This is a genomic window from Sphingomonas sp., assembly GCF_964263785.1.
Taxonomy (GTDB): domain Bacteria; phylum Pseudomonadota; class Alphaproteobacteria; order Sphingomonadales; family Sphingomonadaceae; genus Sphingomonas.
Genome location: NZ_CAXVWL010000073.1, coordinates 1 through 53,965, shown reverse-complemented (window position 1 = coordinate 53,965; position 53,965 = coordinate 1). Strand labels below are relative to the sequence as shown.

The 53,965-nt window shown below is 67.7% G+C and carries 63 protein-coding genes; 36 read left to right on the top strand and 27 right to left on the bottom strand.

Features of this window, described 5'->3' with window-relative positions:
* Window positions 1–16: 16 nt before the first annotated feature.
* The 3 genes from ACE5C1_RS10055 (at window position 17) to rdgB (ending at window position 2,682) form a co-directional block, all read left to right on the top strand.
* Window positions 17–1,240 (top strand): SGNH/GDSL hydrolase family protein, encoded by a 1,224-nt coding sequence (locus ACE5C1_RS10055; RefSeq protein ID WP_374943938.1) that lies wholly within the window; start codon window positions 17–19, stop codon window positions 1,238–1,240.
* A gap of 96 nt (window positions 1,241–1,336) precedes the next feature.
* Window positions 1,337–2,050 carry a ribonuclease PH gene (gene rph, locus ACE5C1_RS10050; RefSeq protein WP_374943937.1) on the top strand — a complete coding sequence of 238 codons (714 nt, stop codon included), beginning with the start codon at window positions 1,337–1,339 and terminating at the stop codon, window positions 2,048–2,050.
* Window positions 2,047–2,682: an RdgB/HAM1 family non-canonical purine NTP pyrophosphatase gene (rdgB, locus tag ACE5C1_RS10045; RefSeq protein ID WP_374943936.1), complete on the top strand. Its 636-nt coding sequence runs from the start codon at window positions 2,047–2,049 to the stop codon at window positions 2,680–2,682. Before rph ends, rdgB begins: the two co-directional genes overlap by 4 nt.
* A gap of 127 nt (window positions 2,683–2,809) precedes the next feature.
* Here rdgB and ACE5C1_RS10040 read toward each other — a convergent pair whose 3' ends face one another.
* Entirely contained in the window at window positions 2,810–3,364 is a 555-nt protein-coding gene (locus ACE5C1_RS10040) for a CAP domain-containing protein (RefSeq protein WP_374943935.1), read from the bottom strand.
* Between the two features lie 21 nt (window positions 3,365–3,385).
* On the opposite strand from ACE5C1_RS10040, the gene hemW reads away from it, so the two are divergent.
* Window positions 3,386–4,549 (top strand): radical SAM family heme chaperone HemW, encoded by a 1,164-nt coding sequence (hemW, locus tag ACE5C1_RS10035; protein WP_374943934.1) that lies wholly within the window; start codon window positions 3,386–3,388, stop codon window positions 4,547–4,549.
* 10 nt (window positions 4,550–4,559) lie between these two features.
* Here the strand turns inward: hemW and ACE5C1_RS10030 are convergent, their stop codons facing one another.
* Entirely contained in the window at window positions 4,560–5,777 is a 1,218-nt protein-coding gene (locus ACE5C1_RS10030) for a penicillin-binding protein activator (protein WP_374943933.1), read from the bottom strand.
* A 10-nt stretch (window positions 5,778–5,787) separates the two neighbouring features.
* On the opposite strand from ACE5C1_RS10030, the gene rsmI reads away from it, so the two are divergent.
* The 5 genes from rsmI (at window position 5,788) to ACE5C1_RS10005 (ending at window position 9,216) form a co-directional block, all read left to right on the top strand.
* Window positions 5,788–6,624, top strand: a complete 837-nt coding sequence (gene rsmI, locus ACE5C1_RS10025) for a 16S rRNA (cytidine(1402)-2'-O)-methyltransferase (RefSeq protein ID WP_374943932.1) — start codon at window positions 5,788–5,790, stop codon at window positions 6,622–6,624.
* On the top strand, window positions 6,621–7,022 hold the full coding sequence (locus tag ACE5C1_RS10020; protein ID WP_374943931.1) for a hypothetical protein: 402 nt from the start codon (window positions 6,621–6,623) through the stop codon (window positions 7,020–7,022). The genes rsmI and ACE5C1_RS10020 overlap by 4 nt, the downstream gene beginning before the upstream one ends.
* Before the next feature lie 14 nt (window positions 7,023–7,036).
* A complete protein-coding gene (locus ACE5C1_RS10015) occupies window positions 7,037–7,375 on the top strand; it encodes a YraN family protein (protein WP_374943930.1) in 339 nt (112 codons plus the stop codon).
* A gap of 277 nt (window positions 7,376–7,652) precedes the next feature.
* Window positions 7,653–8,609, top strand: coding sequence for a glutathione synthase (gene gshB / locus ACE5C1_RS10010; protein ID WP_374943929.1), 957 nt, complete (start codon window positions 7,653–7,655; stop codon window positions 8,607–8,609).
* Window positions 8,610–8,616: 7 nt separating this feature from the next.
* Complete coding sequence (locus tag ACE5C1_RS10005; protein ID WP_374943928.1) at window positions 8,617–9,216, top strand: DedA family protein; 600 nt, start codon at window positions 8,617–8,619, stop codon at window positions 9,214–9,216.
* Here the strand turns inward: ACE5C1_RS10005 and ACE5C1_RS10000 are convergent.
* Window positions 9,213–10,097 (bottom strand): tyrosine-type recombinase/integrase, encoded by an 885-nt coding sequence (locus ACE5C1_RS10000; RefSeq protein ID WP_374943927.1) that lies wholly within the window; start codon window positions 10,095–10,097, stop codon window positions 9,213–9,215. The genes ACE5C1_RS10005 and ACE5C1_RS10000 overlap by 4 nt on opposite strands.
* A 69-nt stretch (window positions 10,098–10,166) precedes the next feature.
* Here ACE5C1_RS10000 and ACE5C1_RS09995 point away from each other — a divergent pair, with 69 nt between their 5' ends.
* The 3 genes from ACE5C1_RS09995 (at window position 10,167) to ACE5C1_RS09985 (ending at window position 15,372) form a co-directional block, all read left to right on the top strand.
* Window positions 10,167–11,576: a diguanylate cyclase domain-containing protein gene (locus tag ACE5C1_RS09995; protein WP_374943926.1), complete on the top strand. Its 1,410-nt coding sequence runs from the start codon at window positions 10,167–10,169 to the stop codon at window positions 11,574–11,576.
* 44 nt (window positions 11,577–11,620) lie between these two features.
* Window positions 11,621–13,789 (top strand): primosomal protein N', encoded by a 2,169-nt coding sequence (locus ACE5C1_RS09990; RefSeq protein ID WP_374943925.1) that lies wholly within the window; start codon window positions 11,621–11,623, stop codon window positions 13,787–13,789.
* A gap of 86 nt (window positions 13,790–13,875) precedes the next feature.
* Window positions 13,876–15,372, top strand: coding sequence for a hypothetical protein (locus ACE5C1_RS09985; protein WP_374943924.1), 1,497 nt, complete (start codon window positions 13,876–13,878; stop codon window positions 15,370–15,372).
* On the opposite strand, the gene ACE5C1_RS09980 is transcribed toward ACE5C1_RS09985, so the two are convergent.
* From ACE5C1_RS09980 to ACE5C1_RS09940, 9 genes are all read right to left on the bottom strand, one after another.
* A complete protein-coding gene (locus tag ACE5C1_RS09980) occupies window positions 15,373–15,624 on the bottom strand; it encodes an ATP synthase F1 subunit epsilon (protein ID WP_374943923.1) in 252 nt (83 codons plus the stop codon).
* Complete coding sequence (locus tag ACE5C1_RS09975) at window positions 15,624–16,202, bottom strand: hypothetical protein (protein ID WP_374943922.1); 579 nt, start codon at window positions 16,200–16,202, stop codon at window positions 15,624–15,626. Before ACE5C1_RS09975 ends, ACE5C1_RS09980 begins: the two co-directional genes overlap by 1 nt.
* On the bottom strand, window positions 16,199–17,680 hold the full coding sequence (gene atpD, locus ACE5C1_RS09970; protein ID WP_374943921.1) for a F0F1 ATP synthase subunit beta: 1,482 nt from the start codon (window positions 17,678–17,680) through the stop codon (window positions 16,199–16,201). The genes ACE5C1_RS09975 and atpD overlap by 4 nt, the downstream gene beginning before the upstream one ends.
* 27 nt (window positions 17,681–17,707) lie before the next feature.
* Window positions 17,708–17,947 carry a hypothetical protein gene (locus ACE5C1_RS09965; protein ID WP_374943920.1) on the bottom strand — a complete coding sequence of 80 codons (240 nt, stop codon included), beginning with the start codon at window positions 17,945–17,947 and terminating at the stop codon, window positions 17,708–17,710.
* Between the two features lie 41 nt (window positions 17,948–17,988).
* Window positions 17,989–18,219: a DUF4160 domain-containing protein gene (locus ACE5C1_RS09960; protein WP_374943919.1), complete on the bottom strand. Its 231-nt coding sequence runs from the start codon at window positions 18,217–18,219 to the stop codon at window positions 17,989–17,991.
* Window positions 18,220–18,252: 33 nt separating this feature from the next.
* Complete coding sequence (locus ACE5C1_RS09955) at window positions 18,253–19,143, bottom strand: F0F1 ATP synthase subunit gamma (protein ID WP_374943918.1); 891 nt, start codon at window positions 19,141–19,143, stop codon at window positions 18,253–18,255.
* An 18-nt stretch (window positions 19,144–19,161) separates the two neighbouring features.
* Window positions 19,162–20,691, bottom strand: a complete 1,530-nt coding sequence (gene atpA / locus ACE5C1_RS09950; protein ID WP_374943917.1) for a F0F1 ATP synthase subunit alpha — start codon at window positions 20,689–20,691, stop codon at window positions 19,162–19,164.
* Window positions 20,692–20,693: 2 nt separating this feature from the next.
* Entirely contained in the window at window positions 20,694–21,251 is a 558-nt protein-coding gene (locus ACE5C1_RS09945; protein WP_374943916.1) for a F0F1 ATP synthase subunit delta, read from the bottom strand.
* Window positions 21,252–21,368: 117 nt separating this feature from the next.
* Window positions 21,369–22,907, bottom strand: coding sequence for a hypothetical protein (locus ACE5C1_RS09940; RefSeq protein ID WP_374943915.1), 1,539 nt, complete (start codon window positions 22,905–22,907; stop codon window positions 21,369–21,371).
* A 102-nt stretch (window positions 22,908–23,009) separates the two neighbouring features.
* Between ACE5C1_RS09940 and ACE5C1_RS09935 the strand changes: the two genes are divergently transcribed.
* Together ACE5C1_RS09935 and ada are read left to right on the top strand one after the other, a co-directional pair.
* Window positions 23,010–23,696, top strand: coding sequence for a dienelactone hydrolase family protein (locus tag ACE5C1_RS09935; RefSeq protein ID WP_374943914.1), 687 nt, complete (start codon window positions 23,010–23,012; stop codon window positions 23,694–23,696).
* A 57-nt stretch (window positions 23,697–23,753) separates the two neighbouring features.
* Complete coding sequence (gene ada, locus ACE5C1_RS09930; RefSeq protein WP_374943913.1) at window positions 23,754–24,773, top strand: bifunctional DNA-binding transcriptional regulator/O6-methylguanine-DNA methyltransferase Ada; 1,020 nt, start codon at window positions 23,754–23,756, stop codon at window positions 24,771–24,773.
* A 511-nt stretch (window positions 24,774–25,284) separates the two neighbouring features.
* On the opposite strand, the gene ACE5C1_RS09925 is transcribed toward ada, so the two are convergent.
* Window positions 25,285–25,932 (bottom strand): trimeric intracellular cation channel family protein, encoded by a 648-nt coding sequence (locus ACE5C1_RS09925; RefSeq protein ID WP_374943912.1) that lies wholly within the window; start codon window positions 25,930–25,932, stop codon window positions 25,285–25,287.
* 92 nt (window positions 25,933–26,024) lie between these two features.
* Between ACE5C1_RS09925 and ACE5C1_RS09920 the strand changes: the two genes are divergently transcribed.
* A complete protein-coding gene (locus ACE5C1_RS09920; protein WP_374943911.1) occupies window positions 26,025–26,354 on the top strand; it encodes a glycine zipper 2TM domain-containing protein in 330 nt (109 codons plus the stop codon).
* Window positions 26,355–26,411: 57 nt separating this feature from the next.
* Here ACE5C1_RS09920 and ACE5C1_RS09915 read toward each other — a convergent pair whose 3' ends face one another.
* Window positions 26,412–26,633 (bottom strand): hypothetical protein, encoded by a 222-nt coding sequence (locus ACE5C1_RS09915; protein ID WP_374943910.1) that lies wholly within the window; start codon window positions 26,631–26,633, stop codon window positions 26,412–26,414.
* Window positions 26,634–26,736: 103 nt separating this feature from the next.
* On the opposite strand from ACE5C1_RS09915, the gene ACE5C1_RS09910 reads away from it, so the two are divergent.
* The 6 genes from ACE5C1_RS09910 to ACE5C1_RS09885 all read left to right on the top strand — a co-directional run bounded on the left by ACE5C1_RS09910 (window position 26,737) and on the right by ACE5C1_RS09885 (window position 30,928).
* A complete protein-coding gene (locus ACE5C1_RS09910) occupies window positions 26,737–27,372 on the top strand; it encodes a hypothetical protein (RefSeq protein WP_374943909.1) in 636 nt (211 codons plus the stop codon).
* Between the two features lie 134 nt (window positions 27,373–27,506).
* Window positions 27,507–27,881, top strand: a complete 375-nt coding sequence (crcB, locus tag ACE5C1_RS09905) for a fluoride efflux transporter CrcB (RefSeq protein ID WP_374943908.1) — start codon at window positions 27,507–27,509, stop codon at window positions 27,879–27,881.
* Window positions 27,878–28,993, top strand: coding sequence for an RluA family pseudouridine synthase (locus ACE5C1_RS09900; protein WP_374943907.1), 1,116 nt, complete (start codon window positions 27,878–27,880; stop codon window positions 28,991–28,993). Before crcB ends, ACE5C1_RS09900 begins: the two co-directional genes overlap by 4 nt.
* 377 nt (window positions 28,994–29,370) lie before the next feature.
* On the top strand, window positions 29,371–30,018 hold the full coding sequence (locus ACE5C1_RS09895; protein WP_374943906.1) for an HAD-IA family hydrolase: 648 nt from the start codon (window positions 29,371–29,373) through the stop codon (window positions 30,016–30,018).
* Window positions 30,015–30,236, top strand: a complete 222-nt coding sequence (locus ACE5C1_RS09890; protein WP_374943905.1) for a hypothetical protein — start codon at window positions 30,015–30,017, stop codon at window positions 30,234–30,236. The genes ACE5C1_RS09895 and ACE5C1_RS09890 overlap by 4 nt, the downstream gene beginning before the upstream one ends.
* A complete protein-coding gene (locus ACE5C1_RS09885) occupies window positions 30,233–30,928 on the top strand; it encodes an ATP12 family chaperone protein (protein ID WP_374943904.1) in 696 nt (231 codons plus the stop codon). Before ACE5C1_RS09890 ends, ACE5C1_RS09885 begins: the two co-directional genes overlap by 4 nt.
* 83 nt (window positions 30,929–31,011) lie before the next feature.
* On the opposite strand, the gene gmk is transcribed toward ACE5C1_RS09885, so the two are convergent.
* From gmk to ACE5C1_RS09860, 5 genes are all read right to left on the bottom strand, one after another.
* The gene (gene gmk, locus ACE5C1_RS09880) at window positions 31,012–31,662 is read right to left on the bottom strand and encodes a guanylate kinase (protein ID WP_374943903.1); all 651 of its coding nucleotides are present in this window, start codon (window positions 31,660–31,662) and stop codon (window positions 31,012–31,014) included.
* Window positions 31,663–31,721: 59 nt separating this feature from the next.
* The gene (locus ACE5C1_RS09875; RefSeq protein ID WP_374943902.1) at window positions 31,722–31,937 is read right to left on the bottom strand and encodes a hypothetical protein; all 216 of its coding nucleotides are present in this window, start codon (window positions 31,935–31,937) and stop codon (window positions 31,722–31,724) included.
* Window positions 31,934–32,143 (bottom strand): hypothetical protein, encoded by a 210-nt coding sequence (locus ACE5C1_RS09870; protein WP_374943901.1) that lies wholly within the window; start codon window positions 32,141–32,143, stop codon window positions 31,934–31,936. Before ACE5C1_RS09870 ends, ACE5C1_RS09875 begins: the two co-directional genes overlap by 4 nt.
* A gap of 130 nt (window positions 32,144–32,273) precedes the next feature.
* Complete coding sequence (fumC, locus tag ACE5C1_RS09865; protein WP_374943900.1) at window positions 32,274–33,674, bottom strand: class II fumarate hydratase; 1,401 nt, start codon at window positions 33,672–33,674, stop codon at window positions 32,274–32,276.
* A gap of 194 nt (window positions 33,675–33,868) precedes the next feature.
* Entirely contained in the window at window positions 33,869–34,348 is a 480-nt protein-coding gene (locus ACE5C1_RS09860; RefSeq protein WP_374943899.1) for an SspB family protein, read from the bottom strand.
* A 94-nt stretch (window positions 34,349–34,442) separates the two neighbouring features.
* Here ACE5C1_RS09860 and hisB point away from each other — a divergent pair, with 94 nt between their 5' ends.
* The 8 genes from hisB (at window position 34,443) to ACE5C1_RS09820 (ending at window position 40,308) form a co-directional block, all read left to right on the top strand.
* Window positions 34,443–35,030 carry an imidazoleglycerol-phosphate dehydratase HisB gene (gene hisB / locus ACE5C1_RS09855; RefSeq protein WP_374943947.1) on the top strand — a complete coding sequence of 196 codons (588 nt, stop codon included), beginning with the start codon at window positions 34,443–34,445 and terminating at the stop codon, window positions 35,028–35,030.
* Window positions 35,027–35,641, top strand: coding sequence for an imidazole glycerol phosphate synthase subunit HisH (gene hisH, locus ACE5C1_RS09850; protein WP_374943898.1), 615 nt, complete (start codon window positions 35,027–35,029; stop codon window positions 35,639–35,641). The genes hisB and hisH overlap by 4 nt, the downstream gene beginning before the upstream one ends.
* A gap of 136 nt (window positions 35,642–35,777) precedes the next feature.
* Window positions 35,778–36,512, top strand: a complete 735-nt coding sequence (hisA, locus tag ACE5C1_RS09845) for a 1-(5-phosphoribosyl)-5-[(5-phosphoribosylamino)methylideneamino]imidazole-4-carboxamide isomerase (RefSeq protein ID WP_374943897.1) — start codon at window positions 35,778–35,780, stop codon at window positions 36,510–36,512.
* A complete protein-coding gene (gene hisF, locus ACE5C1_RS09840) occupies window positions 36,509–37,270 on the top strand; it encodes an imidazole glycerol phosphate synthase subunit HisF (RefSeq protein ID WP_374943896.1) in 762 nt (253 codons plus the stop codon). Before hisA ends, hisF begins: the two co-directional genes overlap by 4 nt.
* Window positions 37,271–37,456: 186 nt before the next feature.
* Window positions 37,457–37,609: a hypothetical protein gene (locus tag ACE5C1_RS09835; RefSeq protein ID WP_374943895.1), complete on the top strand. Its 153-nt coding sequence runs from the start codon at window positions 37,457–37,459 to the stop codon at window positions 37,607–37,609.
* A 30-nt stretch (window positions 37,610–37,639) separates the two neighbouring features.
* Window positions 37,640–37,948, top strand: coding sequence for a phosphoribosyl-ATP diphosphatase (locus ACE5C1_RS09830; protein ID WP_374943894.1), 309 nt, complete (start codon window positions 37,640–37,642; stop codon window positions 37,946–37,948).
* A gap of 306 nt (window positions 37,949–38,254) precedes the next feature.
* Window positions 38,255–38,638, top strand: a complete 384-nt coding sequence (locus ACE5C1_RS09825; protein ID WP_374943893.1) for a histidine triad nucleotide-binding protein — start codon at window positions 38,255–38,257, stop codon at window positions 38,636–38,638.
* Between the two features lie 98 nt (window positions 38,639–38,736).
* Window positions 38,737–40,308 carry an amino acid permease gene (locus ACE5C1_RS09820; protein ID WP_374943892.1) on the top strand — a complete coding sequence of 524 codons (1,572 nt, stop codon included), beginning with the start codon at window positions 38,737–38,739 and terminating at the stop codon, window positions 40,306–40,308.
* Between the two features lie 110 nt (window positions 40,309–40,418).
* Here ACE5C1_RS09820 and ACE5C1_RS09815 read toward each other — a convergent pair whose 3' ends face one another.
* Window positions 40,419–41,423, bottom strand: a complete 1,005-nt coding sequence (locus ACE5C1_RS09815; protein ID WP_374943891.1) for an adenosine kinase — start codon at window positions 41,421–41,423, stop codon at window positions 40,419–40,421.
* 114 nt (window positions 41,424–41,537) lie between these two features.
* Here ACE5C1_RS09815 and ACE5C1_RS09810 point away from each other — a divergent pair, with 114 nt between their 5' ends.
* A complete protein-coding gene (locus ACE5C1_RS09810) occupies window positions 41,538–41,897 on the top strand; it encodes a hypothetical protein (RefSeq protein WP_374943890.1) in 360 nt (119 codons plus the stop codon).
* Window positions 41,894–42,322, top strand: a complete 429-nt coding sequence (locus ACE5C1_RS09805) for a hypothetical protein (protein ID WP_374943889.1) — start codon at window positions 41,894–41,896, stop codon at window positions 42,320–42,322. The genes ACE5C1_RS09810 and ACE5C1_RS09805 overlap by 4 nt, the downstream gene beginning before the upstream one ends.
* Here ACE5C1_RS09805 and queG read toward each other — a convergent pair.
* Window positions 42,309–43,325: a tRNA epoxyqueuosine(34) reductase QueG gene (queG, locus tag ACE5C1_RS09800; protein WP_374943946.1), complete on the bottom strand. Its 1,017-nt coding sequence runs from the start codon at window positions 43,323–43,325 to the stop codon at window positions 42,309–42,311. The two genes, ACE5C1_RS09805 and queG, sit on opposite strands and share 14 nt — an antisense overlap.
* Window positions 43,326–43,386: 61 nt before the next feature.
* On the opposite strand from queG, the gene ACE5C1_RS09795 reads away from it, so the two are divergent.
* The 4 genes from ACE5C1_RS09795 (at window position 43,387) to msrB (ending at window position 47,431) form a co-directional block, all read left to right on the top strand.
* Window positions 43,387–44,322, top strand: coding sequence for an ABC transporter ATP-binding protein (locus ACE5C1_RS09795; protein ID WP_374943888.1), 936 nt, complete (start codon window positions 43,387–43,389; stop codon window positions 44,320–44,322).
* The gene (locus ACE5C1_RS09790) at window positions 44,319–45,560 is read left to right on the top strand and encodes an ABC transporter permease (RefSeq protein WP_374943887.1); all 1,242 of its coding nucleotides are present in this window, start codon (window positions 44,319–44,321) and stop codon (window positions 45,558–45,560) included. Before ACE5C1_RS09795 ends, ACE5C1_RS09790 begins: the two co-directional genes overlap by 4 nt.
* Before the next feature lie 29 nt (window positions 45,561–45,589).
* Window positions 45,590–46,813 (top strand): cytochrome P450, encoded by a 1,224-nt coding sequence (locus tag ACE5C1_RS09785; protein WP_374943886.1) that lies wholly within the window; start codon window positions 45,590–45,592, stop codon window positions 46,811–46,813.
* Window positions 46,814–46,933: 120 nt separating this feature from the next.
* Window positions 46,934–47,431 (top strand): peptide-methionine (R)-S-oxide reductase MsrB, encoded by a 498-nt coding sequence (gene msrB / locus ACE5C1_RS09780; protein ID WP_374943885.1) that lies wholly within the window; start codon window positions 46,934–46,936, stop codon window positions 47,429–47,431.
* A 5-nt stretch (window positions 47,432–47,436) separates the two neighbouring features.
* Here msrB and ACE5C1_RS09775 read toward each other — a convergent pair whose 3' ends face one another.
* From ACE5C1_RS09775 to ACE5C1_RS09765, 3 genes are all read right to left on the bottom strand, one after another.
* Window positions 47,437–47,994 carry a CHAP domain-containing protein gene (locus ACE5C1_RS09775; RefSeq protein ID WP_374943884.1) on the bottom strand — a complete coding sequence of 186 codons (558 nt, stop codon included), beginning with the start codon at window positions 47,992–47,994 and terminating at the stop codon, window positions 47,437–47,439.
* 158 nt (window positions 47,995–48,152) lie between these two features.
* Window positions 48,153–49,532, bottom strand: coding sequence for an MFS transporter (locus ACE5C1_RS09770; RefSeq protein ID WP_374943883.1), 1,380 nt, complete (start codon window positions 49,530–49,532; stop codon window positions 48,153–48,155).
* Between the two features lie 41 nt (window positions 49,533–49,573).
* Complete coding sequence (locus ACE5C1_RS09765; RefSeq protein WP_374943882.1) at window positions 49,574–50,401, bottom strand: SDR family NAD(P)-dependent oxidoreductase; 828 nt, start codon at window positions 50,399–50,401, stop codon at window positions 49,574–49,576.
* 137 nt (window positions 50,402–50,538) lie between these two features.
* On the opposite strand from ACE5C1_RS09765, the gene ACE5C1_RS09760 reads away from it, so the two are divergent.
* On the top strand, window positions 50,539–51,327 hold the full coding sequence (locus ACE5C1_RS09760) for an SDR family oxidoreductase (protein WP_374943881.1): 789 nt from the start codon (window positions 50,539–50,541) through the stop codon (window positions 51,325–51,327).
* A 67-nt stretch (window positions 51,328–51,394) separates the two neighbouring features.
* Here ACE5C1_RS09760 and ACE5C1_RS09755 read toward each other — a convergent pair whose 3' ends face one another.
* From ACE5C1_RS09755 to ACE5C1_RS09745, 3 genes are all read right to left on the bottom strand, one after another.
* Complete coding sequence (locus ACE5C1_RS09755; RefSeq protein ID WP_374943880.1) at window positions 51,395–52,372, bottom strand: hypothetical protein; 978 nt, start codon at window positions 52,370–52,372, stop codon at window positions 51,395–51,397.
* Window positions 52,373–53,193: 821 nt separating this feature from the next.
* Window positions 53,194–53,439 (bottom strand): type II toxin-antitoxin system Phd/YefM family antitoxin, encoded by a 246-nt coding sequence (locus ACE5C1_RS09750; RefSeq protein WP_374943879.1) that lies wholly within the window; start codon window positions 53,437–53,439, stop codon window positions 53,194–53,196.
* A 39-nt stretch (window positions 53,440–53,478) separates the two neighbouring features.
* The coding region (locus ACE5C1_RS09745) for a phosphate acyltransferase (protein ID WP_374943878.1) at window positions 53,479–53,965 on the bottom strand (487 nt) is incomplete at its 5' end.

Here is a 53,965-nt window from a genome sequence, read left to right as displayed (position 1 = left end):
AGGGGGAATCAACACGATGCGACTCAGTCGCCGCCGTTTCACGTCGGGTGCCATCTGCGCGCTCGGCATGCCGCTGTTCCTGGAAGGATGCGGCGGTGGTGCTGGCGCCGGCGAGGCGCCGATCGGCGTCGTCCCGGCGCCGATGCCGGTTCCCACCGCCACGCCGACTCCGGTCCCCCCGCCGGCCTCGGCGCCGGTGCCCCCACCGGCGCCGTCCGCTGCGGTTCCGGCGAAGACGATCTCGCCTACCGCGGTGACGATCGCCTTTGCCGGTTCGAGCAGCCCCGAACGATATCTGACCCGTTACGATGGCCCGGTCGCCGATGGCGCGGTGCTCGCATCCAGCGACGGCATCGGGTTCGCCCCGCTGCTGCTCGGCGCCTTCGGCAAGGCCGCGGGCCGCACGATCGCGGCGACCACCGGTCGAACCGTCCGGTTCATCCGCGGTGGCGTGGGCGGCAGCACGCTGGCGCAATGGGCAGCACCCGGGGCAGCGGTCCGCAGCGACCTGGCGCGCAAGATCGTCGCGGCGGGCGGCGCGGACGCGGTGCTGATCCAGGTCGGCTGGAACGATGCCGCGGCCAGGATCGTCGTCGGCCTCGATACGCAGCAGGCGCTGCTGCGCACGCTGATCGCCGGGCTGCGCGCCGAGACCGGCTTGCCCGATCTCACGGTATTTCTCGGGGCGACCCAGGGCGCGCCCGGCGGCGACGATGCCCAGCACGCACAACTGGCGATCCAGCGTCAGGTCGAGCTGGCGGTGGCGAAGAGCGATGCCGGTGTCCGCTACGCCTTCTCGACCTACGACCTGCCGACCATCGACGCGATCCATCAGACCGAGCGGTCGCAAATCCTGTCCGGCGGCCGCTTCGCCGCGCAGGTCGTCGCCTGGCTGCAAGGCTCCGCGCAACGCCGCGGACCGCAACCGCTCTCCGCCAATCCTGCAAGCACGACGCAAACCGATGTGACGATCCGCCACGTCGGCGGCTCCGATTTCACACCATCGTCCGACATCACGGGCTTTTTCGTGACGACGCCCACGAAAGTCTGTCCGATCATCAGCGCGGTCCGAACCTCGCCGACGACGATCCGGCTGACGCATGGCTCCAGCGAAGGCGCTGCGGTTCGGGTGTCGCACGCGCTGTTCGTGGAAAGCGGTTACGACACCACGGTACGCGACAACAGCGTCGACACGCTCCCGCTCGAACCGTCGCCGGGGTGGCTGCCGCTCGCGGCCTAGCGCGGTGGGTCGGTTCGGATCGGCACCATCCGGGCTGGCGTGGCCCGGCATGGAACGCTAGGCGGACCGCCGAACCGATCAACACAGGACAGCCCTATGCGCCCCAGCGGCCGCGCCCCCGACCAGATGCGCAGCGTCACCATCGAACCGCGATTCACCAAGCACGCCGAAGGATCGGTGCTGATCGGCTTCGGCGACACAAAGGTGCTGGTCACCGCCAGTATCGAGGAACGCGTGCCGCCGTTCCTGCGCGGCAAGGGCGAAGGCTGGGTGACCGCCGAATACGGCATGCTCCCCCGCGCCACCCACACCCGCAGCAATCGCGAAGCGGCCAAGGGCAAGCAATCGGGGCGGACGCAAGAGATACAGCGGCTGATCGGGCGGTCGCTGCGGGCGGTGACCGACATGAAGCTGCTCGGCGAGCGCCAGATCGTCCTCGATTGCGACGTGATCCAGGCCGATGGCGGCACCCGCACGGCCTCGATCTCGGGCGCGTGGGTCGCTTTGCGGATGGCGGTCGACGGGCTGATGAAGGCGGGCAAGCTCTCGGTCGACCCGATCGCGCAGCAGGTGGCAGCGGTCAGCTGCGGCATCTACAAGGGCACGCCGGTCCTCGACCTCGTTTACGACGTGGATTCGAGCGCCGACGCGGACGCCAATTTCGTCCTGCTCCAGAACGGCAACATCGCCGAGGCGCAGGCGACCGCCGAGGGCGCGACCTACGACGAGGAGGCGCTGCTCCGCCTGTTGCGACTGGCACGGATGGGCTGCGCGGACATCTTTCGCGCGCAAGCGGACGCAGTGAAATGAGTGCAGAGGGCGACGTCCCCCAAGCCATCCGCAAGCTCCAACCCGGCAAGCTGGTGATCGCGAGCCACAACAAAGGCAAGGTGCGTGAGCTGACCGCGCTGCTCGGCCCCTACGGCGTCGAGCCGATATCGGCCGCCGACCTCGACCTGCCCGAGCCGGTCGAGACGGGGACCACCTTCTTCGCCAACGCCGAGCTGAAGGCGCGCACCGCCGCGGACCTGTCGGGCTATCCCGCGCTGGCCGACGACAGCGGGCTGTGCGTCGATGCGCTGGGCGGCGATCCCGGTGTCTATACCGCGGACTGGGCGGAGACGCCGAACGGGCGCGACTGGACCTTGGCGATGCGCAAGGTCGAGGACGCGCTGGTGGCCAAGGGCCCTGAAGCGGGACGCGATGCGCATTTCGTCTGCGTGCTGGCGCTCGCCTGGCCCGACGGCCACGTCGAATGGTTCGAAGGCCGCGCCGAGGGCACGCTGACCTGGCCGCCGCGCGGCAGCGTCGGATTCGGCTACGATCCGGTGTTCGTGCCGCTCGGCGGCGAGCGCACCTATGCCGAGCTCGATCCGGCGGAAAAGCACGCGATCAGCCACCGCGCGGACGCGTTCCGGCAGCTTGTGGCAGCGGTGTTCTGATAATCCCTCTCCCTCCGGGAGAGGGAGGGAGCGCCAAAGGCGCGGAAGGGTGAGGGCGACCGATGCGGCGTTCGCCCTCACCCCTCGGCGCTGGCGCGCCTTGCCCCTCTCCCTACGGGAGAGGGGTTCAGAACGCCCGCTCGCCCACCACATTGCCCGGCGGCGAGTACCGGCACACCAGGTAATCGTCGGTCGCGTTGCTCGCCATCGCGCAACCGACCCGCGTCGAGCCGCGCCACACGATCTGCGTGTAGTGCGCGACATCCTGCCAGCGCCCGGTGCGGCTGAACCCCGGCGTCGGCGCATCGACGAAGTCGCGCCGCTCCGCCGCCCAATGCCCGAACCTCTCGTCATACCGATACGCGCCGCGCGTGCCGGTCCACAGGTTCTCGCCCTCGCGCCCCTGCCCCTGCGGCTGTTCGGCATGTTGGAAGCGGCCCGAGCGCGCCATCGCCTGCGCATAGCCGAGTGCATCGGCGGCGAGCGTATCGTCCCACGCGACCGGCGGCACCTCCACGGCGGTCCGCTCGCGGGCATGGCCGTCCATCATGGCACCGCGCAGGAGCGCAACGCCGCGGTCGGCGGGTGCAGTGGCGGTGCGGCGCTCGACGACGCGTTCGGGGCCACCGCCGGCGCACCCGGCGAGCAGGAGCAGGGCGAGCAGGTAGCGTTTGGCCGTCATGCGCGCCATATCGGCGGCACCATGGCTCTCGACAACCTCGCCCTCTACGTCCACTGGCCGTTCTGCGTCTCGCGCTGCCCCTATTGCGACTTCAACAGCCACGTCCGCGCGAGCGTCGACCAAGCCGCGTGGAAGGACGCATTGCTCGCCGACCTGGCGCACGAAGCGCGCGAACTGCCCGGGCGGCGGCTCGGTTCGGTGTTCTTCGGCGGCGGCACGCCGTCGCTGATGCCGCCCGCGACGGTGGCGGCGGTGCTCGACGCGGCCGAGCGGCACTGGGGCTTCGCGGACGATGTCGAGATCACGCTGGAGGCGAACCCGTCCTCGGTCGAGGCCGCACGCTTTGCCGATCTGGCCGCGGCGGGGGTCAACCGGGTGTCGCTGGGGCTGCAATCGCTCGACAATGCCGCGCTGCGCTTCCTGGCGCGCGCGCACGACGTGGCCGAGGGGCAGGCCGCGCTCGACGTCGCGCAAGCCGTGTTCCCGCGGGTCAGCTTCGACCTGATCTATGCCTTGCCAGGACAGACGCTGGCGGCGTGGCAAGCGGAACTGGCCCTCGCGCTGGCGCGGGGAACCGAGCATCTGTCGCTCTACCAACTAACCATTGAGCCCGGCACCCGCTTCGCAACCGAAGCGGCGGCCGGGCGCCTGACCATCCCCGATGGCGATGCCGCGGCGGACCTGTTCGAGGCGACCCGTGCGATGGCCGCGACGGCGGGGCTGCCCGCGTACGAAACTTCGAACCACGCGCGCGCCGGAGCGGAGAGCCGCCACAACCTGACCTATTGGCGCTACGGCGATTACGCGGGCGTCGGCCCGGGCGCGCACGGCCGGCGCGGCGGCCTGGCAACCCAGCGGCGCCGGAAGCCCGAGAACTGGCTCGCCGCGGTAGCCCGCAACCGCCACGGCATCGAGGTCGAGGACGCGCTCGACGCCTACCAGCGCGCGACCGAGGCGCTGGTGATGGGCTTGCGACTGCGCGAGGGGGTGGACCTGACGCGGATCGCGGCGCTCGCGGGCGGGGTCGCGCCGATCGACGATGCGGCGGTGACGCGGCTGGAGGGTCAGGGCTTGGTCGCGCGCGAAGGCTCCTGGCTGCGCGTCACCGAAGCGGGGGCGCTGCTGCTCGACGCGATCCTGCCGCTGGTGGTGCGGGATGCAGTGGTTGAAAATCCTGCCCCGTAGAGGGAGGAGTTTAGCGCCCGAACCCGGCCGGCGCGGGCGATACCACTGCGGTCGTGCCGCCGCGGATTTCCTTCACCTCCAGCGCACGTTCCGCGATGCCGTCACGGCCGAAGCGAAAGGCGCCGTCGATTCCCGAAAACCCATCCGCATCGCGCAGCCGCGCCTCGGGAAAGGGCGAACCCACCCGCCAGTCGCGCGCGATCCTGACCGTCAGCAGCACCGCGTCATAGCCCAGACTCGACAGCCGGTACGGTGTCGCGCCGAAGCGCGTGCGGTATTTGTTTGCGAACTGACGGTACAGCGTGTCGGAGACGCTGGCGTACCACGCGCCCGACAGCGGCGGCCGCGCGGCGATGCCGCTTTCCGAATTCCACAATTCGGTGCCCAGGATATGCGTGCCCGAATTGGCGCCGCGCTTCACCTGCGCCGCCGCCTGCGCCGCGGTCGCGCCGCCGTCGGCGATCAGCACCGCGCCGTACGCACCCTGCCCCGCCAGCCGCGCGGTGGCGGCGGTGACCCCCGCGGGCGTGCGTGCGAAGGTCTGGAGCGAGACGACCTGCCCGCCGGTGCTCTCCACCGCGCGCAGGAAGGCGGTCGACGCGCGCTGCCCGTACAGCCCGTTGGGCACGAGCCCGGCGAAGCTGGTGACCCCGCGCCCGCTGGCATAGCTCACCACCCGCCCGATCGACTGCACGGGCGCATAGCCCATCAGATACGTCCCCCCGCCCGCGACGCCCGCATCGTTGGAGAAACTGAGCACCGGCACCCGCGCCGCCCGCGCGACCGGCGCGACCGCGCGGACGTCGTCGGCGAGCAGCGGCCCCAAGATTAGCTGCGCGCCATCGGCGATCGCGCGGCGCGCGGCCACCGCGGCTCCGGCGGCGGTGTCGTAGTTGGTCACCCGCACCGATTGGTTCTGGGTATCGAGCAGCGCCAGCATCGTCGCGTTGGCAATCGACTGCCCGACGCCCGCATTGCCGCCCGAAAGCGGCACGAGCAGCGCGACTCGGTTGCGCTGGACGTCGCGCGGAATGCCTGCCTGCACCTCGTCGTCGATCGGCGATGCAGCGGCGGCACGCGGCGGCGGCGCCGCGACCGGCGCACGCGGCACCACCGTCGAGCAGGCGGCGAGCAGCCCTGCCGCCGCGGCTACGAACGTCGGCGTCAGCCCCCGCCCGAAACGGCGGGCGACGCGAAACAATTGCGTGTGCTTCGTCGCGTCTGCCATGGTCTCTCCGATGAACGCCCCACTCGATCCCGGTCTCTACATCGTCGCGACCCCCATCGGCAATCTCGGCGATCTCAGCCCGCGCGCCGCCGATGTCCTCGCGCGCGCCGACGTGATCGCGGTCGAGGACAGCCGCGTCACCGCCGGCTTGCTCCGCCACATCGGCGTCAAGCGCCCGATGACCCCGTACCACGACCATAATGCGGAAGGCGTGCGTCCGGGCTTGGTCGCGCGGATGGCCACCGAATCGGTCGCGCTGGTGTCCGACGCGGGCACGCCGCTGATCTCCGACCCCGGCTACAAACTGGTCCGCGATGCGCGTGCGGCGGGGCATACGGTGGTGACGATCCCGGGCCCGTGCGCGGCGGTGGCGGCGCTGACGCTCGCCGGGCTGCCGACCGACCGCTTCCTCTATCTCGGCTTCCTGCCGCCCAAGGAAAAGGCCCGCGCCGACGCGATCGCCGAGGTCGCGGGCATACGTGCCACGCTGGTGCTCTACGAATCGGGGCCGCGGCTCGGCGCCTGCCTGGCCGCGCTCGCCGCAGGGCTCGGCGAGCGCGAAGCGGCGGTGACGCGCGAGATCACCAAGCGCTTCGAGGAAGCGGTGACGGGCACGCTGTCGACGCTCGCCGCCCGCTACGCCGATGCGCCGCCGCCGCGGGGCGAGATCGTCGTCATCGTCGCGCCACCGGGCGAAGCGGAGCCCGCCAGCGAAGCCGACGGCGACGCCGCGCTCGCCGAAGCGCTGACTCGCCTACCCGCGTCGAAGGCGGCGGGCGAAGTCGCCAAGGCGCTCGGGCTCGACCGCAAGACGCTGTACGCGCGGGCGCTGGAGATGAAACAATGATTGCGATTGCATTGCTACTTCAGGTCGCCAGCATCGAGCAATTCGACATGGAGCCGACCGCACCGACAGCGGCGTGGCTGACAGGCGTCTGGCTCCATAGCGCCGACAGCAGCGATCTCGACCGTGTCGCTTGCAACAGCGGGACCTTGTTCGAGTACAAAGCCGATGGCAGGACCGCTTTCTTCGAAGGAGAAGGGCGATGGCGGCTCCGTAACGGTACGTTGACGGAAACGATCACCAGTATCGATCCGGAGTCTGGGGAACCCGAGCTCGCGGCAGAGATCGGTAAAGCGGGTCGTAGCCGCCTGATCCGACTCGGTCCGCACGAAGCGGTCCGCATCTTTCTGGATGGCAGCCGCGACCGCATGCTGCGTTGTCGACCCGGCGATATCCAGTGACAGATAAGCGCCGCATGGCCGAAGCGGCTGGCCGCCGCGGCGAGCGGCTGGCGGGGTGGTGGCTGCGACTCAAGGGCTGGACGATCCTCGACCGGCGCGTCCGAACCAAGGCCGGTGAGGTCGACATCGTCGCGCGCCGCGGCAACCTGATCGCGTTCGTCGAGGTAAAGGCGCGCGCGACAGCCGCCGAACTCGATTACGCCATCGACGAACGCCGCCTTGCCCGCGTCGCCGCCGCGGCGGAGGTGCTGATGGAGCGCTACGCCCGCCCCGGCGACGACATTCGCGTCGACGTCATTCTGCTCGCGCCCGGAACGCGTCCGCGGCATATCGAGAACGCGTGGATCGGTTAGTGTCGTGGCGCAGGCTGTCCTACACGGCTGCGCGCCGCTAACCGGGCAGGATGAGGCCATATGCCACCTTCCCGTCGCGCTTCGAAGTGCATTGCGCCTGCGCAACAAAGTTTCAGCCAGGCGCAACGCAATTACCGAACGGGCGCGACATGTGCGTCACGTTGGCGAAACTGACGCTGCCTTCGCCAGGCCACGCCCCCCGCGACTCGGCACACCCGCGTCATGACAAGCTCCCGCGCACACCCTATCTGCGCCGCTCCCGGATGAAGGACTCTGCATGACCCTGACCGTCGCCGTCCAGATGGACCCGCTCGCCGGCATCGCCATCGCGGGGGATTCCAGTTTCGCGCTGATGCTGTCGGCGCAGGCCCGCGGGCACCGGCTGTTTCATTACACTGCCGAGGACCTCAACTGGTCCGATGGCCACCTGTGGGCACAGGCGCACCCGGTCACCGTCCAGCGGATCGAGGGCGACCATTTCCGCTTCGACGATCCCGTCCGTCTCGATCTGGGCGACGAGGCAGATGTCGTGCTGATGCGGCAGGACCCACCGTTCGACCTGGGCTACATCACCGCCACCCACCTGCTGGAGCGGATCGCCGACCGGACGCTGGTCGTCAACGACCCGGCCAGCGTCCGCAACGCGCCCGAGAAGGTCTTCGTCCTCGACTACGCCCGCTTCATGCCGCCGACCCTGGTCACCCGCAGCCTCGACGAGGCGCGGCGCTTCCTGGCAGAACATGGTGCAATCGTCGTCAAGCCGCTCCACGGCAACGGCGGCAAGGCGATCTTCAAGGTCGAATCGGACGGCGCCAACCTGTCCGCGCTGATCGAGGTGTTCAACCAGACCTGGCGCGAACCGCACATGATCCAGGCGTTCCTGCCCGACGTGGCGAAGGGTGACAAGCGCATCGTCCTGGTCGATGGCGAAGTCGCGGGCGCGATCAACCGCTTGCCCGGCGAAGGCGAAATCCGCAGCAACCTGGCCGTCGGCGGGTCGGCAGAGAAGACCGAGTTGACCGAAACGGAGCGTGAAATCTGCGCCGCGCTCGGCCCCGAGCTCAAACGCCGCGGGCTCCTGTTCGTCGGTATCGACGTGATCGGCGGCAGGTGGCTGACCGAGATCAACGTCACTTCGCCGACCGGCATCGTCGCGATCGAGCGGTTCGACGGCACCGACGTTGCGGGGATGATCTGGGACGCGATCGAGGCGAAAGCCGCGGCGCGGCGTTGACGCCGGCATGACCCAGTTCATCGTCAACCTGATCGCCTGGGGCGGCTATCTCGGCATTTTCCTGCTAGTGGCGCTGGAAAACATCGCGCCGCCGATCCCGTCCGAGGTGATCATGGGCCTCGGCGGCATCGCCGTGGCGCAAGGGCATTTTGCCTTCGTGCCGCTGGTGCTCGTCGCGACTGCCGGATCGGTGGCGGGCAATTACGTCTGGTATTCGATCGGCCGCCGCATCGGTTACGAGCGCCTGCGTCCCTTCGTCGAGCGCCAGGGGCGCTGGCTGACGATGACGTGGTCCGACGTCGAACGGCTGCACGATTTTTTTGTCAAGCACGGGCAGTGGGTCGTGTTCGTCTTCCGCTTCATGCCCGCGTTCCGGACGATCATCTCGCTGCCTGCGGGCATGACCTGGATGCCGCGATGGAAATTCCTGGTGTGGACCGCGGCGGGCAGCGCGATCTGGAACAGCGTCCTCGCTGGCGCGGGCATGGTACTCGGCACGCGGTTTCGCGAACTCGACCGCTATATCGGGCCGGTGTCGGTGGCGATCGTCGTCGTGATCGTCGTGGCCTATCTGTGGCGGGTCGCAACGTGGAAGCCCAATGCTTAGGCCCGTGGATGCGCGTTGCGATAAACGTCCATCAGGTGCGCGGCGTCGACCTGGGTATAGACCTGGGTCGAGCCGAGACTCGCATGGCCGAGCAGCTCCTGAAGCTGGCGCAGATCCGCCCCGCGCCCGAGCAGATGGGTCGCGAAGCTGTGGCGCAGCGCATGCGGGGTCGTCCGCTCGCCGAGCCCGAGCCGCCGTCGCGCCCCCCGCACCGAACGCCGGATCACCGCAGGCGAAAGCGGACCGCCTCGAGCCCCGCGGAACAGCGGCGCATCGCGCGCGACCGGCCACGGCGAAGCCTCCGCATAGGCCTCGATCGCCTCGCGCACTCGCGCTAGCAGCGGCACGACCCGGGTCTTGGCGCGTTTCCCCGTCACCGCGATCGTCTCGCCTAGCGGCAATGCGGCACCGGTCAGCGCCAGCGCCTCGGAAATGCGCAAGCCAGCACCGTAGAGCAGCAGCAGCAGCGCCCAATCGCGCGAGGCGATCCACGGTTCTGCCGCGTCCTCCGCAACGTCGCCGGCCAGCGCCAGCACCTCGTCGGGCGAGATCGGCCGCGGCACCCCGCGCTTGACCTTTGGCCCGCCGATCCGGGGCGTCGCGCCTGCGCCGTTCGCCCAGCCCAGGAACGCGCGCACCGCCGACAGCTCGCGCGCCGCCGATGCGTTGGTCAGCCCGTCGCTTCGCCGCCGTGCCAGATACGCACGCAGGTCCGCGGATGTCGCCTTCGCCAGCGCCGCGCGATCGGCGGGGCCGGCCCAATGGTCGGCCAGGAATGCCGTCAATCGTTCCGCGGTCGCGGTATAGGCGCGCACGGTATGCGGCGACCGCCTGCGCTCGTGCGCCAGATGCGCGGCGAAACGAAGGGGAAGGTCGATCATCGTGGTTCGGGGTACAAGCGCGGTTACGGACAAACAAACCTTAATCTGTTCGGGCTAGCGCATCGGCTTATGGACATTGCTTCGCCCTTCGAGCTGGCCGAGACCCGGCGGCTGACCGCGCTGCATGCGCTCGACCTGCTCGACACCGCGCCCGAGGAGGAGTTCGACGCGATCACGCGGCTGGCGGCGGCCGCGACGGGCAGCGCGAGTGCGTTTCTCTCGCTGATCGATCGCGACCGCATGTGGGTAAAGGCGCAGACCGGCGGCGTTCCGACCGTGGTGCCGCGCCTCGAGTCGATGTGCGACACCACGATCGGCAGGAACGCGCCGCTGGTCGTCGACGACCTCGTCGCCGACCCGCGCTTCTGCGATCACTGGCTGATCGAAGCGGGCACCCGCTTCTACGCCGGCCTGCCGCTGCGCGTGACGGATCGGGACGGGGTTCGTCAGCCAGTGGGCGCATTGTGCGTCCTTCATCCCCATCCGCGAACGCTGAACGCAGCCGAACGGCAGGCGCTGGACGATCTCGCCGTTTTGGCCGAATCGCTGATGGTGTCGCGCGGCGCGGCGCGCGAGGCGGTGGGTCATGCGGTCGCGCTGGAACGCCAGCAGCGCATCTTCCGCCAGGCCGAACGGATGGCGCGGATCGGCTGGTGGCGGCTGAACCTTGCAGACGAGCGGGTGGAATGGTCCGACGGCGTGTTCCGCATCCACGATCTGGACGTCGGCCAAGACCCCACCCTGGCGAGCGCGTGCGAATTCTATCCACCACAGGCGCGCGCGGTGGTCAGCCGCTCGCTCGCGCACACCATAGAAACTGGGCAGTCGTTCGACTTCGAGGTCGATTTCCTGTCCGCCAAGGGTGTGGAACGCCGGGTCCGCTCCATGGGCGAGATCGAATGGACCGACGGCTACCCGGCCGCGGTGATCGGCGTGTTTCAGGATGTCAGCGAGGAATACGCGCTCGTGCAGGCCTTGCGCCGCAGCGCCGACAGCGATCCGTTGACCCACATGCCCAATCGGACGGTGTTCAACCGGACGCTGGAGACCGCCGTCGCCGCGGCGCGGGCGCATGCTGCACCGCTGGCGCTGGTGCTGATCGATCTCGACGATTTCAAGTGCGTCAACGATACCTTCGGCCACCCCGCCGGCGACGAGGTCCTGAAGACGATCGCGCGACGGCTGCATGCGCCGTGGCTGAAGGATTGCTGCTCGGCGCGGCTGGGCGGCGATGAGTTCGCGGTGATCGTCGACGATCCGGCGTTGCTGGACGACGCCGCCGCGCTGGTCGCTCGGCTGGAAAACGAGTTGCGGATCACCACGATGGCGGACGACCGGACGATGGAGACCGGCGCCAGCATCGGCCTGGCCATGTTCGAGCCGGCCCGCTTCGCATCGCTGCGCGACTTCATCCATGCCGCGGACGAAAGCCTGTACGCTGCGAAACGGCGCCGCATCGGCGAACGGCGCGCGGCGTAGTACCGGGTTCACGCAGGCGCCCCGACGCCCCATATGCACGAGCGATGTCGCGTGCCCGTGTTCTCGTTCTCAACGCCGCGCTCGGCCCGCTCGATTACCGCGTGCCGCACGGGATGACGGTGGAGCCCGGGTCGATCGTGGTCGCGCCGCTGGGGCCCAGGCAATTGCTCGGCGTGGTGTGGGAGCCCGAGCGGATGCCCTCGGATGCGGAGGTCGGCGACAACCGCCTGCGCCCGTTGCTGGGGGTGGCGGATGCGCCGCCATTGGGGGCGGCGCTGCGACGGCTGGTCGAATGGACCGCGGCCTATTACCTCGCGTCGCCCGCGTCGGTGGTGCGGATGGCGGTGGCGTCGACCTCGGCGCTGGAAGGCGCACGGACCGCCACCGAATATCGCGCCACCGGCGTGGTACCCGAGCGGCTGACGCCGCAGCGCGCACAGGCACTGGAGCGGATCGGCGAGCGACAGGGATTGATCCGTGAGCTGGCGGCCGTTGCGGGCGTATCCGACGCGGTGATCCGCGGGCTGTGCAAGGCGGGCGCGATCGAGCCCGTCGAGGTCGACATCGACAGCCCCTTCCCGCTGCCCGATCCCGCCCACGGCGCGCCCGATCTGTCCCCCGACCAGCAGGCCGCCGCCGGTACGCTGGTCGAAGCGGTCGCCGCGCGCCGGTTCGAGCCGACGTTGCTCAACGGAGTCACCGGATCGGGCAAGACAGAGGTGTATTTCGAAGCCGTCGCGCAGGCGATCCGCAATGGCCGCCAGACGCTAGTGCTGCTCCCCGAGATCGCGCTGACCGAGCCGTTCCTCAAGCGCTTCCACGACCGCTTCGGTTGTGAGCCGGTCGCGTGGCATTCGGGGCTGCGCTCCACCCAGCGCCGCCGCGCATGGCGGGCGATCGCAACCGGTGAGGCGCTGGTCACGGTCGGCGCGCGCTCGGCGTTGTTCCTGCCCTATGCGAACCTGGGGCTGATCGTCGTCGACGAGGCGCACGAGACCAGCTTCAAGCAGGAGGACGGCGTCCATTATCACGCCCGCGATGTCGCGGTAATGCGGGGCAAGTTCGAGGGTTGTCCGGTGATCCTCGCCTCGGCCACTCCTGCGATCGAGACTCGCCAGCAGGTCGAGCTCGGGCGGTATGCCGAGCTTAAGCTACCGGGAAGGTACGGTGCGGCGGAGATGCCGGCGATCGAGGCGATCGACCTGATCCATGAGCCGCCCGAGCGGGGGCGCTGGTTGAGCCCCAGGCTGGTCGCGGCGATGGAGGCGACGCTCGCGAAGGGGGAGCAGTCGCTGCTGTTCCTCAACCGCCGCGGCTATGCGCCGCTGACCTTGTGCCGGACGTGCGGGCATCGCTTCCAATGCCCGAACTGCACGGCGTGGATGGTCGAGCACCGCCTCACCCGCCGCCTCGCCTGCCACCATTGCGGCCACATCGAGCCGGTGCCCCGCGTCTGCCCCGAATGCCAGGGCGAGGACACGCTGGTCGCCTGCGGGCCCGGGGTTGAGCGAATCGCCGACGAGGTCGCGGCGCTGTTCCCGGCCGCGACGACCGCGGTCGTCACCTCCGACACGATCTGGAGCCCGGCCAAGGCGGCGGAGTTCGTCGGGCGGATGGAAGCGGGCGACATCGACATCGTCGTCGGCACCCAGTTGGTGACTAAAGGGTATCACTTCCCCAACCTGACGCTGGTCGGGGTCGTCGATGCCGACCTGGGGTTGGAGGGCGGCGACTTGCGGGCGGCAGAGCGGACCTTCCAGCAGATCCGGCAAGTGTCGGGCCGCGCCGGGCGGGGAAGCAAGCCAGGGCACGTCTTCATTCAGACCCACAGCCCCAAGGCGCAGGTGATGCAGGCGCTGATCACCGGCGACGCCGACGCCTTCTACGAAGCCGAAACCGAAGCCCGGCGCGATGCCGGCGCGCCGCCGTTCGGGCGCTATGCCGCGATCATCGTGTCGTCGGAAGATCGGGCAACGGCGCACGAGACCGCAGTGGCCATCGGCCGTGCCGCGCCCCGCGTCGACGGCATGGCGGTCTACGGCCCCGCCCCCGCCCCGCTGGCGATGCTGCGCGGGCGGCATCGCTATCGCTTGCTCGTCCATGCCCGCCGCGCGCTCGATGTGCAGGACGTTATCCGCGACTGGCTGGGCGCGCTGCAATGGCCGCCCAAGGTGCGAGTGACGGTGGATATCGATCCTTACAACTTCCTGTAGCGGCTTCCGCCCTCTCCGGTGCAGCGCAGTAGCGGTTGGTTAACCACGCCTTGCTACGCAGCCTGCCTTGCCAAGGGAGCCAGACCGTGACCGCACACGCGATCGCCACCGATCCATCAAGCCTCAGGATCACGTCGCGCTTGACCATCCCCTGGCCGACCGCACTGTTCGGGGTTGCGCTGGTGCTGGGGATTGCGGCACGCGTGCAGTTCGGGCGGACCATGCCCTTGTGGTTCGACGAGACCTTCACCGCGACGATTGCGACCCAGCCGACCATTGCAGGTCTGGTACGCTGGTGCCTGACCGAAATGACCGGACCCGGTTTTTATGGATCTATGTGGCTGTGGGCCAAGTGTTTTGGCGCCAGCGACCTTGCGTTGCGTATGCCCAGCCTTCTGCTGTCGATCGGCGCACCGCTGCTGATCGCGCTGCGCGGCCATAAGGATCGCCGGGTGCGTCTGTTCTGGGCGAGCCTTGCGCTGCTCTGGCTGCCGTCGCTGCTCTTCGCAAACGACGCCCGGCCCTATGCGCAGCTGTTCTTCCTCGCGTCGGTTCAGGCGATTGCGTTTACCCGCCTGATCGACCGACCGACCACCGTGGCGGCGCTGGCTTGGACATCGGTCACAGCGTTCCTGATCCTCACGCATTACAGCGCGATTCCGATCGGCGCGTGTCAGGGCCTGGCCTATCTCCTGCTGCATCGGCGTGCCGCCGTGGCGACCTGGCCGGCGCTCGTCCCGTTCGTTCCCGTGGGCGTCTGGATGGGGTACCATGTGTCGTTCATGCTGGGCATGACCATGGGCCCGGGCAGCGCTTCGCCGAGCATCACGCCGTCCCAGTTGCTGAGCGCGCCGGGGATGATCTTTGGGCTGCAGGCCGTGGGCGTGATCCTGATCGGCGTCATGCTGGCGACCGCGTTCGTTCCCCGTTTTCGCCAACAAGGCATTCGCCTGGGGTCGACAGCGGATCTGGCGCTCGCCTCGACCGGGCTTGCGGCGGTTACCGGCGTTCTGGTGCTCGCAACGATGCACCTCGGCTTCGCGCCACGCTACCTCATGCCGATCATGCCGTCGCTTCTGTTCGGCGTGGCCCTGTGGGCGAGATGGAGCGTGCATGCGGATGGCCGCCCGGTCTTTGCCGTCTTCGCGGTGCTGGCCGCGCCCATGGTGACGTTGCTCTACACCTCCAGCACCAGCGGCGCGGTCGATGCCCGCCACCTGTTCAGCTTCGAACGCGCCTCAGCCTGGCTAATGGAGCGCAAGCCGCAGCGGCTGGTCTTCCTGTGGACCGACGAGATGGGCGATCGATCGGGTGACCGCAACGTTGCCGATATCGCGGGCTTCAGCTTCCGCCGCCGCGGTCAGCCGGTCGCGGTGACGGTAGTGCACCGGCTGCCGGGGCAGGATACGAGCGTGCGGGCCCGTGCGGCCGCCGGAGCCGACCCGCGCACTGCTATCCTCTGGATCGCCAACGACCGCGACCGGGCGGATCGCACGATCCCGCGGGTCGCTCAGCAGGACGCAAGCTGGACGTGCCGAGAGTTCGGCGAGCAGGCGCTGACCGTCACCGCCTGCCAACGATAATCAGTCCGCGTGCTCGGCCAGCACCGTCAGTCCCTTGCCGTCGACCTCGGCAAAACCGCCGCGGATCGCGATCAGCTCAGGGACGGCATTCGCGGCACGATAGACCTGGAGCTCGCCATCGCGGATCGTCGACATGACGGGGGCGTGACCCTCCAGCACGCCGAAGTCGCCGTCCGTGCCGGGAACGGTGACCATGTGGACCTCCTCCGAACGGAGCAGCTTCTCGGGAGTGACGAGTTCGAAATGGAGCATCAGAAGCCTTCGGGAAGTTGAACATTGGGCGGAATGGCCACGACGCTGGTGAACAGCTGCAACCGGCCGGACGCGATCTTCAAGGTTTGAAGGTTCAAGAGATACGGCAGGCCCCTCGCGTCGCGCCGCAGGAACATGCGCCGTTCCGCAACAGCGGATCCCCGAGTCGCCGACGGACCGGCCCGCCAGCCTGCGGCGACCAGCGCCTCACGAACGCGGTCGGCCCATTCGGCATCCTCATCGGCGAGCAGTAGGGCGCGGCAAGCGCCACCTTGCATCACGGCCACCGTCCTCGCTCCGCCATTGTCGCGCGAGGCGAGGTCGCCGCCGTAGATCATCTCCAGACCGCCCGACCCAAGAGCCTCGAACGTGTCCTTGGGCGTGCCCGGTTGCATTTCCAGCGCCTGCAAAGCAGTAGCCCGGGCCGCCAAAGTATCCACGCGCACGGGCGGCAGGTTCAGCGTGCCCGACGCCAATCCGTAGCAAACCCGGGTCGAGACATCAGCGACGTCCTGCGCCGGAGTCGTCGCCGGGGCCTGAACGGCCAGGGCAAACAGCGCTCCGGCAAGAGACATCACGCCTCGTGCGCCATCTTCTCGGCCTTGGCGACCGCCTCGTCGATGCCGCCGACCATGTAGAAGGCGCTCTCGGGCAAATGGTCGTATTCGCCATCGACGACCGCCTTGAACGAGCGGATCGTGTCCTCGATCTGGACGAACTTGCCGGGAATGCCGGTGAAGACCTCCGCGACGTGGAACGGTTGGCTGAGGAAGCGCTGGATTTTCCGCGCGCGCTGGACGGTCAGCTTGTCCTCTTCGCTCAGCTCGTCCATCCCGAGGATGGCGATGATGTCCTGCAGCGACTTGTAGCGCTGGAGCGTCGCCTGCACCGCGCGGGCGGTGTCGTAATGCTCCTGGCCGACGGTGCGCGGTTCGAGCACACGGCTGGTCGAATCGAGCGGATCGACCGCGGGATAGATGCCGAGTTCGGAGATCGCGCGGTTGAGCGTCGTGGTCGCGTCCAGATGCGCGAACGAAGTCGCCGGTGCCGGGTCGGTCAGATCGTCCGCGGGGACGTAGATCGCCTGCACCGAGGTGATCGAGCCCTTGTTGGTCGAGGTAATCCGCTCCTGCAGCGCGCCCATGTCGGTCGACAGCGTCGGCTGGTAGCCCACGGCGCTAGGGATGCGGCCGAGCAGCGCCGACACTTCGGCGCCCGCCTGGGTGAAACGGAAGATGTTGTCGACGAAGAACAGCACGTCCTGCCCTTCGACGTCGCGGAAATATTCGGCGATGGTCAGGCCGGACAGCGCGACGCGGGCGCGCGCCCCCGGCGGCTCGTTCATCTGGCCGAACACCAGCGCGACCTTCGATCCATCTGGCGTCGGATTGCCGTCGGCATCCTTGGCGATAACGCCTGCGTCGAGGAACTCGTGGTACAGGTCGTTACCCTCGCGGGTGCGCTCGCCGACGCCAGCGAACACGCTGACGCCGCCGTGGCCCTTGGCGATGTTGTTGATCAGTTCCTGGATCAGCACGGTCTTGCCGACGCCCGCGCCGCCGAACAGCCCGATCTTACCACCGCGCGCATAGGGCGCGAGCAGGTCGATGACCTTGATGCCCGTTACCAGAATCGCGCTCTCGGTCGACTGGTCGACGAAGTCGGGGGCCTTAGCGTGGATCGGGTGGCGCATGTCGGTGCCGACGGGGCCGCGCTCATCGATCGGCTCGCCGATGACGTTAAGGATGCGGCCGAGCGTGGCGGGGCCGACAGGCACGCTGATCTGCGAGCCGGTGTCGCGGACGGTCTGGCCGCGGGTCAGGCCTTCGGTGGCGTCCATCGCGATCGTCCGCACGGTGTTCTCGCCGAGATGCTGCGCGACCTCGAGCACCAGCCGGTTGCCGTTGTTGTCGGTCTCCAGCGCCGACAAGATCGCGGGCAGATTGTCCGGAAAATGCACGTCGACGACCGCGCCGATCACTTGGCTGATCGTGCCGGTGGTGTTGCTCTGGCCCGTCGTCTGGGTCGGGCGGATGTCTTCAGCGGCGGTTGCCATGTTCGTTCCTCAGTTCAATCTTGCTTATCAGTTGGCGCCCAGGACGCATTCGCCATCACGGACGATGTCCTCATGCATACGGTCCGGAGCGAGATCGAGTTCGCCCGGCCAAGTCACCGCACCCATATCGACCCGCGCCTCCGCAAAGAGTTCTGGGTCCACAAGATGCGCGAATACTCCACGGAAGAAGCTAGGCTCAAAGCGGACTACACCCTCGACGGTGTCTCGAAATCGGACCTGCATCGCACGGTCGCTCAGCAACCGCATGTCGACAACGCTCCAGGGTGCGCGTGAAACGATCGGTGGCATTACCGCAGCGGAACGATCCTCGCGGGCTGCTCGCCCACGCTCGCCGCCTGCCATGCCGCCATCAGTTCCGATTGATGCTCTCGCGTCCATTCAAGCACCATAGCTCGTGCGCGCCGCGGAAGCGATCCCGCGATCAGCGCGACTGCCTGTATATCGATCTGCGCTTCGTACTCGGCGTAGCGTGCATGGACGTGCGGCGGCGGGTGATCGGACCAGTATACGGTGATCACGATACCGTAGAATATCGAGAGGACCGGCAAGTGTCACAGTGCCTCCGCGCCCGAGATGATCTCGACCAGCTCGGTCGTGATCGCGGCTTGCCGCGTGCGGTTGTACTGGATCGAGAGGCGGTTGATCATGTCGCCGGCGTTCTTGGTCGCGTTTTCCATCGCGTTCATGCGGCTGCCCTGTTCGGACGCCGCATTCTCCAGCAGGGCGCGGAAGACCTGGATGGCGATGTTGCGCGGGAGCAGGTCGGCGAGGATTTCCTCCTCGCCGGGCTCGTAGTCGACGACCGCGGCGGCGGAAGGTGAGGCCAACGAGGCCTGCGACCCTATACTTCCGAGCGGCACCGGAATGATCTGGGCGCCGGTCGGCTCCTGGACCAAGGCACTGATAAACTTGGCATAAAACAGGTGCGCAACGTCGAACTCGCCCGCGGCATAGCGGGCGATCAGATCGTCGGCGACGGTGCGCGCGTCCTCGAAGGCGAGCTTCTTGATCGCGCCCATCTCGTGGTCGTGGAGGATCGCATCGGGGTAGAAGCGGCGCAGCACGCGGCCCTTCTTGCCCGCGAGATAGAATTTGACGGTCTTGCCCTGCGCGCTCAGTTCCTCGGCCTTGCGGCGGGCGGCGCGGACGATGTTGGTGTTGAACGCGCCCGCGAGGCCGCGCTCGCTGGTGGCGACGACAATCAGGTGGAGCTGGTCCTTGCCGGTACCGCCGAGCAGCGGCGACACGCCCGGGCCGGGGACGATGCGGCCCGCCAAGCTCGCCATCACCCGCTCCAGCCGCTCGGCATAGGGGCGACCGGCGACCGCCGCCTCCTGCGCGCGACGCAGCTTGGCGGCGGCGACCATCTTCATCGCCTTGGTGATCTTCTGCGTCGACTTCACCGAGCCGATGCGGATCTTGAGGGCCTTGAGGCTCGCCATGCTGCTATCCGACCGGAGTTAGGCGAACGTCTTCGCGAAGGCGTCGAGCGCCGACTTCAGGCCCGACTTGGCCTCGTCGCCGAGATCGCGGGTGTCGCGGATCTTGGTCAGCACGTCGGCGTGGTTGCTGCGCAGCTCGGACAGCATCGCCTCCTCGTACCGCGTCACGTCGTTCACCGCGACCGTGTCCAGATACCCCTGCGTGCCCGCGAAGATCGACGCGGTCTGTTCCTCGAACGGCATCGGCGCAAACTGCTTCTGCTTGAGGAGTTCGGTCAGCCGCGCGCCCCGCGCCAGCAGGCGCTGGGTCGAGGCGTCGAGGTCGGAGCCGAACTGCGCGAACGCGGCCATCTCGCGGTATTGCGCCAGCTCCAGCTTGATCGAGCCACTGACCTTCTTCATCGCCTTGGTCTGCGCCGCCGAGCCGACGCGCGACACGCTAAGCCCGACGTTGATCGCCGGACGGATGCCCGCGAAGAACAGGTCGGTTTCGAGGAAGATCTGGCCGTCGGTGATCGAGATCACGTTCGTCGGGATGTAGGCCGACACGTCGCCCGCCTGCGTCTCGATGATCGGCAGCGCGGTCAGCGAGCCGCCGCCGTTGGCGTCCGACATCTTCGCGGCGCGCTCCAGCAGGCGGCTGTGGAGATAGAAGACGTCCCCGGGATACGCCTCACGACCCGGCGGGCGGCGAAGCAGCAGCGACATTTGGCGATACGCGACTGCCTGCTTCGACAGATCGTCGAACACGATCAACGCGTGCATGCCGTTGTCGCGGAAATATTCGCCCATCGCGGTGCCGGTGTAGGGCGCGAGGAACTGGAGCGGCGCGGGCTCGGACGCGGTCGCGGCGACGACGATGGAATATTCCATCGCGCCATTCTCTTCGAGCGTCTTGACGAGCTGGGCCACCGTCGAGCGCTTCTGGCCGACCGCGACATAGACGCAGTACAGCTTCTTCGACTCGTCGGTGCCTTGATTGGCGTTCTTCTGATTGATGAAGGTGTCGATCGCGACCGCCGATTTGCCGGTCTGGCGGTCGCCGATGATCAGTTCGCGCTGGCCGCGGCCGACGGGGACGAGCGCGTCGATCGCCTTCAGCCCCGACTGCATCGGCTCGCTGACCGACTGGCGCGGGATGATGCCGGGCGCCTTGACCTCGACGCGGCTGCGCTCGGTCGATTCGATCGGGCCCTTGCCGTCGATCGGGTTGCCGAGGCCGTCGACGACGCGCCCGAGCAGGCCCTTGCCGATCGGCACGTCGACGATGGTGCCGGTGCGCTTGACGATATCGCCCTCGCGGATTTCGGCGTCCGATCCGAAGATCACGACGCCGACGTTGTCGGCTTCGAGGTTCAGCGCCATGCCCTGCACGCCGTTCGAGAACTCGACCATCTCGCCCGCCTGGACGTTGTCGAGCCCGTAGATGCGCGCGATGCCGTCGCCGACGCTCAGCACCTGGCCGGTTTCGGAGACCTGGGCCTCGGTGCCGAAATTGGCGATCTGATCGCGAATGACGCGGGAGATTTCTGCGGCGCGGATATCCATGGTCAGCCTTTCATCGCGCCGGCGAGCGCATTCAAACGGGTGCGGATCGACGAATCGATCATCTGGGAACCGATGCGGACGACAAGCCCGCCCAGCAATTGCGGATCGACCGACAGGTCGACGTTGACGTCGCGACCGACGCGCTGGCGAAGCTGCTGCTTCAGCTCGATCACCTGATCGTCGGCCAAAGGATGCGCGCTGGTCACTTCGGCGGTCGTCTCGCCGCGGTGACGGCTGGCGAGTTCGCGAAAGCCGCGGACGATCTGCGGCAACTGCCCGAGGCGACGGTTGTGCGCGAGGACGCCGAGAAAATTCTTCGTGGTGGCATCGATGCCCAGGCTGTCGGCGGTGGCGAGGACCGCCTTCACCGCGCCCTCGCGCGACACCATCGGGCTGGTGGTCAGCGCGCGTAAATCGTCGGATTGCGCAATGGCGTCGCGCACCGTGGCGAGGCTCGCCTCGACCTGGTCGATCGTCTTCGCATCGCGCGCGAGACCGAACAGCGCCGACGCATAGCGTCCGCCGAGGCTTGCCTGAATACCACCGCCGGATGTCTCCACGCGATCCACTTCCTCGTCAACAAACGGGTTCGCCCATGGGGGAACAGGGCCACGAAGCGGGCCCTACACGGGATGGCGGCGCGCTTAGCATCGAGGTCGCGGGGATGCAACCCGGCGCTAGTCAGTGCCCCCCGCCGCAGGGGCCTGCGCGGCCTTCGCAAGGGCATCCAACGCCCCCTGCCCGGTCTGCCCGGCATCCAGCAACGCGAGCAGCCGCGCAGCGCCGTTGTCCGCGCCCGCATGCGGATCGGAGGCGAGCGGGCGCAGCAGGTCCTTCGCGCGCGCGACATCGCCGTCGAGGATCTCCTGGCGCGCGGCGAGGAATCGCGTGCCGCCGTCCTGCGGCACCAGCACGACCGCGCGGTACAGCCCCGCCACCGCGCTCTTGCTGGGCGGCACGTTCTGCACGCCGAACGATTCGTAGAACAGCGCGAGTGCGGCGGCGTCGTTGGGCTGAGCGCGATTGGCCTTGACGATCCAGCTGCGCGCTTCGCTCCACACCTTGGGGTCGTTCGCTTTGGCCTGCGCGGCGCGAACGAGATGGACGCGGGCCTTGTAGAGCAGCGCCTGGCTCTGCGCCGGGTCGAGCGCAAGCGCGGCGTCGGCGGCGGATTCGGACTCGTCGAAGCGGCCGGCGTCGAACGCCATCTCGGCCAGCCACCCTTGCGCGACCGCATCCTTCGCGAACGGCGCCGCGGCGGCTTTCGCGCGGGCGTAGAGCGGCGGCGCGGTCCTGCCGTCGACGCCGCGGGTCGATTCCATCCGCATGGCGACCAACGCCCGCTCGCCGGGAGTGAGCGGGCGAACATCGACCTGCGGCACCGCGAAGACCTTTGCGTCCACCTTGATCGCGGGCAGCGTGTTGTTGTGAAGGTAGCGGTCGAGCTTGCCGTCGAGCACCTTCAGGTCGCCGAACGCCTCGTTGGCGGCGTCGAGGCTCGGCTTGCCAGCGTTGAACAGCGCGAAATAGCGCGAGAGCTGCTGGCGGCGCTCGGCGTCGAACATCAGGTAATGGGTCAGCAGCCAGCCGCGCCCGTACAGCGCCTCGGTCTGCTCGCCGGTCATCCGCTGCGGCGGCGCGAAGAGCTGGCGGATCGACAGCGCCTTGTCGGCAAGTCCATACGCGCGGTGATTGGCAGCCGCGCCGAGCCAGAAGGCGCCGCCACGCTCCATCATCGTCGACGCGAACTCGGCATAGCCCTCGCTGAACCAGGCCGGGTAGGCGATCGCGTAATTGCCGAGCAGGAAGTGGTGCGCATATTCGTGGAACAGCACGATCCGCGGGGTCAGATCGTTGTCGCCGCCGCCGCCCGCGCGCGGGGTGAAGGCGACCGATCCGGTGACTCGCGGCACGTAGAAGCCTGCGACGTTCTTCATCCCCGACAGCTTCTGCACCGCGGCGACGCTGGGCATCACGTACACCGTCACCTTGTTGAACACGGCGTCGGGATCCTCCTGGGTACGGTGGAAGCGGCGGATCATAGCGTCGAAATATTCGAGGTCGCTCGCCTGCTTGCGCAACGCCGCCTCGCCGGTGTCCGAATAGACGACGAAATGCTGCGACGTCGCCTTCAGCCATTCGGCGTGCGCCGGCGCCGCCCCTATGACCGTGGCGAGGAGCAGCGCGAGCGCCGCACACGAGCGGATGAGCGGCATGGCGGCGTCCCCTTTTCGGCAGAAGGTAAACGGCGGCGCGGCGACTTGCCAATGGCGAATCGTACGCGTCCGCTGCTAGGCTCGGCAGGAATGGAGACGAGCATGACCGCAGGCGCAATCGAACCGATGACGATGGCAGATGGCGCCGAGATCGGCGTGTACCGGGTGAAGCCCGCAGGCGAGCGCCGCGGCGGACTGGTGGTGGTGCAGGAAATCTTCGGCATCACCGAACACATCCGCGAAGTCGCCGACAGCTATGCCGCCGAAGGCTATGAGGTGCTGGCGCCCGCGCTGTTCGACCGCGAGCATCCCGGGTTCGAGGCGGCGTACGACGGCCCCGACTTCGCGCGCGCGGTGGAGCTGGCGCGCACGCTGCATCCGTTCGAGCAGAGCCTGGCCGACGTCCAGACCTGCGTCGATGCCCTGGGCACGGATGGCGCCGGTCCCGTTTTCGAGGTCGGTTATTGCTACGGCGGGTCGGTGGCGTGGCTGGCGGCGACGCGGATGCACGGGGTCGCCGCGGCATCGGGCTATTACGGCGGCCAGGTGCCCGCGACCGCGGACGAGGAGCCCAAGGTGCCCGTCGTCCTCCATTTCGGCCGCTACGACCAGAGCATCCCGATGGAAGGCGTGGACAAGATCGCCGCCAAAGACTGGCCCAACGCCACCGTCCACGTCTACGACGCCGGGCACGGTTTCAATTCGGACCGGCGCAAGGATTACCACGAACCTTCGGCGGAACTCGCGCGACACCGGACGCTGACGCTGTTCCGCCCCAACGGCGGATGAGGCTTTGACCGCAAGCCGCGGGATGCGGGCGCGCTTGCCACGCGCCATATCGGCGGCATGACGATCGACAGCGATGCGGCCTGGGCGGCCTTTGACGCGCGAGACAAGGCGTCCGACGGGCGCTTCGTCGTCGGCGTGCGGACAACGGGCATCTATTGCAAGCCGAGTTGCCCCGCCCGACGGCCGCGGCGCGAGAACGTCGCCTTCTATGCCGATGGCGCGGCGGCGCGGGCTGCGGGTTTGCGCGCGTGCCTGCGCTGCCGTCCCGACGAGATCGCGCGCGATCGCGTCGCGGTGGCGGCGGCGATGGCGGCGCTCGACGCAGGGGACGCGCTGTCGCTCGACGAACTTGCGGCGCGTGCCGGCTATGCGCCGCACCATTTCCACCGGCTGTTCGCCCGCGCCACCGGAGTGACGCCCGCGGCCTATGCCCGCGGGCGGCGGGCGGCGCGGGTCGCCGAGGCCTTGACCGAGGAGAAGGACGTGACCACCGCGATCTACGAGGCGGGCTATGCCGCGCCAAGCCGCTTCTACGAGGGGGCTGCGCCCAGGCTGGGGATGACGCCGAGCGCGTGGGCGAAGGGCGGTGCCGGGGTGACGATCCGCTGGACGGTTGCGGCGACTCCGCTTGGGGCCATGCTGGTCGCAGCGACCGACAAGGGGCTGTGCCGGGTGTCGTTCGACGAGAACGCCGCCGCGCTTGCCGCGCGCTTTCCCGCCGCGACGATCCTGCCCGGCGGCGAAGCGCTGGCGGCGCTGGTGCGCGACGTGATCGCGGTGGTCGAGGCGCCGGGGCGCGCGCACGCCCTGCCCCTCGACGTCCGCGGCACGGCGTTCCAGGAAGCGGTGTGGCAGGCGCTCGCGCGCATCCCGGCGGGAGAGACGCGGACGTACAGCGAGTTGGCGGCGCTGGCGGGCAAGCCCGCGGCAGTGCGCGCAGCGGGCAGCGCGTGCGGCGCGAACCCGTTGGCGCTGGTGGTGCCGTGCCATCGGGCGCAACGCAGTGACGGCACGCTGGGGGGTTATGCGTACGGGCTGGAGCGCAAGCGGGTGCTGCTGGAGCGGGAGCGGGAGTGAGCGGGCGAAAAACTCAGTGTTGCCCTAATGGCATCCCCGTAGCTACCTCGTGTTCAAGCTAACGGGAGAAACATAGATGTAATCGTAAATCTTCGTCCCGTCATTCCCGACTGCATCCTTTACCTCGTCGCGGCTTCTGTCCGCATAACAACCCCAACGACCGCGCCACATAACCTTCTTGCCAGAATAATAAGAGTCCCTAGCAAAGAAGGTGCATTTTATTGCGCCTATTTGTACTCCATCCACATTATCACCGATCGATACCGACTTGGTTTTGATTTTCTGATTCTCCGTACCTGCCATCCACTCAGATGGTATGCCGGCGTGCGTTGACATACTGTCGGCTTGCGGTGAAATGGATTTTACCCATCGATCGCCTTGGCTTGGAAGATCGAGAGACCCGGTTTGTTGCTGACTACACGCCGTCTGCACAAGCAAAAGAGCGACACAAACTATACGTTCCATTATCTCCCTGCAATATAGCTTGCTTTTCACCAAGCGCATCCGCACGTCATCGCGGCTCCCGATACGCCGGAAGCGCCAGGCGCCAGCGGATCGCGGCCGCGCGCAACCCGAACCCTGCCGTGGCAGCCACCATCGCCGCGACGACCGCCGGCACCCCCGCCGACACCAGCGCGACATGCGACGCTGCCGCCAGCGCCGCGGCGGTAACGTACAGTTCGGGGCGCATCAGGATCGATGGCTCGCCCGCCAGCACGTCGCGGACGATGCCGCCGACGCAGGCGGTGATCACCCCCATCAGCGCCGCGGGCACCGGCGGCAGGCCGTAGCCCATCGCCTTGGCCGCGCCGTACACCGCATAGGCCGCGAGCCCGACCGCATCGAACCAGTCGAGCGCCGCCCCGTGCCACCAGCGTGGCGGCGTGATCCAGATCAGGAAGGCGACGATCAGGCACACCGCCGCCGCGCGCGCGTCGTGCACCCAGAACACCGGCGCGCCGATCAGCAGGTCGCGCACCGTGCCGCCGCCGACCCCGGTGACCAGCGCGAAGAAGGCGAGCGTCACGATCGTCTGCCCCCGCCTGGCCGCCGCCAATGCCCCCGACGCCGCAAACACCGCGAGGCCCGCCAGATCGAGCCACGGCGCAGCGGCCGGAAGGACGTGGGCCACGGGCAAGAGGGGGATGGGGTCGATCATGGCGGCGGTGTGATCGTTGTATGACGTTCATGCAACTTCGCCCGGCAACGCAACGTTACGCCCCCGGTTCTGATCTTTTCGGGAGTAACGACATGCGTAAGATGATGCTCGCTCTGGGATGTGCCGCCATGGCTGCCCCCGCCCTGCTGGTTCCGGTCGCGCAGGCGGACGCGCAGCGCTACCGCGACGATCGCCGCAGCAACTCGCAATATCGCGAATGGCGCGACGATCGTGGCCGCACCCGCTGCCGCAAGCCCGACGGCACCACCGGGCTGGTCGTCGGCGGTGTCGCGGGCGCCTTGCTCGGCCGCACCATCGACACCCGCGGCGACCGCACGATCGGCACGCTGGGCGGCGCGGCCGCGGGCGCACTCGCGGGCCGCGCGATCGACCGCGGCAGCAGCAATCGCCGCTGCCGTTAAGCGCCAGGAATTTCGTCGGCAAGGGCGCCGCGACACGGTCGCGGCGCCCTTTTCGTATCAGATCAGTCCGCCACCCAGCGCCAGGCGAATGCCGAAGATCACGATCAGCACCAGGTTGAGATTGCGCCCGCCGTTCTTCGACGACAGCGCGCCGATCGCCGCTCCGACCACCGCGATCGGGATCACGAACCAATAGCCCCAGGCGAGGAACGGCAGGAACGGCACGATGCCGAGCAGGAGCGCGACAAGGCCGAGCAGGATCGAGAGGAGGTTGAGCATGCTCGCGTAGATGGTCCCCGCGTACGGCCATGCAAGAGCGGTGTAGACGCCGCCTTAACCATCCCGCGCCCAACGTGACGCAGGCCCATTTCGGGAGTTCGCCATGCGCCGTCTCATCCTTGCCCTGCCGCTCATCGTCGTCGCATGCCAGCGTGCACCCGACCCGCAAACCAATCTCGCCGCGCTCGATGCCGCGCTGGTCGACGCCAACACCGGCGACCCGGCGCTGACCGCGGCGCTCCACGATCAGATCATGGTCGATCCGGCGCTGGCGCAATCGGCGAACGGCAACGCGGTGCGCCCGCCTCCCCGCCCCGATCCGCAATCGGTGCCGGACGTTTCGCCGACTCGCGGGCGCCCGATCAAGGGCGCGTTGACATTGGGCGCGCTCGCCGAGCAGGTCCCCGGCACCGCGGGATGCGCCGCGGCGATCCGCTATTCGGCGATGTGGTCGACAAAGCTGCCCGCCGCCTTCGCGCTGCCGCGCGACGCCGCTGTCGTCGAAGCCGCGGGCAACGACGCCGCCGGCTGCGCCTTGCGCATCGTCAGCTTCGCGGTCGGTGCGAGCCCTGCGCAGGCTTTGGCCTGGTATGCGGCCCGCGCGCGTCGCGCCGGCTATTCGGCCGAGCGGAGCGGCGACCGTGTCGCCGGGCAACGCGGCAACGCGACCTATGTCGTGTTCGCTCAGCCTCGGAACGGCGGCGGCAGCGACGTCGACCTGATCGTCGACGGCGGCTGACGGTACCAACCCGCGACGAAATCCCGTTCGCCCTGAGCGAAGTCGAAGGGCATGCACCAAGGCCAAGGTGCTTCGACTTCGCTCAGCACGAACGGAAAGGATGCTTCCCGCCGCGCTTTGTTCTACGGCGTGCCATGCCCTCGCTTCTTCTCGTCATGCTCGGCGGCGCGTTCGGCGCCGGCGCGCGGCATCTTGCCGGACGCTTCATGCTCGCAGGCCTCGATCCGGGATTTCCCTGGGGGACGCTCGGCGTCAACCTGTTCGGCGGGCTGCTGATGGGCGTGCTCGCGGGCGGCCTGGTGCGGTTCGGCGGCAGCGAGGCGTGGCGGCTGCTGCTCGAGGTCGGCGTGCTCGGCGGCTTCACGACCTTTTCCGCGTTCTCGCTGGACACCGTGCTGATGATCGAGCGCGGCGAGATCGGCATCGCGCTCGCCTATGTCGCCGCCTCGGTGGTCGGTGCGATCGCGGCGCTCTACGCGGGACTCAGCCTCGTCAGGGTTTCGGCATGAGCGACACCCAGGCATCCGACACCGTCCGCCAGTTCAACGTCGGCTACGACGACGACGGCATCCGGCTCGACCGCTGGTTCAAGCGCCACCTGCCTGAGACGAGCTTCACCACCGTCGCCAAATGGGCGCGCACCGGGCAGTTGCGCATCGACGGTTCGCGCGCGACTCCCGGCGACCGGCTCGTCGCGGGGCAGACATTGCGCGTGCCGCCCGCCGAGATCGTCAAGGATACCCCGGACGCTGCGGCCAAGCCCAAGCGCGAACGCGCAGCCCTGAGCGACGACCAGACCCAGTTCGCGCGCGACATGGTGATCCACCAGGATTTCCAGGCCTTTGTCCTCAACAAGCCGCCTGGCCTTGCGACGCAAGGCGGGACCAAGACCCACGAGCACGTCGATGGCCTCCTCGACGCGCTGCAATACGACAACGAGGGACGGCCCAAGCTGGTCCACCGCCTCGACAAGGACACCAGCGGTGCATTGCTCGTCGCGCGCACGAGCCGCGCCGCGGCGTTCTTCGCCAAGGCGTTCTCCGGGCGCAACGCGCGGAAAGTCTATTGGGCGCTGATCGTCGACGTGCCATCGATCGACGACGGCACCATCGAGCTGCCGATCGCCAAGCAGCCCGGCACCGGCGGCGAGAAGATGCATGTCGACGAGGAGTCGGGCCAGGCCGCGCGCACCCGATACCGCGTGATCGAGCGCGCGGGCAACCGCACCGCCTGGGTCGAATTGCAGCCCTTCACCGGCCGCACCCACCAGCTTCGCGTCCACATGGCGGCGATCGGCCACCCGATCGTCGGCGACGGCAAGTACGGCGGCGCCGCGGCGTTCCTGACCGGTGGAATCAGCCGCAAGATGCATTTGCACGCGCGGCGGATCAAGGTCGACCACCCCGACGGCGGCGTAGTCGACGTTACAGCCGAGCTGCCGACCCACTTCGCCGAGAGCCTCAAGCAACTGGGCTTCGAGCCGGCGGCCGGCGATGCGCTGACGCTGGACGAGAAGACCCCGCCCACGCGCGAGCAGATCAAGACTCGCGCGAAGGCGCACGCCAAGTCGGTTCGCAAGGATCGCAAGGGCGAGCGGCGGAGCCGGGGGGCGGCGCGGTGATCGGCTGGAGCCTATCTTGACTTTCGGCGCAACCGCGAGCATATCGTGGTTGGCTGTGTCATGAGTGGTTTCGATCATCTCCGGACAAACCGGGCCCCAATCGCTCCTACGATTGGGGCCTATTCCTTTGGGGATGCGGACGAGCCGCACCCCCGCCGGTCGCTACTTGGAGCGAGCCACCTCGATGATCTTGAGGATCAACGTGGCAGTTGAGATCATCAGCGCTCCTACGCCGATGATTATCATGGCTGCATCATTTGTAATTCCTACCACCTCCTTTTGACGGCTTGATTGCGCCTCCGGGGAAGACACGACCGCCGCATGCACTATGAGCAGGGCGTGACTCGCTCGCAAGTATCCCTTCCGGCAACTGCTCGATGACCCGCCTCGCCGTGTTCGATTGCGACGGCACGCTCGTCGACAGCCAAGCCAACATTTGCCGCGCGATGGAGGATGCCTTCGCACGTGCCCATCTCGCACCGCCGCCACGCGCGGCGATCCGGCGGATCGTCGGGCTCAGCCTGGTCGAAGCGGTCGCGGCGCTGCTGCCCGACGCTGACCCCGCGCTCCACCGCACGATGGCGCTGGACTACAAGCACGCCTTCCAGCGGCTGCGCGCCGAGGGCGAACTCGACGACGAACCGCTGTTCGACGGGATCGTCGAGGTGCTCGCGACGCTGGCCGACCGCGGCTGGATACTGGGGGTTGCGACCGGCAAGTCGGACCGGGGCCTTGCCCATATCTTGGAGCAGCACGGGATCGCCGGACGTTTCGCCACGCTCCAGACCGCCGACCGCCACCCGTCCAAGCCCGATCCGGCGATGCTGCTGGCGGCGATTGCCGACGTCGGCGCGGACGAGACGGTCATGATCGGGGACACCAGCTTCGACATGGCGATGGCCAAGGCGGCGGGCGCACGCGCGATCGGAGTCACCTGGGGGTATCACGGCGTCGCCGATCTGATCGCCGGCGGCGCGGATGTCGTCGCCAAAGAGGTCGCAAAGCTGCCGGGGCTGCTCGCATGAGCCCCCAAGATGCGCTGGCCCGACGCCGATGGTTCACGATCCTCGCGGCACGGTTCGCAGGGATGGCAGGCGCGGTGTTCGGGTTGCTGCTGCTGAGCCGCGCGGAGACGGTCGCGCCGAAGCTGCTCGGCATCGCGATCGTGCTGTCGGCGATGGCGATGATCATGATCGTCCCGCCTGCGCTGGCGCGCCGCTGGCGCACGCCGCCGCCCGCATGAAGCGATTCTGGAGCGATGTGGCGGTAACGCCCGAGCGTGGCGTGACGCTGGACGGCCGGCCGGTGCGCACCCCCGGTCGGCTGCCGCTGGTGCTGCCGACTGCAACGCTCGCCGAAATGGTCGCGGACGAATGGCGCGCGGTTGCGGACAAGATCGATCCGCGCGCGATGCCGATGACCGGCCTCGCCAACGCCGCGATCGAGCGCGTCGCGGCCGATCCGGCAACCTTCGCCGCGGGTCTGGCGCGCTACGCCGAGAACGACCTGCTCTGCTACCGCGCCGAGTCTCCGGCCGAACTGGTGGCGCGGCAGGCGGCGGCCTGGGACGCGCCGCTCGCCTGGGCGCAGACGCGCTACGACGTCCGCTTCGTGGTGGCGACCGGCATCGTCCACCGCCCGCAATCCGCAGCGACGCTGGCGCGGATCGGCGAGGCGGCAGCGGCGCTGGACGCCTTCGCGCTTGCGGCCTTGTCGCCGATCACCACGCTGACCGGGTCGATCGTGCTGGCGCTGGGCATCGTGGAGGGTGCGATGACTGCGGACGCGGCTTGGACGGCGGCACATGTCGACGAGACTTGGCAAGCCGAGCGCTGGGGAGAGGATGCCGCGGCGGCGGCGATGCTGGCCGAGCGGCGGCGCGAGTTCGATGCGGCGGTGGGGTTCCTGGGAGCATCCAAACCCCGTTCGCCCTGAGCGAAGTCGAAGGGCTGCTCTCAGCAAGCGGACCGCTCGAGGCGACGTGTGCTTCGACTTCGCTCAGCACGAACGGGGAAGACTTATCGCGTCAATCTTCGAATGAACCCGATCAACCCCGTCTGCCGCGAGCGCTTCAGCCGCTCGGCCGCCAGGATCGTCTTCACGCCGGCAAAGCACCGCTCGACATCGTCGTTGACCAGCACATAGTCGTAGCCGTCCCAATGGCTGACTTCGTTCGCCGCACGCTCCATGCGCGCGTCGATCACGTCCTGCGCATCGGTGCCGCGGCGTTCGAGCCGCGCGCGCAGCTCGGTCATCGACGGCGGGAAGATGAACACGCGCACCACGTCGCCGCCGGCGATCTGGAACAGCTGCTGCGCGCCCTGCCAGTCGATATCGAACAGCACGTCCTTGCCCGCCGCGATCATCGCCTCGACCTGGCCCCGGGGCGTGCCGTAGCGGTGGCCGAAGACGTGCGCCCATTCCAGGAACTCGTCGTCGGCGACCATCCGCCGGAATTCCTCGAGATCGACGAAATGATAGTCGCGACCCTCCACCTCGTTCTCGCGCGGCGGGCGAGTCGTGACCGACACCGACATGTCGAGCTCGGGCTCGTCGGCGAGCAGCAGCCTCGCAATGGTGGACTTGCCCGCGCCCGACGGCGAGGAAAGGACGAACAGGACGCCGCGGCGGCGAAAGCCGTGCGCGTCGCCAGGAGTAGAGGCGGGCATGCGCGCCTTTGGCGTGTCGCGGGGCAACGCGTCAAGCGGCGCTCGCGCGTTTACGCAGGTTAAGGCCGCGCCGCGCCGCGCAGCCGCCGCTCCTGCTTGCGACGATCATACGCCTTCTTGGCGACATAACCGCCGCCGAGCACCAGGCCGAGCGGCCCCATCCGGCGCAAGGCGCCCGCGGCGATGGCGCCGATCGCCATGCCCTTGACTCCGCCCTGCCCGTCACGGCGGTCGATCTCGCGCCCAACGAGCGCGCCGATGATGCGGCCGATCATGATTCGTCTCCAAATGCCAGGTCCTTGAGCTCGCCGACGCCGCGCAACACCGCCCAGCCGATCGCGTAGGTGACCGCGATCGGCACCACCACCTTCAGCACGTTGGCGGCGATCGCGCCGATCACCGCGCCGTCGGCATTGCCGTCGTCGCCGCTCATCGAATCGATCGCGCCGCCGACCAGCGCGCCTATCGTCGTTGCACCCACGCGAAATCTCCTTCGTCCGCACAAGCGCCGCAATGGGTGATTGAGTTCCGCCTTCCGTTCGTGCTGAGCGCAGTCGAAGCACCTGGCCTGCGGCTGCCCTTCGACTGCGCTCAGGGCGAACGGAAGAGGGCTATTGCCCCAGCATGTCCTCGGGCCGCACCACCCGGTCGAACGTCGCCGCGTCGACCAGCCCCAGCGCCAGCCCCGCCTCGCGCAGGGTCAGCCCCTCGGCATGCGCGTGCTTGGCAATCCTGGCGGCCGCGTCATAGCCGATCTCGGGCGCAAGCGCGGTGACGAGCATCAGCGATCGGTCGACCAGCTCGGCGATCCGCGCGCGGTTGGGTTCCATCCCGTCGACGCAGCGCCGCGTGAAACTGTCCATCGCGACCGTGAGCAGGTCGATCGAGCGCAGCACCGCCGCGCCGATCAACGGCTTGAAGACGTTCAGTTCCAGATGCCCCTGCAAGCCGCCGACGGTGATGGCCATGTGGTTGCCGATCACTTGGGCTGCGACCATCGTCAGCATCTCGCACTGGGTCGGGTTGACCTTGCCCGGCATGATCGAGCTGCCGGGCTCGTTGGCGGGCAGGTCGAGCTCGGCCAGCCCCGATCTGGGCCCGGAGGCGAGCAGGCGGATGTCGTTGGCGATCTTGGTCAGCGCCACCGCCAGCGTGTTGAGCGTGCCCGAGAGGTGGACGATCGGGTCGTTCGACGCCAGCGCCTCGAACGTGTTGCGCGCGCTGACGAAGGGCAATCCGGTGATCGCCGCGATCTCGCGGGCGAAAGCATCGCCGAACCCCGACGGCGCATTCAGCCCGGTGCCGACCGCGGTCCCCCCTTGCGCGAGCAGGAACATGCCGTGCCGAATCGCGGGCTCGATCCGCTGCCGGCAGCGCTCGAGCTGGTGCGCATAGCCCGAGAATTCCTGCCCCAGCGTCAGCGGGGTCGCATCCTGCAGGTGGGTACGACCGATCTTGACGATGTCGTCCCACGCACGGGTCTTGCCCGACACCGCCATCTCCAGCGCGTGCAGCGCCGGGATCAGACGCTGCGTGACGGCGAGCGCGGCGGCGATGTGGAGTGCGGTCGGGAAGCTGTCGTTCGACGACTGGCTGCGATTGACGTCGTCGTTGGGGTGAACCGGCACCTTGCCGCCGCGGGTGCCGGCCAGCATCTCGTTGGCGCGGCCCGCGATCACCTCGTTGACGTTCATGTTCGACTGGGTACCGCTGCCGGTCTGCCAGATGACGAGCGGGAACTGGTCGTCGAGTTTTCCCGCCGCGACCTCCGCCGCCGCCGCCTCGATCGCGTCGGCCTTGTCGGCCTCCAGCCCGTGCGCGCGGTTCACCTTGGACGCCGCCTGCTTCACCAGCGCGAGCGCGTGGACGATGCCGATCGGCATCCGCTCGCTCGCGGCGAAGGGAAAGTTCTCGATCGAGCGCTGCGTCTGCGCGCCCCAATAGGCGTCGGCGGGGACGTCGACGGGGCCGAGCGAGTCGGTTTCGGTGCGGGTTTGGGGAGCGTCGGTCATGCCGCCACCTACTCCGTCGCCCCGGACTTGTTCCGGGGCCCAGAGTACCGAAAAGCACGTAGGCTGCTTGCCAGCGGCGGGACGAGCCGCGCAGCCCGCCGCGGCAAAGCCGCGACGTCGCTCGTAGCGTAGCTACGCCGGCCGGGCTTGGGCGTCTCGCTTCGAGCTACGCTCGGCACGTGCGCCCCGGCGCCTCACTTCTTGCGTTTGAAATCCACCGCCACGACGTTGGACCCATCCTCGACCGGCGCCGCCACCGCGCCGTCGTTCTCCGCGGCGTCGTGGGGCTCGGGGGCGGCGTCCTCGGTCGCCTGGAAGCGCAGCTCGAAATTCACCGCGGGGTCGTGGAACCCGGTGATCGCCGAATAAGGAATGACCAGCTTGGACGGCACCTGATTGAAGCTCAACCCCACCGAAAAGCGCTGCGCATCGACGCTCAGGTCCCAATAGCGGTTCTGCAGGACGATCGTCATTTCGTCCGGGAACCGCTCGATCAGCCGCTGCGGAATATCGACGCCGGGCACCTGGGTCTTGAAGGTAATGTAGAAATGATGCTCGCCGGGCAGCCCGCCGGCCTCCAGGATCGAGCCGAGCACGCGCCCGACCACCGCGCGCAGCGCTTCCTGGACGATCTCGTCATACGGAATCAGGCTATCGGGCATGCCGTCGCTCATGGTTACCCGGACTAGCGCCCTTGCGCGCCCGGTCAACCTTGAAGATTGCACGACAAGTGCAGAACGCTATGGAAACGGCCCCATGAACCCCACCATGCGCACCGCCACGATCAACCGCGCGACTGCCGAGACGCGGATCGACGTCACCGTCAACGTCGACGGCACCGGCCAGTATCGGTGCAAGACGGGCATAGGCTTTCTCGATCACATGCTCGAGCAACTCTCGCGCCACTCGCTGATCGACCTCGACGTCGAAGTCGCGGGCGACCTGCATATCGACGGCCATCACACGACCGAGGATTGCGCGCTGGCGATCGGCGAGGCGGTGGCCAGGGCGCTCGGCGACAAGCGCGGCATTCGCCGCTACGGCGACGCGCTCAGCCCGATGGACGAGACGCTGACGCGGGTCGCTTTGGACTTGTCGGGTCGGCCGTGGCTGGTGTGGAAGACCGCATTCACCGTATCGCGGCTGGGCGATCTCGACACCGAATTGATCGAGCATTGGTTCCACAGTTTCGCGCAAACGAGCGGCGCTACGCTCCACGTCGAGACGCTGTACGGGCAGAACAACCACCACATCGTCGAGAGCGCGTTCAAGGGCCTCGCGCGCGCGCTGCGGGCAGCGGTCGAGATCGACCCGCGCAAGGCGGATGCGATCCCGTCGACCAAAGGCGTGCTGTGACGCTGGCGCTCGTCGACATTCAGTCGGGCAATCTCCACTCGGTCGAGAACGCCTTACGCGCGGCGGGTGCGAAGGACGTGACGATTACCGCCGACCCGGACGCGATCTTGGCCGCGGACCGGGTCGTGCTGCCCGGCGTCGGCGCGTTCGGCGCCTGCGCGGCGAACCTGCGCGCCGTGCCGGGTCTGACGGAAGCAATGGAAATCGCAGTGTACCATCGTGGCCGCCCATTCCTGGGTATCTGTGTCGGCATGCAATTGATGGCCGAATACGGTGAGGAACACGGCACGCACAAAGGCATGGGATGGATCGCCGGAAGCATTCGGCGCCTGCAACCTGCGGGCGATCAGCGTGTTCCGCATATGGGCTGGAATGACGTTTGGCCGACGGACGATGGCTCGCTTATCGAAGCAGGCGAGGCGTACTTCCTGCACTCCTATGCCTATGAGAACGGGCAGGTTCCCGATCCGACAATCGCCGTAACCGATCATGGAGGAAGGGTTACTGCCGCCATCCAGGAAGGTACGGCCATCGGCGTGCAGTTCCACCCGGAGAAGAGCCAACGCTACGGCCTGGCGCTGCTGGAAAGGTTCTTGAAGTGGCGACCATAGTATTCCTCCCCGGTTCGGGGAGGGGGACCAGCCGCAGGCTGGTGGAGAGGCAGCCAAGCAGTGCTGTCGCTCGTGGCTGCCCCTCCACCACTCGGCTTTTGCCGAGCGGTCCCCCTCCCCGTGCCGGGGAGGTATAATGACCCTCATCGTCTTCCCCGCCATCGACCTGAAATCCGGCCAGGTCGTCCGCCTCGCCGAAGGCGACATGGCGCGCGCCACCGTCTACGGCGACGACCCCGCGCACCAGGCGACTTTGTTCGCCGATCAGGGCGCAGGCCACCTTCACGTCGTCGATCTCGACGGAGCCTTCGCCGGCAAGTCGGTCAACGGCGACGCGGTGCGCAGGGTCGTCGCGGCGTTCCCCGGCCACGTCCAGCTCGGCGGCGGCATCCGCACGCCGGCAAGCGTCGCGGGCTGGTTCGACGCAGGCGTCTCACGCGTAGTGATCGGCACCGCCGCGCTGGAGAACCCGCAGTTCGTCCGCGACATGGCCGCCGAGCACCCCGGCGGCATCGTCGTCGCGGTCGACGCCAAGGACGGCATGGTCGCGACTCGCGGCTGGGCCGACGTGTCGGACGTCAGCGTCGTCGACATGGCGCGCCGGTTCGAGGACGCAGGGGTCGCCGCGCTGCTGTTCACGGACGTCGGCCGCGACGGGATGCTGAAGGGCTGCAACGTCGAAGCCACCGTCGACCTCGCGCGCGCGGTCGACATTCCGGTGATCGCCAGCGGCGGGGTGAAGGGAATTGCGGAAATCCACGTCCTTGCGCTGCATGCGCGCCACGGGGTGGAAGGCGTCATCACCGGTCGCGCGCTGTACGACGGACGGCTCGACCTTGCAGCGGCGCTGAGCGTGGCGGCGGCGGCGTGACCGTCCGCGCGCGCGTCATTCCCTGCCTCGACGTCGCGGGCGGCCGGGTCGTCAAGGGCGTCAACTTCGTCGACCTGATCGACGCGGGCGACCCGGTCGAGCAGGCACGCGCCTATGACGCCGCGGGCGCCGACGAACTCTGCTTCCTCGACATCGGCGCCAGCCACGAGGGACGCGACACGATCCTTGATGTCGTGCGGCGGACCGCCGCGGTGTGCTTCATGCCGCTGACCGTCGGCGGCGGCGTACGCTCCGCCGACGACGCGCGCGCGCTGCTGCTGGCGGGGGCGGACAAGGTCGCGGTCAATTCCGCCGCGGTCGCGCGGCCCGAGCTGGTGTCCGACATCGCCGAGCGGTTCGGCAGCCAATGCTGCGTCGCCAGCATCGATGCGCGGGCGGTCGGCGACCATTGGGAAGTGTTCACCCACGGCGGCCACCGCGCGACCGGCATCGACGCGGTCGCGCACGCGCTTCGGCTGGCGGAGCTCGGCGCGGGCGAGCTGCTGGTCACCTCGATGGACCGCGACGGCACGAAGGGCGGCTACGACATCGCGCTCACCCGCGCGATCGCCGACCGCACCACGGTGCCCGTTGTCGCCTCGGGCGGGGTCGGCGGAGTCGCGGACCTCGTCGCCGGCATCCGCGACGGCCACGCCAGCGCGGTGCTCGCGGCGTCGATCTTCCACTTCGGCCAGGCGAGCATCGCCGACGCCCACGCCGCGCTGGCGGCAGCGGGGATCGCGGTCAGGACGCACTGACTCTCCCTTCTTCCCTTGTGGAAGAAGGTGGCGCGAAGCGCCGGATGAGGGGTGCGAGCCGCAGGCTCGCGCGGAGCTTCGCTCCGCACCCCTCACCCTCCCATTGCTGACGCAATGGGCCCCTCCCTCTCCCACAAGGGTAGAGGGGTTAAGCGTGTCGCAACGCGTCCGATCTACATCAGGCACATGCTCCCCGCCCTCACCGTCGCCTCCGGCCACACCGGCGTCGCCCACCCGCGCACCGGGCCGGAAGCGTCCGACTTCGCGCTGTTCGCCTGCGCCGCGCTCGGCGTGTGGCTCATCCGCCGCGCCATGCGAAAGCGCATGCCAAAGGATTGACGCGCCCGCCCGAGTCCCGCACCGGGCGGCATGGACCCGCTCGACACTCTCGAAGCCACGATCCGCGCGCGCCGCGGCGCCGATCCCGCCAGCTCCTACACCGCCAGCCTGTTCGCGCGCGGCCGCGGTAGAATCGCGCAGAAATTCGGCGAGGAGGCGGTCGAGACCGTCATCGCCGCGTGTGGAGCGGACCCGGCCAAGATCGTCCCCGAAGCCGCCGACCTCCTCTTCCACCTCCTCGTCCTGCTCGCCGACGCCGGCCTGAGCCTGGACGACGTCCGCGCCGAGCTGACCCGACGCGAAGGCGTGTCGGGGCATGACGAGAAGGCCGCACGCTAAGCCCTGTCCTACACGCGCCGGTCGTGGCAGCATTGGCGAATGGAACTCGACGCCAGCCACAAACCCCGTCGCCCCGGGCTCGACCCGGGATCCCGCTTCTTCTTGCGAGCGGACAGAAGCGGGGTCCCGGGTCAAGCCCGGGGTGACGGAAAACCGGGACAACGCGACGGGCAAGAAGCGTGGGCGTTTCACGTGTCAACCAGTGTCAACGTCGCGCCCTCGGGACGGCGTCAACGTTACAGCGTTCACGCGTCAACCGGCGTCAAGGTCTCGCCGACAGGCTACTGAGAACAGGAGGTAAATTCTATGCCCATCGACGCCACCCTCCCCTACGACCCCACTAACATCTTCGCCCGCATCCTGCGGGACGAGATCCCCTCGAAGCGGGTCTACGAGGACGATCACGCCATCGCCTTCCAAGACATCGCGCCGCAGGCCCCCACCCACATCCTGGTGATTCCGCGCGGTCCTTACGTCTCGTGGGACGATTTCAGCGCCCGTGCGAGCGATGCGGAGATTGCGGGCTTCGTCCGTGCGGTCGGCACCGTCGCGCGCGAACACGCCCTGGTCGAACCCGGCTACCGCCTGCTCGCCAACACGGGGCCGCACGGCGGGCAGGAGGTGCCGCACCTCCACGTCCACCTGTTCGGCGGGCAGCCGCTCGGGCCGATGCTGTCGCCCGGTCACTAAGCGGGCGTCACTAAAGCGTTGCGCATCCCCGATTTGCGGCTAGGTTCTGCCGCTTGACACAAGGCAATGGCCGCCGGGGGGTGGCCGAGGGAGATCGAATGGCGACACGACCCGCACCCGGGCTCATTTCGCGCATGCTGCTGCGGAAAACCGTCGAGCAGGTGCAGCGCGAGACCCAGAACAGCGAATTGAAGCGCACGCTGGGCGCGTGGAACCTGGTGTTCCTCGGCATCGGCTGCATCATCGGCGCAGGGATCTTCGTGCGGACGGGCAGCGCGGCGTCGCTCCACGCGGGCCCCGCGGTGCTCATCTCCTTCGTGATCGCCGGCATCGTCTGCGGCCTTGCCGGTCTGTGCTATGCCGAGCTGTCGTCGACCTTGCCGGTCTCGGGCTCGGCCTACACCTACAGCTACACCACGATCGGCGAGTTCGCGGCCTGGATCATGGGCGCGCTGCTGCTGCTCGAATACGGGCTGGCAGCGTCGGTCGTCGCGGTCGGCTGGGCTGGGTATGTCGTCAGCCTGCTCGGCGATTTCGGCATCGCCATCCCGGTCGCGCTGACCGGGCCGACCGGGCACACCGTCATGCAGGCCGCGGGCAACGACATGGTGCCCCTGCTCGTCAACGGGCAGCCGGTCACTTACCTGTTCAACCTGCCCGCCTTCCTGATCTGCATGGCGATGACCGCCTTGCTGGTCGTCGGCGTGTCGGAAAGCGCCAAGGTCAACAACGTCATCGTCGCGATCAAGCTGACCGTCATCATCGCCTTCATCCTGATCTGCGGCGGCTATGTCATCGCGCACATCGATACGCTCAAGTCCAACTGGACCCCGTTCATCCCCGCCGCGACCGGCGAGGAGGGCAAGTTCGGCTGGGGCGGAATCCTGCGCGCCGCATCGATCGTGTTCTTCGCCTATATCGGCTTCGAAGCGGTCTCGACTGCGGGTCAGGAGGCCAAGGATCCCAAGAAGGACATGCCGATCGGCCTGCTCGGGTCGCTTGCCGCCTGCACGCTGATCTACATCCTCGTCTCGATCGTGATGACGCTGATCGTCAACTACAAGACGCTGAACGTCCCCGATCCGGTCGCGGTCGCGGTCGATGCGCTGGGCCCACAATGGGCGTGGTTCGCCAAATTGGTGAAGGCGGGCGCGATCGTCGGCCTGACGTCGGTGGTGCTGGTGCTGATGTACGGCCAGACGCGCATTTTCTACACGATGGCGCGCGACGGTCTGCTCCCGCGGGTGTTCGCGACTGTCCACCAGAAGTTCAAGACGCCCTGGGTCAACACGATCCTGGTTGGCCTGATCACCGCGGTCGCGGCGGCGTTCTTCGACATCAACACATTAGGCGACATGACGTCGGTCGGCACGCTGGCGGCGTTCGCGATCGTGTGCCTGTCGGTGATCTGGTTGCGCCGCACGCACCCGAACATCCCGCGCGGCTTCACCGTGCCGCTGTTCCCGGTGCTGCCCGCGCTCGGCATCGTCGCCTGCATCGCGCTGATCTTCACCGTCGAGAACCGCGTGCTGGTATTCTTCGGCTGGTACACGCTGGCGGCGGTGATCCTGTATTTCGTCTACGGCATGCACAACAGCCGGTTGTACAAGGGCCTCGACGCCGCGGACGTGCCCCCGATCCCGGAATACGTCGCGCCGATGGAGCGGTAAGCGCGGACGACCTGTCCTCGCATACCGTTCGCCCTGAGCGGAGTCGAAGGGCATCGCCCCGAGCCATGTGCTTCGACTTCGCTCAGCACGAACGGAGCAGAACGATTATCTCACCGCGCCGCCAGCGTCTTCAAATCCACCTGCGGCCGGGCTCCCACATGGCTGATGATCTCCGCGGCACAGATCGCGCCGAGCTTGAGCGAAGCCTCCAGCCCCTTGCCCTGCGCCTGGCCGTGGAGGAACCCCGCCGCGAACAGGTCGCCCGCCCCGGTCGTATCGACCACCCGCTCGATCGGCTCGGCGGAGACCTGCGCGCGCGCGCCGTGCTGGATGGCGATGGCGCCCTCGGCGCCGCGGGTCACCACTAGGGTTGCGACCTGCGGCGAGATCCTGGCGACCGCGCCCTCCAAGTCCTCGACCTCGGCCAGCGCGGTCAGTTCGGCCTCGTTGGCGAACAGGATGTCGATCAGCCCGTCGCTCAGCAGCCGTCGGAAATCGTCGCCGTGGCGCGAGATGCAGAACACGTCGCTGAGCGTGAACGCCACCTTGCGCCCCGCCTTGCGCGCCACCTCGATCGCCGCGCGCATCGCCGCGCGCGGTTCCTCGGGGTCCCACAGATAGCCCTCGAGGTACAGGATCGCGGCGTCGGCGATCAGGTCGCGGTCGATGGCCGCCGCGGGCAGGAACTGGCCTGCGCCGAGAAAGGTGTTCATCGTCCGCTGACCGTCGGGAGTCACGAAGATGAGGCACCGGCCGGTCGTCGGCGCACCGGCGCGCACCGGCGTGTCGAAGCGAATGCCGACGCTGCGGACGTCATGCGCGAACACCTCGCCCAGCTGGTCGTCGGCGACCTGGCCGATGAAGCCGCACGTGCCGCCCAGCGCCGCGATGCCCGCAACGGTGTTGGCGGCCGAGCCCCCGCTCGCCTCGACCCCTGGCCCCATCTTGGCATACAGCGCGTCGGCTTCCTCCGGCGAGAACATCAGCTGCATCGATCCCTTGGCCATGCCCTCCTGCGCGATGAAGGCGTCGTCGGTCTGGGAGAGGACATCGACGATGGCATTGCCGATCGCGACCACATCGAAACGTGGTGGGTCGTAGGTGGGCTGGGTCAAGATGCGCTCCGAATGGGGAAAGCGCCGCCGTAATCGGGCGCTCGGGCGCACGCAACCGGCCCGGTGTCCCGAGCCGCTGTTGACGCTCGGGCGTGGCCGCGGCATCCGCCGGGCATGACGCGCGCCCTTCCCTTGTTGCTCCTGCTCGGCGGCTGCACGGCCGCAGGCGGACGCCCGGTGACCGCGCCGCGTCTCCCGCTCACCTACGGCAACGTCGGGCTGGAGCGCGTCACCGGCCAGACCGCCGCTGCACTGACCCAGCTCTTCGGCGAGCCCGACGCCGATGTTCGCGAAGGTACAGCCCGCAAGCTCCAGTTTCAGAGCGGCATCTGCGTCCTCGACGCCTATCTCTACCCGCCGAGCACCGGTGCCGAGCCCCGCGTCACTTACCTCGACGCACGCGAACCCGACGGCAGCACCATCGACCGCGCGAGCTGCGTGGCGGCACTGACCCGGCGGGAGGGGGGGAAGTGATCTACCGCTGTGGCGGTCTTCCTGTTTTACTGGCGACCACATTAACCGCATGCGCCACCCCGGGCGCTCCCGGCGCGGGCAGCATGCTGTTCCACGGCGGCGAGCGCAGCCAATGGGGGATCGTCGTTCAGCAGCAGACGGTAACGCTGCACGAAGGAGTGGGGCGAAATCGCTGGACGTATTATGGCCACACGCCGATCGCTCAAGCGATCGTCGGCGGAATTCGCTACGACGGCACCGTCACCCGTACCGACGTGGTTGCTGGTGAGGCGGTCGACAGTGATCTCGAGTACGTTCTCGACATCGAAGCGCGACCGTGTGGGAGCAAACTGCAGGCGACACTGACGCTGCGGATCGAAGTCGACGACGGCACTACCTTCGATCGGACGGGGTGCGGTACAGCGGGCGCGGTTACGACAAGCTGAGTCGATCCAGCGCCCATCCAGCCGCTTCGCGTACAACCACCCCCTCGTCCGACAGCAACTTCGTCAGCGGTCGAACCAACGCTTTATCGCCGCTGTTCCCCGCCGCGATCGCCGCGTTGCGGACCATCCGGTCACGGCCGATGCGCTTGATCGGGGAGCCTGCGAACACCTGGCGAAACCCGGCGTCGTCGAGTGCGAGCAGGTCGGCCAGCTCGGGTACGGCCAGCTCCGCGCGCGGAGCGAAGGCCAGGTTCGCCGCCGCGGACGCCGCGAACTTGTTCCAGGGGCATACCGCCAGGCAATCGTCGCAGCCGTAGATGCGATTGCCGATCGCCGCGCGGAACTCGACCGGGATCGGCCCGGCGTGCTCGATGGTCAGGTACGAGATGCACCGCCGCGCATCGAGGCGGTAGGGCGCAGGGAAGGCGTCGGTCGGGCACGCGCGCTGGCACGCGTCGCATGACCCGCAGGTGTCGGTCGCGGGCGGGTCGGGCGTCAGGTCGAGCGTGGTGTAGATCGCGCCGAGGAACAGCCAGCTGCCGTCGCTACGGCTGACCAGATTGGTGTGCTTGCCCTGCCAGCCGACCCCTGCCGCCTCCGCCAGCGGCTTCTCCATCACCGGCGCGGTGTCGACGAACACCTTCAAGTCGCCCGCCGCTTCCGTCACCAGCCAGCGCGCAAGCGCCTTGAGCGCTTTCTTGACGACGTCGTGGTAATCGCCGCCTTGCGCATATACCGAAATCCGCCCCACCCCGCCCTCGTCCGCCAACGCGAGCGGATCGACCGCGGGAGCGTAGCTCATGCCGAGCGAAATCACGCTCCGCACCTCTGGCCAAAGCCCGGAAGGCGACCCGCGGTGGTGCTCGCGCGCCTCCATCCAGATCATGTCGCCGTGCATCCCCTCGCCCAGCCACTGGCGCAGCCGCTCGGCACTGCGCGGCGCGGCGTCGGCGCGCGCGATGCCGCAGGCCGCGAAGCCGAGCTCCGCCGCCTTTACCTTCATGCGCGCTTCGAGCTTGTCCTGAGGCACGTGCCGCCGCTACCACCCGCAGGACCTTGGGGGAATGTCGCGCGTGCAATCGGATTTGGCGGTCACCGCCCAAGGCCTCGTCAAGCGCTTCGGCGACCGCCGCGTCGTCGACGGCGTCGACATTGCGGTGCCGACCGGCGCGATCTACGGCGTGCTCGGACCCAATGGCGCGGGCAAGACGACGACGCTGCGCATGCTGCTCGGCATCATCGAGCCCGACGGGGGGACAAGGACGCTGCTGAGCGAAGCGCATCCGCGCGACGCGTCGGACCGGGTCGGTTACCTTCCCGAGGAGCGCGGGCTCTACCCGTCGATGAAGGCGCGCGAGGCGATCGCGTTCCTGGGCGCGCTCCGGGGGCTGCCGCTGCGGGTCGGTCGCGAGCGGGCCGTCGCCTTGCTCGAAAGCGCCGGCCTTGCCCACGCCGCCGACCAGAAGATTCGCAAGCTGTCTAAAGGGATGGCGCAGCTCGTTCAGCTGCTCGGCTCGATCGTCCACCGGCCCGACCTGCTGGTGCTCGACGAACCTTTCTCCGGGCTCGATCCGGTCAACCAGGAGCGGCTGGAGGCGCTGATCCTGGCGGAGCGCGACCGCGGCGCGACGATCCTGTTCTCCACCCACGTCATGGCGCACGCCGAGCGGCTGTGCGACCGGCTGACGATCATTGCGGGCGGCAAGGCCCGGTTCGAGGGCACCGTCGACGATGCCCGCGCGACCCTGCCCGAACGCGTCCGCTATCGCCCGCATCAGGCGGGGGACGGCGTCGCGACGCTGCTGCCGGCGGACGCGACGCGCGACGGCGCGGAATGGAAGTTCGAGATGCCACACGGCGGGATCGAGCCCGTGCTCGTCGTGCTGATCGACGCAGGGTTCGGCATCGCGGGGCTGACGATCGCCCGGCCCGGACTCCACGACGCCTTCGTCCGCATCGTCGGTGAGCAGGAAACCGTCAAGCAGGGAGACGCGGCATGACGCGCACCCGCCGAATGATCCGCCAGACGCTGACGATCGCGCGTCGTGATTTCGTCGCAACGGTGTTCACCCCCATATTCCTGCTGTTCCTGTTCGCCCCCGTGCTGCTCGGGTCGTTCAGCACCATCGGTGCGCTCGCGGCGAGCAATGTCGGTGGAACGGGCGACAACTCGCGCATGGTCGCGATCGTGCCCGCCGAACTCGCAAAACCGATGACGGAAGCCGACGCACGGCTGCGCGGCGTGTTCCGCCGCGACGAGACTCCGCCCGCGCTCACCATCCTGGCGCCCGCGCGCGATCCCGGTCGCCAGGCGCGCGCAGCATTCGCGGCCAAGAACTATGACGCCAGCGCGGTGCTGTACGGCCCGCCCGACCGCCCGGCGATCCTGTATGCGCCGCGCGGTCCCCGCTCGGCGGATTACCTTGCGGTGCTGGCGCGCGAGACGCTGGCCGACGCGCGGCTCGGCGCGGCAAAGCCCACCGTCGTCGCAACCAGGACCGCGTTCGACGCCAAACGCCCGCCCCGTGCCGACCGCGGGGGCTCCGGGTTCCTGGCGGTGTTCGGCATCTTCTTCCTGACGCTGTTCCTGTCGGGCCAGGTGGTCGGCACGATGGCGGAGGAGCGCAACAACAAGGTGATCGAGGTGCTCGCCGCCGCGGTGCCGCTGGAGGCGGTGTTCCTCGGCAAGCTGCTCGGCATGTTCGGGGTCGCGATCCTGTTCGTCGCCTTCTGGGGCACCGTCGTCGGCAACATCGGCGCGCTGATGCCGCCGACGATGACCGCCGCGCTCGGCGGCCTGTCGCCCCCGGTCGGTGGGCCGATGTTCGCGCTGCTGTTCGTGAGCTATTTCACCATGGCGTACCTGCTCCTCGGCTCGGTGTTCCTCGGCATCGGCGCGCAGGCGTCGACCCCGCGCGAGATTCAGATGCTGTCGCTTCCCATCACCATCCTGCAGATGGTGATGTTCGGGCTGGCAAGCGCCGCCGCCTCGCGTCCCGGCAGCTGGATTGCGATGGTCGCCGAAGTGTTCCCGCTGTCCTCCCCGTTCGCGATGGCCGGGCGCGCGGCGAGCCTGCCGGGGCTGTGGCCGCACGCCGCCGCGCTCGCCTGGCAGGCATTGTGGGTCGCGATCTTCGTCGGCGTGGGCGCGCGGCTGTTCCGCCGCGGCGTCCTGCAATCGGGGAGCGCTCGGCTATTCTGGCGGCGGCGCAACACTGTTGACACGGGTGTCAGTTAGGGGTTTGCTCCGGTTAAGGAGAGTGTGCGATGGCGACGTTGGCAAGCGAGGCAACCGATCCGTTCGACGTCAGCCGCGCCGAACTCTACCGCGACGACACCTGGCAGGCGCCGTTCCGCACGCTGCGCGCCGAGGCCCCGGTCCACTATAATGCACACAGCGACTACGGCCCGTTCTGGTCGGTTTCGACCTACAAGGGCGTCGTCGAGGTCGAATCGCTTCCCGACCTCTATTCCTCCGAGGCCGGCGGCATCACCATCGCCGATTTCGTCGAGGGTCGTGACGTCCGCATGCCGATGTTCATCGCGCGCGACCGCCCCATCCACACCGCGCAACGCCGAACGGTCGCCCCCGCCTTCACCCCGTCCGAAATGACGCGCATGTCGAGCGACATCCGTCAGCGGACCGCGGAAATCCTCGACTCTTTGGAGTGTAACACGCCGTTCGACTGGGTCGACACCGTCTCGGTCGAGTTGACGACGCAGATGCTTGCGATCCTGTTCGACTTTCCTTGGGAGGACAGGCGCAAACTCACCTTCTGGTCCGACTGGGCGGGCGATATCGAGCTGGTGAAGAGCGAAGCCGGGCGGCAAGAGCGATTGCAGCACATGTTCGCGTGCGGCGCGTACTTTCAGAATCTGTGGAACGGCAAGCTCGGCAAGGAACCGACCCCCGACCTCATCAGCATGATGATCCATTCGGACGCGATGAGCCACATGGACCCGCACGAATTCATCGGCAATTTGATCCTGCTGATCGTCGGCGGCAACGACACGACTCGCAATTCGATGTCCGCGCTGGCGTACGGCCTCGACCTGTTTCCCGACGCGCGCGCGATGCTGGAGCGCGATCCGTCGCTGATCCCCAACGCGACGCAGGAAATCCTGCGCTGGCAGACCCCACTCGCGCACATGCGCCGCACCGCGACCGCCGACACTGAGCTGATGGGGCAGACGATCCGCGAAGGCGACAAGCTGGCGCTCTGGTACATCTCGGCCAACCGCGACGAGACCGTCTTTGACGACCCCGACACGATCCGTGTCGACCGGTCGAACGCACGGCGGCATCTGGCGTTCGGCCACGGCATCCACCGCTGCGTCGGTGCGCGGTTGGCCGAATTGCAGATCGGCATCCTGCTCGAGGAGATGGCCAAGCGGCGGATGCGGGTGAACGTCATCGGCGAGCCGACCCGCGTCGCGGCTTGCTTCGTCCACGGCTATCGCAAGCTGCCGGTGGAGATCAGCAAGTACTGAAGACATAGCCGTTCGCCCTGAGCGAAGTCGAACAGCATGGCTCGGTGCGATGTGCTTCGACTTCGCTCAGCACGAACGGGGGTGGTTGGCAGCGCCTGACCCCGGCCCCATATCTCGTGCATGACCACAGACCGCCGCACCTTCGTCCGCCTCGCCGGCCTCGGCTCCGCCGCCTTCGCGCTCTTGGGCTGCGGGAGCCGCTCGGCGCAAGCCGCCGAACGCTTCGAGGTCACGCACACCGACGCGCAGTGGCGCAAGTTGCTGTCCCCAGCCGCTTACGACGTCCTCCGCCACGAAGGCACCGAGACGCCGGGCTCAAGCCCGCTCAACCGCGAACACCGCGCCGGCACCTTCGCCTGCGCGGGGTGCGCCAAGCCGGTCTTCTCGTCGAAGACCAAGTTCGAGAGCGGCACCGGCTGGCCCAGCTTCTACGCACCGCTACCTGGCGGGGTTGGCACCAAGACCGATCGCGGCCTGATCATGGCGCGCACCGAGGTCCATTGCGCGCGCTGCGGCGGGCATCTGGGCCACGTGTTCGACGACGGCCCCAAGCCGACCGGCAAGCGCTACTGCATGAATGGCGTTGCGATGACGTTCAAGGCTGGCAGCGCCGCGTAACCAGGTTAGAGCGCGGCGCCGGAGGCCGCCTGTGCGTCGAGATTGGCAAGCTGGGTCTCGCTCGGCGCCTTGACCATTTCTACCGGTGCCAGCGTCCCCGCCTTGGGTGCGCGCCCCGAATAGATGAAGCCGTTGGCGGGATAGGCCGACGTACCGAGCGACCCCTGCGGGCCGTACCACACGCGCACCAGGCTCCAGTCGCCCGCCGCCGACACGTCAATCGCGCGGACGTCGGTCTCGATGCGGCCGGGGCGCGACCAATTGGCGTGGGTCAGCAGCACCTCGCGCTCGCTGACGACCTTCGACACGGTCGCGACATGGCCGACGCGCATTCGCCGTGTCGCCTCGAACGCCAACACTGCGCCTTCCTTCGGAGCATGGCCGCGCTCGTAGCGACCTGCGGCCTGACCCCACCAGGTGTTCGCATTGCCGCGGATGTCGATGCCGGAGATCGCCCGCGCATAGGGCGCGCACTGCCAGAACTGCGCCGCGGCAGGAGTGGCCGTCAGCAGGCCGCACGATACCACCAGCGCGAAACGCGCTGCCAAAGCCTTGAAATTCATGTCGACCCCCCGGTCAGGAACGGTTGTCGCAGCCTCGCTACGGACCGGAGTTTATAATTCCTATAGCGCCGGGAACCTTATCCGATGAAGCGTGTTACCGGGCCGACGACCTGCGTCTCTATCCAGAATTGCGGACCATCGAGCCCGGCGACTCACCGTTATCCCGCAAGCCGGGCCAGCCTTGCTTCATGATCCGCCCGGCCGAAAGGAAAGCGGGTGAAGAAGAATGCCGCCGCGCAGGCGAGCAGCAGGTACAGCCCGGCATAGGTCACCGTCAGCCGGTCGATCGTCGCCACCGACACCGTCCCCGGCGTCGCGCGGGCCGGGAACCCTGCGACCGCCAGGATCGTCCCCGCCGCGAAGATGCCGATTCCGGATGTGCATTTCTGGACAAAGAACGAGCCCGCGAAGAACACCCCTTCCGATCGCCTCCCCGTCTTCGCCTCTGAATCCTCGGCGACATCGGCCATCATCGAGGCACCGAGGATGAAGCCCGAAACGTTGCACGCGGTCCCTGCGATGAAGAAGGCGAACAGCACAGGCAGCAATGCCGCATCGCCCACCTGCGGAAAGGCGCCGAACAGCCGCAGCCAGTACGGCCCGGTGTTGAACGCCGCTCCCATCAGCACCGCCGCCATCGCCGCGCGTGGCTTGCTCACCCGCGCACCGATCCGTGGCGCCGCGGCGAACGCCAGGAAGACGCCCGCGAACAGCGCCATCGTCAGATACGCGAACACCGGCCCCTCGAACCGCCAGACATAGCTGTAGAGATAGTTCGACATCGCATAGCTGACGCCTTGCAACGTGTATGCGCACACGCCCGCCAGCATGAGGACCGCGAAGGCGCGGTTGCGCACCGTCTGGCCGAGCTCGCGAAAGCTCTCCGCCAGCGACTGCGGCACGATCCGCGGCCGGGGCAGATTGCGGATCTCGTGGTGAGTGCCCGCCGCCGAGACCAGGATCGCCACCCCCATGAACAGCGCCCCCGCGACCGCAAAGCCGCCATAGCCCGCACGGTTAAGCAAGCCGTTGGGGAAGCTCGGCGTGGCGCGCAGGAAGTAGAGATACGCCGCGCTCAGCATCGCCAGCCCGCCTACCCAGCCGAACAGATACCGCCACGCCATGATCCGCGTCCGCTCGTCGTAATCGGCGGACAGTTCGGGCGTCAGCGCGACCGAGGGCACTTCGTAACAACTCACCGCGCTGCGCACGATCACCGCGCAGGCGAACAGCCACACCAGGGTCATCGACTGCGCCGCTCCTGCCGGCGGGTTCCACAACGCGATCCACCCCGCCATGATTGGCAGCGCCGAGGCATACATCCATGGATGCCGCCGCCCCCAGCGCGACTGCGTGCGATCGGAAAAGGAGCCGACCGCCGGGTCGACGAACGCGTCGATCAGCAGCGCGAGCATGATGACCAGCCCGACGGTTGCCGACGATAGCCCGACCACCTGGTTGTAGAACAGCAGCAGAAAGGTGCCGAAGCCTGCATCCTTCACCCCGTAGGCGGTCGCGCCGAACGCATAGCTCGCCATGGTGCGATTGCTTAGGCGGCGCACCGAAGGCGTGGCACCCGTCACCTAAACTGCTCGAGCGCGTCGAACAGCGACGGCGATTGCCGGTCCCAGCTCGCCCGCGTGCCGACCAGCATGCCGCCGTCGACCAGCAGGTGCGTGCCAGTGACGAAGCTCGCGTCATCGCTGGCCAGGAACGCAACCGCGGCGGCGATATCCTCTGCGGTCCCCGGGCGCCGGATCGGCTGCGCGTTCCCCGCCACGCTCGCGATCGCGGCATCGGCGGCGGCGAGCTTCTCGCCCGCGATCCCCAGGTGCCGCGTGAAGATGTTGGTGGTGATGAACCCCGGCACGACCGCGTTCACCCGGATGCCGTCCCCCGCCAGGTCGGCGGCGGCAAGCCGGGTCAAATGCAACACCCCGGCCTTTGCGGTCGAGTAAGCGGTCGGCGCATAGCCCGAGCCCAGCGCCGAAACGCTCGACGTGTTGACGATCGCCCCGCCGCCGCGTTTCGCCATCAGCGGCGCGGCATGCCGGACGCCGAGCGCGACCGAGCGCAGCAGCAGTGCCATCGTCGCGTCCCAATCCGCCGCGGCAATTTCGCCGATCGGCTCGCGCGCCCCGCCCGCGCCCACATTATTGAACAGCACGTCGACCCCGCCCGCCGCATCGGCGGCATCGAGCAGCGCGACGATGTCCGCCTCTTTCGTGACGTCGGTATGGCGAAACACGATTGCGCCGTCGGACCCCGCCGCGAGCACCTCGCCGCCGTCCGCGTCGACGTCGCCGACGAAGACGCGCGCGCCCTCCGCCGCCAGCCGCAGCGCGGTTGCGCGTCCAATACCCGAAGCGCCACCGGTGACGACCGCGCGCTTACCGTGGAACCGCATGTCCATCCTCGTCCTTTTGCCCAGCACCATAAACGCCCCCGGCATCCGGTCAATCGAACCCGCTTTCGAAATCCCGGTTTGCACGGGCAACGCGTGCGCGATAGCAGACGAGGCGACTGGACAAGGAGCCCCAAGCGATGGATACCACCAACCTCTTCCGCCTCGACGGCCGCGTTGCGCTGATCACCGGCGGGTCGCGCGGAATCGGCAAGATGATCGCCGCGGGTTTCATCGCGCAAGGCGCGACCGTCTACATCTCGTCGCGCAAGGCCGACGCCTGCGAAGCCGTCGCCGCCGAACTCGGCCCGAACTGCATCGCGCTGCCGCAGGACGTGTCCACCGTCGCGGGCTGCAAGGCGCTCGCCGCGCAACTGGCCGAGCATACGGACAAGCTCGACATCCTCGTCAACAACGCAGGCGCGGCGTGGGGCGAACCGTTCGAGGACTTTCCCGAAAAGGGCTGGGACAAGGTCATGGACCTGAACGTCAAGTCCCCCTTCTTCCTGACCCAGACGCTCCACGAAGCGCTAAAGGCCGCCGCGTCGCCGGACCGCCCCGCCAAGGTCATCAACATCACCTCGATCGACGGCCAGCGCCTCAACCCGTGGGAGACCTACAGCTATCACGCCTCCAAATCCGCACTGATCTACCTGACCAAACGCATGGCCGCGCGCTTGATCCAGGACTCGATCAACGTCACCTCGATCGCCCCCGGTGCCTTCGCCAGCGAAATGAACAAGGCCGCCCGCGACCACGGCGACGCGATCGCGAAGAGCATCCCGGCCAAGCGTATCGGCGTCGACGAGGACATGGCGGGCGCCGCAATCTACCTGGCGAGCCGCGCGGGAGATTACGTCGTGGGCGACACGATCACGGTCGACGGCGGCCTAGTCCATGCGGCGGTGGGGACGAGTATCGATGCTTGAGGATTAAAAATTCAGGGGACAAATTAAACGTCCAGTATCTCTAGACGACACAGAAGTTAGCGGGTTTTTACGACGCTGGGGTATTTACACCCGCCGTCTCTGATTGCTTCTGTACAGCTCCGATTAAATGAGCAAACTCGAAACTTTCCAAGTCAATGTAGGTTGGGGCTGATACGTCGATCAGTGGCCTTGGCTCAGTATCGATCCAACGTATTGCTAGACCTTCTTTCTTCCTCTTGCCTTTCTCGAATATATCTCGGTATCTAAGTGGCGATATTCCTATAAATGGCATAAAGCTAACTCGCGACGGATCAGATCGCTCAATTTCTATCTCGTTCTGGTGAAGGACTTTAGCCTTACTCTTTGGGTATGGCTCCATATACACTCCATGAGCAATACCTGCCGCTAATAAGTGCTTGGTGCAATTATGACAAGGGAAGGTAGTGCAAAACAGGATAGACCCTTTTATGCTTCGACCTAACCGCGCTGCGTCACAGATCGCGCACATCTCGGCGTGCACAACACGACCATACTCTGTCAGTTCCATAATCGCTGCATCTGATAGACAACCATATCCCTTCGGCGCTCCTTCTGCTCCTCGCCGAATAAGTGCATCGACAATCGCTGCCGCTCCACCTATTTTAAGCGCTTCAGCAGATAACATGCCGCCCGCGGCAAGGCGCTCTAGAAGGTCGCGAACCACTTCCTTCTTGAGAATATCATTTGGATCAGTGCCAAGCTTTATGTCTCTAAAGTCGGGGTCTTCGCCATCCCAGTAAGTGCCGCCAAACGCTTTTGGGACTTCGTTGCAACCTTGGGATATAAGTTCACCTTCCTGGGTAAATATGGCAGCTCCTACTTGGCGTGATAAATCTGTTGATCTAAGGGATGCCGATTTCGCAGCATACATTCCGTACTCGACCTTAGATGGCGCGATATCGGTTTTACCAAACATAGCGTTTATGAAACGGCTACTCATAGCTACCATTTCAATCTTTGTAACGCCGTCGATGAACACATCGGCTAAGTGGAACGTATCTCGCAAGTGCTGTCCATGACTGTCCGTGTCTTCGTGCTGATCCCGGTGCATGAGTGCGTCTGCCTGCGCTCCAATTTCGTGGTCAAGAGTATGTAAAGGTAGCGTGCGACGAAGCATCGTTTCTAAATGCGTTTACAGCATGTCACACCGGGCAAGAAGTAAATAGTTGGGGATGGAGTCGGGCAATGGACGATCGAGCGATGCGCATTGGGATTGTACTCGAAGAAGTATCCCGGACGGCCGACCGATTGGCGCGGCGAATGGGTGCGGAATTTGTGCCCGACCCGAAAGCAGCACAGAGCTTCCAGCGCGCGGGAACCGGTGCATCAGTTGAGCAGCTTCCGTTGCGAAGTTTCTAGCTGTGGCGATTATTCCCCAGGTTGCGTCCGTAAACAGCGATCAATAACACAGCAGCTCCGCGTTCAGCCCAAGGGCCTACTGCGCTTCCGCCATACGGAGATCGAGCGTGCACAGCGTCGCACCGACATCCGAGGCGATCGCAAGGTGGACAGCATCAATTGAGCGCAGCGGACGTTCGCAACGCCTCGACAAGTCGGCTGCCAACGAGAAGTGCCGTTGCTCGACGCCGATCCCAATAGCGCTGCCCGTCAGCGGCACTCGGAGCCGCGTCCAAGTATTGTCGCCCTTCCTCAGCCTGAATCTCGCGCCTGCGCATCCTTGCGACGACCGCAGACGCAACCTGCGTTACAAACTATCAGCTACTTGTCAACTCACCGCAGGCGAGTGCGAAAAGCCAGGCACATGCCGCCTGGCTGCTGACCTCCGTGCGTAGTCACTGACGATGACAAACGCGTCAGCATACGCCTTTACAGTTCGTCATTGAGTCGCAGGCGCTCCACGAAGCACAAGCCGTCGGGATCGACGTACGGCTTGGACAAGGCGCGGACCCGGTCCATCTCTTCGAAGTCGATCGGCTGCCGCGGCTTTTCCTCCGCAATAAGCCTCGCCACTGCCTTGCCCCGCCGGGTGATCGACACCGTCTCGCCTGCTTCGACCCGGTCAACCAACTCGTCCAAGCGTGCGCTCGCCTCGAACTCCGTTACCGTAATCATCAGCGCTCCTGACCAGCTAAGCGGGCGACTATCGCCAGCCTACCGCGCAATGCCCCCCGCCGCCAGTACCGCCAGCGTCACCAGCTCGCTCGCGGTCGAGTTCATCGGCGCGATCTGGACCGGTTTCTCCATGCCGATCAGCATCGGCCCGATCATCGTGTCGCCGCCCAGTTCGCGCAACAGCTTGGCCGACAGATTGGCCGATTGCAGCCCCGGCATGACCAGCACGTTGGCCGGCCCGGACAGCCGCGCAAAGGGATAGTTGGCGAGCTGCTTGGGATTGAGCGCCACGTCCGGGGTCATCTCGCCCTCGAACTCGAAGCCTACGCCGCGATGCTCCAACACCTTCACGGCATCGCGGATGTTCTCCAGCCAGCGGCCTTCGGGGTTGCCGAAGTTGGAATAGGACAGAAATGCGACCCGCGGCTCGTGGCCCATCCGGCGGGCGACCGCGGCGGTCTGTTCGGCGATGTCGGCGAGTTCTTCGGCGGTCGGCCGCTCGTTGATCGTGGTATCGGCCATGAAC

Bases quoted from the DNA above. Each gene is read 5' to 3' on its own strand.
- ACE5C1_RS10055 (WP_374943938.1), top strand. From the start codon at position 17: ATGCGACTCAGTCGCCGCCGTTTCACGTCGGGTGCCATCTGCGCGCTC.
- rph (WP_374943937.1), top strand. From the start codon at position 1,337: ATGCGCCCCAGCGGCCGCGCCCCCGACCAGATGCGCAGCGTCACCATC.
- rdgB (WP_374943936.1), top strand. From the start codon at position 2,047: ATGAGTGCAGAGGGCGACGTCCCCCAAGCCATCCGCAAGCTCCAACCC.
- ACE5C1_RS10040 (WP_374943935.1), bottom strand. From the start codon at position 3,364: ATGACGGCCAAACGCTACCTGCTCGCCCTGCTCCTGCTCGCCGGGTGC.
- hemW (WP_374943934.1), top strand. From the start codon at position 3,386: ATGGCTCTCGACAACCTCGCCCTCTACGTCCACTGGCCGTTCTGCGTC.
- ACE5C1_RS10030 (WP_374943933.1), bottom strand. From the start codon at position 5,777: ATGGCAGACGCGACGAAGCACACGCAATTGTTTCGCGTCGCCCGCCGT.
- rsmI (WP_374943932.1), top strand. From the start codon at position 5,788: ATGAACGCCCCACTCGATCCCGGTCTCTACATCGTCGCGACCCCCATC.
- ACE5C1_RS10020 (WP_374943931.1), top strand. From the start codon at position 6,621: ATGATTGCGATTGCATTGCTACTTCAGGTCGCCAGCATCGAGCAATTC.
- ACE5C1_RS10015 (WP_374943930.1), top strand. From the start codon at position 7,037: ATGGCCGAAGCGGCTGGCCGCCGCGGCGAGCGGCTGGCGGGGTGGTGG.
- gshB (WP_374943929.1), top strand. From the start codon at position 7,653: ATGACCCTGACCGTCGCCGTCCAGATGGACCCGCTCGCCGGCATCGCC.
- ACE5C1_RS10005 (WP_374943928.1), top strand. From the start codon at position 8,617: ATGACCCAGTTCATCGTCAACCTGATCGCCTGGGGCGGCTATCTCGGC.
- ACE5C1_RS10000 (WP_374943927.1), bottom strand. From the start codon at position 10,097: ATGATCGACCTTCCCCTTCGTTTCGCCGCGCATCTGGCGCACGAGCGC.
- ACE5C1_RS09995 (WP_374943926.1), top strand. From the start codon at position 10,167: ATGGACATTGCTTCGCCCTTCGAGCTGGCCGAGACCCGGCGGCTGACC.
- ACE5C1_RS09990 (WP_374943925.1), top strand. From the start codon at position 11,621: ATGTCGCGTGCCCGTGTTCTCGTTCTCAACGCCGCGCTCGGCCCGCTC.
- ACE5C1_RS09980 (WP_374943923.1), bottom strand. From the start codon at position 15,624: ATGCTCCATTTCGAACTCGTCACTCCCGAGAAGCTGCTCCGTTCGGAG.
- atpD (WP_374943921.1), bottom strand. From the start codon at position 17,680: ATGGCAACCGCCGCTGAAGACATCCGCCCGACCCAGACGACGGGCCAG.
- ACE5C1_RS09965 (WP_374943920.1), bottom strand. From the start codon at position 17,947: ATGCGGTTGCTGAGCGACCGTGCGATGCAGGTCCGATTTCGAGACACC.
- ACE5C1_RS09955 (WP_374943918.1), bottom strand. From the start codon at position 19,143: ATGGCGAGCCTCAAGGCCCTCAAGATCCGCATCGGCTCGGTGAAGTCG.
- atpA (WP_374943917.1), bottom strand. From the start codon at position 20,691: ATGGATATCCGCGCCGCAGAAATCTCCCGCGTCATTCGCGATCAGATC.
- ACE5C1_RS09940 (WP_374943915.1), bottom strand. From the start codon at position 22,907: ATGCCGCTCATCCGCTCGTGTGCGGCGCTCGCGCTGCTCCTCGCCACG.
- ACE5C1_RS09935 (WP_374943914.1), top strand. From the start codon at position 23,010: ATGACCGCAGGCGCAATCGAACCGATGACGATGGCAGATGGCGCCGAG.
- ada (WP_374943913.1), top strand. From the start codon at position 23,754: ATGACGATCGACAGCGATGCGGCCTGGGCGGCCTTTGACGCGCGAGAC.
- ACE5C1_RS09925 (WP_374943912.1), bottom strand. From the start codon at position 25,932: ATGATCGACCCCATCCCCCTCTTGCCCGTGGCCCACGTCCTTCCGGCC.
- ACE5C1_RS09920 (WP_374943911.1), top strand. From the start codon at position 26,025: ATGCGTAAGATGATGCTCGCTCTGGGATGTGCCGCCATGGCTGCCCCC.
- ACE5C1_RS09915 (WP_374943910.1), bottom strand. From the start codon at position 26,633: ATGCTCAACCTCCTCTCGATCCTGCTCGGCCTTGTCGCGCTCCTGCTC.
- ACE5C1_RS09910 (WP_374943909.1), top strand. From the start codon at position 26,737: ATGCGCCGTCTCATCCTTGCCCTGCCGCTCATCGTCGTCGCATGCCAG.
- crcB (WP_374943908.1), top strand. From the start codon at position 27,507: ATGCCCTCGCTTCTTCTCGTCATGCTCGGCGGCGCGTTCGGCGCCGGC.
- ACE5C1_RS09900 (WP_374943907.1), top strand. From the start codon at position 27,878: ATGAGCGACACCCAGGCATCCGACACCGTCCGCCAGTTCAACGTCGGC.
- ACE5C1_RS09895 (WP_374943906.1), top strand. From the start codon at position 29,371: ATGACCCGCCTCGCCGTGTTCGATTGCGACGGCACGCTCGTCGACAGC.
- ACE5C1_RS09890 (WP_374943905.1), top strand. From the start codon at position 30,015: ATGAGCCCCCAAGATGCGCTGGCCCGACGCCGATGGTTCACGATCCTC.
- ACE5C1_RS09885 (WP_374943904.1), top strand. From the start codon at position 30,233: ATGAAGCGATTCTGGAGCGATGTGGCGGTAACGCCCGAGCGTGGCGTG.
- gmk (WP_374943903.1), bottom strand. From the start codon at position 31,662: ATGCCCGCCTCTACTCCTGGCGACGCGCACGGCTTTCGCCGCCGCGGC.
- ACE5C1_RS09875 (WP_374943902.1), bottom strand. From the start codon at position 31,937: ATGATCGGCCGCATCATCGGCGCGCTCGTTGGGCGCGAGATCGACCGC.
- fumC (WP_374943900.1), bottom strand. From the start codon at position 33,674: ATGACCGACGCTCCCCAAACCCGCACCGAAACCGACTCGCTCGGCCCC.
- ACE5C1_RS09860 (WP_374943899.1), bottom strand. From the start codon at position 34,348: ATGAGCGACGGCATGCCCGATAGCCTGATTCCGTATGACGAGATCGTC.
- hisB (WP_374943947.1), top strand. From the start codon at position 34,443: ATGCGCACCGCCACGATCAACCGCGCGACTGCCGAGACGCGGATCGAC.
- hisA (WP_374943897.1), top strand. From the start codon at position 35,778: ATGACCCTCATCGTCTTCCCCGCCATCGACCTGAAATCCGGCCAGGTC.
- ACE5C1_RS09835 (WP_374943895.1), top strand. From the start codon at position 37,457: ATGCTCCCCGCCCTCACCGTCGCCTCCGGCCACACCGGCGTCGCCCAC.
- ACE5C1_RS09830 (WP_374943894.1), top strand. From the start codon at position 37,640: ATGGACCCGCTCGACACTCTCGAAGCCACGATCCGCGCGCGCCGCGGC.
- ACE5C1_RS09825 (WP_374943893.1), top strand. From the start codon at position 38,255: ATGCCCATCGACGCCACCCTCCCCTACGACCCCACTAACATCTTCGCC.
- ACE5C1_RS09820 (WP_374943892.1), top strand. From the start codon at position 38,737: ATGGCGACACGACCCGCACCCGGGCTCATTTCGCGCATGCTGCTGCGG.
- ACE5C1_RS09810 (WP_374943890.1), top strand. From the start codon at position 41,538: ATGACGCGCGCCCTTCCCTTGTTGCTCCTGCTCGGCGGCTGCACGGCC.
- queG (WP_374943946.1), bottom strand. From the start codon at position 43,325: ATGAAGGTAAAGGCGGCGGAGCTCGGCTTCGCGGCCTGCGGCATCGCG.
- ACE5C1_RS09795 (WP_374943888.1), top strand. From the start codon at position 43,387: ATGTCGCGCGTGCAATCGGATTTGGCGGTCACCGCCCAAGGCCTCGTC.
- ACE5C1_RS09790 (WP_374943887.1), top strand. From the start codon at position 44,319: ATGACGCGCACCCGCCGAATGATCCGCCAGACGCTGACGATCGCGCGT.
- ACE5C1_RS09785 (WP_374943886.1), top strand. From the start codon at position 45,590: ATGGCGACGTTGGCAAGCGAGGCAACCGATCCGTTCGACGTCAGCCGC.
- msrB (WP_374943885.1), top strand. From the start codon at position 46,934: ATGACCACAGACCGCCGCACCTTCGTCCGCCTCGCCGGCCTCGGCTCC.
- ACE5C1_RS09775 (WP_374943884.1), bottom strand. From the start codon at position 47,994: ATGAATTTCAAGGCTTTGGCAGCGCGTTTCGCGCTGGTGGTATCGTGC.
- ACE5C1_RS09770 (WP_374943883.1), bottom strand. From the start codon at position 49,532: ATGGCGAGCTATGCGTTCGGCGCGACCGCCTACGGGGTGAAGGATGCA.
- ACE5C1_RS09765 (WP_374943882.1), bottom strand. From the start codon at position 50,401: ATGCGGTTCCACGGTAAGCGCGCGGTCGTCACCGGTGGCGCTTCGGGT.
- ACE5C1_RS09760 (WP_374943881.1), top strand. From the start codon at position 50,539: ATGGATACCACCAACCTCTTCCGCCTCGACGGCCGCGTTGCGCTGATC.
- ACE5C1_RS09750 (WP_374943879.1), bottom strand. From the start codon at position 53,439: ATGATTACGGTAACGGAGTTCGAGGCGAGCGCACGCTTGGACGAGTTG.